A 56570-nucleotide genomic window follows, 5' to 3' on the forward strand; every position below is an offset into this window, starting at 1 on the left:
GCGCCGGACTACTACGAGGCGCACCGGGCCTCCACCGACCTCCGGTACAGCCACCGGGTGATCGTCTCGCCCGGCGTGCCGGTGATCCGGGGCGGGCGCGGCGACCTGCTGGCACGGCCGTACCCGGTCACCTTCCTGACCTCGCCCGCGCCCAACGCCGGTCAGCTGGAACGGCGTTCGGCCGGCACGGACGTCCGCGGCGTGCTCGCCGAGCGGGCCGTGCGGGTGCTCGCGGCGGCCGCCGAGCACGAGGTGCGCGCCCTGGTGCTCGGGGCCTGGGGCTGCGGGGTGTTCCGCAACGACCCGGCGCAGGTCGCCGAGGCCTTCGAGGGCGCGCTGGCCCGGTACGGGGCGGCCTTCGAGCGGGTGGTGTTCGCGGTCTGGGACCGCTCGCCGGTCTCGGCGAACCGGGCCGCCTTCGAGACCCGGTTCGGCGCGGCGCGCGGGGCCTGACGAGGCCTTCCCGGTTTGTGACGGGCTCTAACGGGTCCTGCGGTTGCGGGCGGACAGTGCCGTGGCGGCCGTGGAGGCCGCCGCGACCACGCCGGTGACGGCGAACACGGACGGCCAGGCGCCGATCCGCTTCGCCAGCGGGTGCGAGCCGCCGAAGGCCGCCACGTACAGACCGGTCAGCACCGCCGCGGTGGCCGTACCCGAACCGCGGCGCCACTGCGCGGCCGCCCCGGCGCCGGCCACCGCCAGCACCGCGCCGCCCAGCTCGCGCCGGCCGCTCCAGCGGGCGACGCCGTAGCCGCCGACCAGACCGCTCGCCGCGGTCAGCGCGGCGGGCGCGGCGGTCGCGAGCACGTTCGGGACCTTCGCCATCGTCGACTCCACTCCTCGGGGCTGTGTCGGTCGTCCGACCATAACCCGGCCCCTCCGGCGGCCCGCCGGGGGCTGCCCCGGCGGGACTCCGCCCTCTACCGGAAGGCCTCCGCGGCGGGCTTCCCCGGGACGGTCCTGGCCAGCCACCGCGCCGCCTCCGCCGGGTCGAGCACCCGCTCCAGCCGCAGGTCGCCCGGCACCTCCTGGATGAACCGCCCGGCCGACCAGCTGCGCTCGTACGGCAGCGGCTCCAGCACCAGGGTGCGCACCCCGTCCAGCACCGGGATGTCGCTCGGGGTGCCCTCGTTCCAGAGCCAGCCGCCGTCCGGGGCGACCAGGTTGAAGGCGCCGGACGCGATCAGCCGGCGGCCGTCCAGGAAGGCGGTACGGGCCAGCGCCACCACCTCCGGGTCCTGCCGGGCGCCGGGCAGGTGGCCGCCGCCGATCAGCACGTCGGCCAGCAGGGTGTGCAGCTGGAAGGTGTCGCTCAGGCCGCTCATCCGCAGCAGGTAGCCGGTGCCGGTGGGGCGGTCGAGCACCAGCAGCGGCTCCTCGTCCAGCATCAGCGCCAGGTGGGCGAGGCCCTTGAAGTCGTGCCGCTCGCCCTCGTACCGGGCGAACAGCTCCACGAGCACCTCGGTCACCCCGGCGGCACGGGCCTCGGCCCGGACCGGGGCGTGCGCGTACACCGCCCAGGCCGCCTGCTGCCACAGGTGCAGTGTCCACCAGCCGACCACGGCCAGGTGGGCGTTCCACTCGTCCAGCAGCGCCGGGTCGGCGATCCGCTCGTGCGCCTCGGCCGGGTCGTCCTGCTCCGGGTCCGGCAGCGGGCCGCCGCCGGTCTCGGCCCAGCGCCGGGCCAGCACCCGCGCCCCGCTCAGCGCCCCGCGCAGGCCGGCCAGCACCGGGCCGGCGCAGGCGACCGGATCGGCGCCGTGCTCCACGCAGGCGCCCACCACCATGGCCAGGTGGGAGCGGGGGAACGGCGGGGCGTCCGGCAGCAGCGCGGCCAGCCGGGGGCCGGCCGCCGCCCGCTCCTCCGGGGCGGCCGAGCCGAACAGCCCGCCGACCGGGCCGAGCGCGGGGCCGAAGCGCTCGTCGTCCCCGGCGGCGACCACCGCCTCCAGTTCGGCCACGGCTTCGAGGAGGGCGGGCTGCTGACGGTGCGACGGAGTCTGCTCGGTGGACATTCGCCGCAGCATAGGCGGCCCGGCCGGTCCGGTCGAAACGCCCCCGCGCCCCGGCCCGGTGACGGATACTCGCGCGGTGACCGCGTCCTCCGTTTCCTCCGGTGGCCCCGTTTCCTCCGGTGCTCCCGTCTCCCACGGTGTCCCCGTCGCCCACGGCGCTCCCGTCGCCCACGGCGCTCCCGTTCCCGCCGGTGCCCCCGGCCGCACCGGTCGCCCCGGCGCTCGCGTTCCAGCCGGTGCCCCCGGTAGCCCCGGGGCCGTCGAGGCCGCCGGGAGCGCCGAGCCGGCCCTGAAGGTGGCGCCGCTCGAACTCTTCCTCGACCTCGTCTTCGTCTTCGCCATCACCCAGCTCACCGGCAGCCTGGCCCACCACCTCACCCCCGGCGGATTCGCCCAGGTGCTGGTGATGCTGGCCCTGATCTGGTGGATGTACGACGCCTTCATCTGGCTCACCAACGCCATGCCGCCGCGCACCCACGGCCGGCGCGGCCTGCTGATGCTGGCGATGGGCGGCTTCCTGGTGATCTCGCTGTCCGTCCCGCACGCCTTCGAGGGCAGCGGCGCCGCCTTCGGCTGGGCGTACCTGGTGATCGTCGCCCTGCACACCGGGATGTTCGTCGCCGCCGGGGTCACACCCGCCGCGGTGCTGCGGATGGGCGCGAGCAACCTGGTCGTCGGCGCCCTGGTGGTGACCGGCGGCTACGTCGCCGGGAGCGCCCAACTCGGCTTCTGGATGACGGCGTTCGCGATGCAGTTCGTGACCCCGTGGGTGGCCGGACTGCCCGAGTTCCGGCTGCGCTCCGACCACTTCGTGGAGCGGCACGGGCTGATCGTCATCATCGCCTTCGGCGAGTCGGTGATCGCCATCGGCGTCGGCGCCGGGAGCGCCGAACCCGGGCCCGCGCTGCTCGCCGTCGCGCTGCTCAGCCTGAGCGTCTGCGTCGGGCTCTGGTGGGCGTACTTCGGCCACGACGACGACGCCCGCGCCGAACACCGGATGGCCGCGCTGCCCTCCGACCGGCGCAACCGGGCGGCCGTCTCCGTCTACTACCTCGGCCACCTCGGGCTGCTGCTCGGCGTGGTGCTGTTCGCCGCCGGGGTGAAGTCCGCGGTCGGCCACCCCGGCGCCGCGACCGGCCTGCCCCAGGCCGGGGCGCTGGCCGGCGGCACCACCCTCTACCTGCTGGTCAACACGGCCCTGCGCGGCTTCTTCGGCCTGCGCCCCAACCTGCCCCGGGTGCTCGGCGCCGTCCTGGTCGCGGGCACCGTGCCGCTGGGCACCCGGGTGTCGGCGCTGGTCCAGGTCGGCGTGGTGGCGGCGGTGCTGGCCGCGGTCTTCGGCTACGAGGCCTGTCGGTACCCGGTGGCAGACTTCGACCGTGACTGACTCCGCGATCACCGACGGCAGCTACCTCGTGCGCAACGTCGGCAACGGCCTGCTGCTGCGGGTCGCCGACGCCTCCCGGCGCAGCGGCGCCCGGATCGTCCTGGGCCCGGACGACGGCACCGACGCCCAGCTCTGGCGCCTCACCGCCGTCCACCCGGGCGGCGCGCTCTTCCACCTGGAGAACGCCGGCAGTGGCAAGCGCCTCGACGTCACCGGCGCCTCCCCCGACAACGGCGTCCCCATCCAGCAGTGGGGCGCCAACGCCTTCGGCGCCCAGGAGTGGCTGCTGGAGTCCCACGTGGACGCCCCGGGCACCTACACCGTCACCAGCTTCGTCAGCGGCAAGCCCCTGACGGCACCGGACGCCCCGGACGACGTCGTCCGCCAGTGGGAGGACGTCGACGCCCCCACCCAGTGGTGGCGCTTCGAGCGCCGCGCCTGACCGCCCGCGCCTGACCGCCCGCGTCAGGCCGAGAGGTTGGTGTGGACGGCGGCCAGTTCGGCGTCGGTGACGCCGTGGTGGCGCAGGTAGGCCGGGATGTCGGTGTGGTGGGTGCGGATCCAGGCCAGGGAGGAGGCGAGGAGTTCGGCGCCGACCGGGCGGGAGACGCGTTCGGTGCCGGTCTCGTCGATGTACGGGGTGGGGCCCTTGTCCAGGCCGAGGCCGATGTTGGAGAGCAGGAAGTCGGCGGTGATGTCGGCTTCGGAGGCGCCGAGCAGGGTCTGCAGGACGGCGACGGTCAGACCGGTGCGGTCCTTGCCGACGGCGCAGTGGACCAGGACGGCCGACGACTGCGGTTCGGCGAGGCGGCGCATGACGGCGGCCAGCGAGGGGCCGGCCGTCTCCGCCATGAAGGGGTAGAGGGAGGCCTGGTCCTCGGGCCAGGGCCGGTCGAGGTTGTCGCGGTCGGCGGGCAGGGTCGGCAGGTGGAGGGTCTCGTGGTCGAGACCGTGCCGCTGGTCGGGCCAGACCTCCAGCTCGAACGCGCTGCGCAGGTCGATCACCGTCCGCAGGCCGAGATCCTTGAGCCGTCGGGCGCCCTCCTCGGTGAGGGTGTGGAGGGACCCGGAGCGGTAGAGCACGCCCCGGCGGAGGGCGCCGATCCCGCCCGCGTCACGGAAGTTGCGCACACCGGGGATGTCGATGAAGGCGTCGGTCATGGCCCCACCGTACGGGCGGGGGCGGGCTCGGGGAAGGAAACCGGAGGGGGCCGTTCGGTGGCGGGGCGACGCTGTCCGAAACCGGCCCCCGAACCGGTGGGGATCAGCCCTCAGCGCCCGCCCGAGACCTCCAGGAACGCCCCCGTGGTGTACGAGGCGGCCGGGGAGAGCAGGAAGAGGATCGCCTCGGCGACCTCCTCCGGCTGCCCGCCGCGCCGCATCGGCAGGCCGGGGGCGACCCGGTCGACCCGCCCCGGCTCGCCGCCGAGCGCGTGGATGTCGGTGTGGATCAGCCCGGGCCGCACCGCGTTTACCCGGATCCCCTCGGCCGCGACCTCCAGGGCCAGGCCGCGGGTCATCGAGTCCACCGCGCCCTTGGCGGCCGCGTAGTCGACGTACTCGTTCGGCGAGCCGATCCGGGAGGCGGCCGACGAGACGTTGACGATGGCGCCGCCGCGGCCGCCGTGCCGGGTGGACATCCGGCGGACGGCCTGGGCCGCGCAGAGGAACGGGCCGGTGATGTTGGCGGCCCAGATCCGGGTCAGCCGGTCCTCGTCGATCTCCTCCAGCCGGCACTGCTTCTCCAGCGTGCCGGCGTTGTTCACCAGGCCGGTGAGCTGGCCGAGTTCGTCGTCCACGGTGGCGAACAGCCGCTCCACGTCGGCGGTCCGGCTGACGTCGGCGCGGACGGCCAGGGCGGTACCGCCCTCGGCCCGGATCGCGTCCACGACGGCCGCCGCCGAGGCCTCGTCCGTACGGTAGTTGACGCAGACCCGGTGGCCGCGGCGGGCGGCCAGCAGGGCGGTGGCGGCACCGATGCCGCGGCCGGCGCCGGTGACGATCAGGACCTCGTCGGTGGTGGTGGTCGACATGATCCGTACGCTACCCGGCGGTTCGGGCCGTCATGCCGGTCGGGCCGCTGTACGCCCGGCCCGCCCGTCAGGCCGCCGCGGCGGCCCGTAGTGCCGCGATCTTCGGTGCCCGGCTCCTCGGCGAGTCGAGGCTGAAACCGCGGGCGTCGCCCAGCTCCTCGCGGACGAACGCCTCGGTACGGGCCACCGCCTCCCGCAGGGCGTCGTCCGGCGGGACGAAGGGCAGCAGGACGATCTCGGCCCGCTCGGTGTCGTACTCCCAGAGCCCGACGATCCGGCCGCGGTCCAGCACCACGTGGGTCTGCGGGTCGGCCTCGGTGCCGAAGACGCGGCCGGCCCGGCCGGCGGGCAGCGGGCGGGCGGCGTCGGCCGGGTCGAGCAGCCGGGGCAGGTCGCGGTGCAGCAGGTGGATGCCGTCGATGCCGGCCAGCAGGGTGTAGTGCGGGGTGCCCGGCACCGTGAACTCGGCGAACTCCTCGGCGAGTTCGGGTGGCAGCAGGAGGTCGGAGTCGGGCGCGAGCGGGACCGCGCCCGCCTCGGCGACGGCCCGGCGGGCGGTGGCGGCGGTGAAGCCGGAGAACCAGCGGAAGTGCGTGAGGGTGGCCGGGCCGGCCCAGGAGAAGTAGCGGCGGGCGAGGTCGGCGGCGTCCCCGGCGACCGGCTGGTCCCAGCCGGTGTAGCCGTAACGCTGCTGGTCCAGGCGGCCGTTGACGGGCACCCGGCGGATCCGGCCGCGCGACTGCATCAGCCCGAGGGCGAGCGGCAGGGTGGTGGCGACGCCGCGCTTCCGGCCCGCCTCGCCGAGCGGGCGGACCGCGTCGCCGACCGACTCCCGGATCGTGGTCGGGTCCAGGGGTTCGCCCTCGGGCAGCACCCGTTCGATCGCCAGGCAGAGCTTCTCCACCTCGTCCCGGCCGACCCCCAGGTGCTTCTCCGCCGCCGCCAGTTCCCCCACCGGTGCGGCCGCGCCGGCCGCCAGACCGAGCGCGAAGTCGGCGGCCGGCAGCACGTACGTACAGCCCCGCGCGGCGGGCAGCTCGTGCACCTCCAGCCGGGCCACCGCCGCGTCCACCGCCGCCCGGCCGAGCCCGGCCCGGGCGAACAGGCCCAGGTACGGCGCCGCGCCGCCCACCGAGCGGGCCCAGCCGGTGGCGGCCAGCACCTCCGCGGCGGACGCGCCGGGGTGCGGACGGTCCAGCCACTGCCGGTGCGACCACCAGGCCCGCAGCTTCTCGACGCCGACGGCCGTTCCGGCCGTTCCGGTCGCGCCGGTTGTCCCGGTCGCCCCGGCTGCCCTGGTCGTTCCGGCCGCCCCGGCTGTCACCGCTTCCGCGTGGGGATCGCGCTCCATGGGGCCAGTATCGGCGGCCGGGCGGGCCGGGGACCGGAAATCGCTCGCCCGGCGCGGCCCGCTCCGGAGAGGATGCCGGTACCCGTTCGGCGGCCCGGCCGTATGTCCGTCCATCCGTACGTCCGTCCATCCGTACGTCCTCCGGCCGTACGTCCCCCGGGAGGAGACCGCCCGTGTCCGCCGCCCCGCCCGTGCCCGCCGCCCCGCCCGTGCCCGCCCCGCCCGGCGCCGCCCTGCCCGGCGCCGTCCCCGGTGCCGTCCTGCTCGCCGGCATCGTCGGCTCCACCGCCTACGGCTTCGCCCACGCCGGCTCCGACGTCGACCGGCTCGGCCTGTTCGCCACCCCCACCGAGGAGTTGCACGGTCTGCACCGCCCGGCCGAGTCGCACGTCAGCACCGATCCCGACCTCACCCTGCACGAGGCCGCCAAGTGGTGCCGGCTCGCCCTGGGCTGCAATCCGACCGCCTCCGAACTCGTCTGGCTGCCGGACGAGCTGTACGAGACCCGCACCCCGCTCGGCGAGGAACTGATCGGCATCCGCGCGGCCTTCCTCAGCGCACCGGCCGTGCGCAGGGCCTATCTCGGTTACGCCGACCAGCAGTTCCGCAAACTGCTGACCCGTGACACCACCGACCCGGCCACCCGCCGCCGGGCCGCCAAGCACGCCCGGCACCTGGTCCGGCTGGTCGAGCAGGCCGTCCGCCTGCACCGGACCGGCCGTAACCTGATCCGGCTGCCCGACCCCGAACGGATCCGCGACCTCGGCGAACGCATCGCCGACCGGCCGGCCGTCGCCGAATCCCTGCTCGCCGACGCCGCCGAGCGCCTGGACGGCCCCGGCGTCCTGCCCGCCGTCCCCGACCCGCGCCCCGTCGAGGACTGGCTCCGCCGGGTCCGCGCCGCCCACTACACCCCGCCTCAAGGAGCGCTCCACGCCACCGGCGCGCCCGCGCAATCCACTGGCGGAGCCCTGGGCCCCACCGGGTAGGATCGCGGTGGCTCTTCCCACCGGGTACCACCGGGACCGAGGGCCGCGGGGCACTAGCTCAATTGGCAGAGCTGCGGACTTTTAATCCGTAGGTTCAGGGTTCGAGCCCCTGGTGCCCCACCGCGACGAGGCCGGGTCAGCACATCGCTGACCCGGCCTCCGCCGTTCCCGGGCCGGGGTCGACCACGGGCCCGGACCGGCCTTCCGGCGCCCGGGATTGCGCATGCGTAGGCGGCGGGCGGGGGCGTGCGTAAACGGGGATTTCAGTATGTACCGGGTCTCGGCGGGCGTGGTCGAATGGCCGGGTAGTCGCTGGTGCCGGGGCGGGCGGCCGGCCCTGGGCGGGGTGCGGGAAATCCCCTCGCGAACGGGCCGGAATTACCTCTCCTGGGCAGACCGAGGAAAAAGAGGTAACCGTGGCCGAGCATTTCCTTTCCGCCTATCTCACGCCGCCGGGGCCGGGTGCGGTCTTCTCGGTGCGGCACGACCAGAATGTCGCGCTGTGGCGCCGGGACGGCGCGGACGTCGAACTGGTGCGGGTGTGGGAGCTGGAGCGGGTCAGCGGGCAGAAGCACCACTTCTGGCCGCTGTACACCGAGGGCCGGGCCGAGGCCTTCCTGTCGGCGCTGCTGGCCGAGGAGGGGCTGACCCTCGACGACGTGACGGCGACCTGGGGCACGCCGGGGCTGCCGAAGGCGCGGCCGGTGCCGAAGCCGGCCGGGTCGGAGGAGTTCCCGCTGCACAGCCTGGCGCACCTGTTCAGCGGTGTGCTGAGGGACGTCCCGCTGTTCCGGGACGGGCAGATCATCGGCATGGCGATCGACGCGCTGCCGGACTACGCGCAGGAGAGCCGCCCGAACACCTACTGGTACGCCGGCTGCGTGGTGAAGCAGGGGAAGATCACCTTCGAGCCGGTGGAGTCGCCCGGCCCGCTGTACACCGCCGCCGAGACGGTGTTCGGCCTGGAGCCCGGCTCGCTGATGGCGCTGGCCACGGCCTCCACGGCGGCGATCGAGTTCGACGCCGAGGCCGCGATCGCGGACGTCACCTTCTTCGGCGGCTCCGCGACCCAGCCCTGGAAGGCCGCGCACGACCTGGTCCGCGCGGTGGTGGCCGCCGCCGAGGAGCAGCTGGCCGACGTGGAGCTGGACGACTCGCTCAGCCGCGAGGACCACCTGCGCAGCGCGGTGATGAAGGTCGTCCAGCGCTGCTGCGAGGGCGTCGCGATCCGCAACGTGGAGCGGCTGCTGGAGGTCGGCGGCATCCGCGCCGAGGACACCCATCTGTCGACCAGCGGCGGGTACGCGCTCAACTGCCCGACCAACACACTGCTGATGGACCGGTTCGGCTTCAAGGGCCTGGTCACCCCGCCGTGCGCCAACGACTCCGGCCAGGGCATCGGCCTCGGCCTGCTCGGCCTGTACGGGGCCGGCGCGCTGGCGGAGTCCGGGCTGCGGATCCTCTCGCCGTACTACGGCCGGGACGTCATGGACGTCGAGGAGGCGCTGGCCGAGTTCGCGCCGTGGATCGCCTCGGTGACGGACTTCGAGGCCGAGCGGTTCGTCGCCGACGTCTCGGACGGCGTGATCGCCTGGGTGGACGGCCGGGCCGAGCTCGGTCCGCGCGCGCTGGGCCACCGCAGCCTGATCGGCGACCCGCGCTCGCAGAAGGTCAAGGACCTGCTGAACGAGTACAAGCGGCGCCAGTGGTGGCGCCCGGTCGCCCCGATGGTGATGGCCGAGCACACCGGCGAGTGGTTCGCCTCGGACCGCGAGTCGCCGTACATGCTGGAGGCGGTGCAGGTCCGCCCGGAGGTGCGGGACCTGGTGCCCGCGATCGTCCACCTGGACGGCTCGGCCCGGCACCAGACGGTCACCGCCGAGTCCAACCCGCGGCTGCACCGGGCGCTGGACGCGTTCCGGGCCGCGACCGGGGTGCCGATCCTCTGCAACACCTCGCTCAACGACAAGGCCGAGGCGGTCGTCGACCAGGCCGCGCAGGCGCTCAACTTCTGTGTCCGCAAGGGCGTTCCGGTGCTCTACCTGTGCGGGCGGCGGGTCGAGCTGCGGACCGCCCCGGTGCCGGCCGCGGACGCGCCGACCGAGCCGCGGCCGCGCGCGCTGGAGTACTTCGCCGGGCAGGAGGCGGACCGCGACGCGCTGTGGCAGGGCTGGCTGGACGCCGGGTACACCGTCGAGGGCATGTACCACCTGTCGCGCAGCCACCAGCTGCGCGCGGAGCAGGAGTTGTCCACGCCGGAGCGGGTCAACCTGCTGGCCGCGTACCGGGCGACGGTGGACCCGTCGTTCCGCGGGCTGGTCGACAACTTCCGCCGGACGCACGGGCCGGGCGGCTCCTTCGTCGACCCGTCCACGCTGACCGGGGCGTTCGGGGTGATCAACCCGCTGCGCAAGTCGCGCTGACGGCTGCCGCACGGGGCGGGGCTTGATCGGCTTGTACAGGGCCGGAACGGGTCGGGGGGTAAGGCTTTCGAAGCCTTACCCCCCGACCCGTTCCCGCTGCTAAGCCGCCGGGCGTCGCCACCACCGTCAGTAGCGCGGCTTCCGGGTCAGCGCCAGGCCGCCGAGCAGGAAGGCGACGCCGAGCACGCCGGCGACGACCGCGTCGGTGGTCTGGGCGGGCTTGTGGCTGGCGTCCATCACGGCGGTGATCAGACCGGCGACGGCGCTGATGTAGCAGAAGATGGTGATGAAGATCTTGACCTTGGGGTGCATGGCGGTTCCTTTCGGTGCTGCTCTGTCGGTTGGTGTGGTGGTCAGGCGTTTTCCTGCGGTCCGCGGCCCGCGGGTGCGGTCGCGGCGGCGGTGAGGCCGAGCAGCATCACCCAGGCGTCGGGGTCCGACCGGAAGCGGTTCCAGCGGTCGGCGGCGAGGGCGAGTTCGGCCAGGGAGAGGACGCCCCGGGCCACCAGCGGTTCCAGCCGCTGCGGGCCGAGCTGGGGGGCGAAGGCGTCGGTGGGGTGGTCGTCGTTGGTGGTCGCGAAGGGGCGCAGCGCGACCTGGTCGAAGCCGGCCGATCGCAGCAGCCGGGGCAGCCGTCGGCCGATCGACCGGTCGCCGCCGTCGGCGCGCTGGGCGGCGGCCATCTTGGCGTGCACGCCCGCGAGTTCGGGGTACGAGGGCTCGGCGGCGCCCCACAGCGCGGAGTCGACCTCGGTACAGGCGACCCGTCCGCCGGGTTTCAGCACCCGGCGGACCTCGGCGAGCACGGAGACCGGGTCGGGCACGTGCTGGAGGACGTAGCGGAGCAGGACGAAGTCCACGCTCGCGTCCGGCAGCGGCAGGTCGGCGCCGTCGGCGACGAGCAGGGTGACGCCGGGACCGGCCGCGTGGGCGAGCAGTTCGGCGTCGATGTCGGCGGCGATCAGGGTGGTGCCGGCGGGCAGCGCGGCGCGCAGCCGTCGGGTCACTGCGCCCGGCCCGGCGCCGAGTTCGAGCACGGTGGCGTCGGTGCCGTCCGAGCCGATGCCCAGTTCGCGCAGGATGCGCAGTTCCTCGGGGAAGGAGAGCGCGGCCTGCGCCTCCAGCCGGTCGAGTTCGGCGGCCAGACCGCCGCCGGTGGTGCGGGCCGGGTCGTACGAGCCGCCGACGGGACGGGCGGGGGCGTCGGTGGCGGTCGTGGTGTCGGTGGTGGTCATCGGGGCCTCGCGATCATCGTCATGCCGTGCTTGGGGCGGAGGGTGACCAGGGCCTCGGGCTCCACGGGGAAGCCCTCGACCAGTTCCAGCCGGACCGACTGCAGCAGGGTGGCGAGCACCAGGACCGCCTCCAGCATCGCGAAGTGCTGGCCGACGCAGATCCGGTCGCCGCCGCCGAACGGCAGGTAGAGGTGGCTGGGGAGGTCGGCGCCGTCGAAGCGGTCCGGGCGGTACGCGTCCGGTGCGTCCCAGTAGTCGGGGTGGCGGTGCAGCACCCACTGGCTGACGCACACCAGGGTGCCGGGCTCGACGTGGTACCCGCCGACGGTGTCCTCGGCCACCGCCCGGCGGGAGATCAGCCAGACCGGCGGGTAGAGCCGCATGGCCTCCTGGATCGCCCGGCGGCAGGCCGGCAGGTCCTGGAGGTCGGCGGCGGTCGGCGGGCGGCCGCCGAGGACCCGGTCGACCTCCTCGCGGACCTTGGCCAGCTCCTCGGGGTGGCGGTCGAGCAGGTAGAGCGTCCAGGTCAGCGACTTGGCGGTGGTCTCGTGGCCGGCCATCACGATGGTCAGCACCTGGTCGCGCAGGTCCTCGTCGGAGACCAGGTGGTCGGTGGACATCATGGTGTCCAGCAGGTTGCCGCCCTTCCCGGCACCGTCCCGCCCGCTGCCCCCGCCGCTGCCGCCACTGCCCCCGCTGCTGCCGCCGCTCAGACGGCGGGAGGCGATCAGGGTGCGGGTGACGGTGTTGAGGAAGACCCGGGCCCGGCCGAAGTCGGCGTACCGGCGGGCGGTGTCGGCCGGGTCGGGGTCGGGGCTCGGTACGTAGTGGCCGATGCAGCGGTTGACGGCGTCCACCGCGCGACTGAAGCCCTCGCCGATGCCGTCGATGTCGGCGCCGAGGATGGCGTGGGTGAGGATGCCCAGGGTGAGCGCGGTGAACTGCTCGTCCACCTCCACCGGGGCGCCGGACTCCAGGGACGGGCGCCAGCGCTCCAGCATGGCGGTGGTGGCGTCGGTGACGATCTCGTCGAAGGTGCGCACGGCGCTGGGGCGGAAGGCCGGGGCGGTCAGGTGCCGCTGGCGGGCCCAGTCGGCGCCGTTGCTGGTGAGCAGCCCGTTGCCGAGCAGCGGGCGCAGCATGGCGTCGTCCGGGGTGCCCTCCTTGGTGTAGTTGGCGCCGTTGTCCTTGAGCACGTGTTTGGCGTACTCCGGCCGGTTGAGCAGGTAGACGGTGTCGCCGGCCGCGCGGTGGCGGGTGACGTCGCCGTAGCGGCGGGCCAGGCCGGTGATGAAGTCGAGCGGCGACTCCCTCATCAGCGCCATGTCGACGTCGTCGGCAGGGCCTGGCGGGACGGTGTGCGTAGGCACGGTGCGGACCACCCCCGTTTTCCTCTCGATGCTTACCCGGGACTCCGGAATGCGTACTCGGCCCTGCAATGCGTACCCGGCAATTCCCGGTACGCATTCGAATGCGTATTGCGATGCGTATTCTGATACGTATTCATGGGCGCGTGACGGCTGAAATCTACCGCACCTGCCGCATGTGCTCAATACTTAGTCCGGGCACCGGAAATGAAGTCTTGGCGGCCGATTGCGGCCGTGTCATTCTTCATTTGTCAGCAGCGCCGGGAAGCACCGAGCACCAAGCTCCCGGCACCGCCGGCACCACCGGAAATCTGAGAAAAGGAAAAGTCACATGGCTTTGGACCAGAGGAAGCGGGCCGAGTTCGTCAACGGCTACACCCGTGCCCTGATCAGCGCCTGGTCGAGCGAGGAGTACGCGGCCCGCCTGCGTACCGACGCCCGCGCCGCCCTCGCCGAGGCCGGCCTGGAGTTCCCGGCCGACGCCGAGATCGTCATCGTCTCGACTGCCGCCGAGGGCGAGCAGGAGGGCAACCTCGAGGTGCAGGTCGAGCTCTTCGAGATCGGTCTCGCGACCGGTCGCTACGAGTTCCACATCCCGGAGACCCCGCAGATCGACACCGCCGAGCTCAGCGAGGGCGACCTGTCGGACATCGCGGCCGGCGGCAACTCCTGCTGCTGCCCGTGCTGCTGCTGCACCTGATCCACCCGGGAATCCCGCCCGCCGGGCAGAGTGCCCGGCCGGTCGACCTGAGGACCGGGTCGGCCTGAAAACCCCACAGAGGAGCGATCCACAGTGGCGACTGCCGTCGGGGAACACCCCGTCTCAGTCCGCGGCCTGCGCAAGAGTTACGGCGACTGGCACGCGGTCCAGGGTCTGGATCTGGACATCCACCAGGGTGAGGTCTTCGCCCTGCTCGGGCCGAACGGCGCGGGCAAGACGACGACCGTCGAAATCCTGGAGGGCGTCCGCCAGCGAACCGGCGGTGACGTGCGGGTCCTCGGCTGCGACCCAGCCGAGGACCGGCGCGAGTGGCGCGCCAGGATCGGGGTGGTCCCGCAGACCACCGGCGCCTACTCGGACCTGACCGTGCGCGAAGTGGTCGAGCACTTCGCCGCGTTCTACCCGAACCCGCTCCCGGTCGGCCAGGTCATCGACATGGTCGGACTGGGCAAGCACCAGAAGAAGCAGAGCGCGGACCTCTCCGGAGGCCAGGCCCGCCGGCTCGACGTCGCGGTGGGCATCGTCGGCGACCCGGACCTGATCTTCCTCGACGAACCCACCACCGGGTTGGACCCGGTGGCTCGCCGAGAGGCCTGGGACCTGGTCCGCTACTTCTCCGAGCGCGGTCGCACCACCGTGCTCACCACGCACTACCTGGACGAGGCCGAGGCGCTGGCCCAGCGCGCCGCGGTGATCGTCGCCGGCCGAGTGGTCCAGTGCGGACCGCTGGCCGAGTTCGGCGGCCGCTCACAGACTCCGACCACGGTCTCCTTCCGGATTCCGCCGGAGCTGGCCGGCCGTACGCTGCCGCCGCTGCCACCCGGGGCCGAACCGGCCCCGGTGGGCGTGGACGGCGTACTCCGGATCGCCACGCACGCCCCGACCGCGCTGCTCGCGGCGCTGGTCCCGTGGGCACATCGGGCGGGGGTCGGCGAACTGCCCGAACTGCGGGTGCACCGGCCCACGTTGGAGGACGTCTACCTGGACCTCATCCGGGAGAACGCCGACGGCACCGACCGCGGTGCCGACACCAGCCAGAGCATCACCCACGAGGCGGGCAAGCGATGACCCTCACCCAACCCACCGCGACCGCTCCGGCCCCGGCGGCCACCGCCGCGACGCCCCGGCGCGCCGGCCGGATGCCCGGCATCCTCCGGGCCGGCGCGGCCCGCTCCAAGGTCGAGCTGCGGGCGTTCTTCCGGAACAAGCAGTCGCTGGTCTTCACCCTGATGTTCCCGGTGATCCTGCTGATGGTCTTCGGCTCGATCTTCTCGGGCAAGGTGACCGGCACCGACACCGACGTCAAGCTGGTGTTCATGGCCGGCATCATCGCCGCCGGCGTGATGAGCACGGCCTTCTCCGGCCTGGCGATCAACATCGCGATCGAGCGCGACACCGGGACCGTCCGCCGTCTCGCGATGACCCCGATGCCCAAGTCCGCCTACTTCATCGGCAAGCTGGTCCGGGTCATCGTCACCACCGCGCTGGAGACCGTACTGCTGATCGGCATCGCGCTGGCCCTGTTCGGGCTGCCGCTGCCCAGCACCCCGGAGCGCTGGTTCACCCTCGGGTGGGACCTCGCCCTCGGCACCGTCGCCTGCGCGATGGCCGGCGCCGCGTACTCGGCGCTGATCCCCAACAGCCGGTCGGCCGCGGCGATCGTCACCCCGGTCTTCATGGTGCTGCAGTTCATCTCCGGCGTGTTCTTCCCCTTCGGCCAACTCCCCGCCTGGATGCAGACGGTGGCCGCGTTCTTCCCGGTCAAGTGGATGGCCCAGGGCTTCCGCTCGGTCTTCCTGCCGGACTCCTTCACCGTGGTGGAACCGGCCGGGAACTGGGAGCTGGGGCACATCGCGATGGTCCTCACGGCCTGGTCGCTGGCCGGCCTGCTGCTGACCGCCTTCTCCTTCCGCTGGCGCGGCCCCCGGGTCCGCTGAGACCTCCCCGGAGCTGGACATGACGACGGCAGACCTCACGACGGCGGACCTCGCGACGGCAGGCCCGACGGCGGCGGACCTGACGGCGGCGGATCCGACGCCGCCGCCGGTGCGCCTGCCCGGCCACCTGATCCACCCGTTCGCCCCCGCCGGGCGGGCGAACCCGCACCCGGCCTACCGGTGGCTCAGGGCGAACGACCCGGTCCACTACGACGCCGCGTCCCGGCTCTGGCTGATCACCTCGCACGCCGACTGCGCGACCGTCCTGCGCGACCCGCGCTTCTCGGCCGCCCAGGGCCAGCGCGAGCGCGCCCGCGACGACGCCCTGCCGCCGTCCATGCTCACCACCGACCCGCCGGACCACCACCGGCTCCGGGCCCCGGGGGCGCTGCTCCTGGGGCCGGCCGCCGTCCGCCCGCTCGCCGCCGGCCTCGCCGAGGACGTGGACGCGCTGCTCGACCGGCTGCCCCTCGACCGCCCGGTCGACGCCGTCGCCGAGATCGGACGACCGCTCGCCACCGCCGTCTACGCCCGGCTCTTCGGCCTGCCCGACGGCGAACTCCAGCGCTTCGAAGCGCTCGCCCGGGCCGCCTCGGTCAACCTCGACCCGATGGTGCCGCCCGCCCGGGCCGCCCTCGGCCGCAGCGCCGCCGGCGCGCTCACCCACTACCTCGACAAGCACGCCGCCACGGTCGAGGGCGCTGAGGTGCCGCTGGCCGCCCTGGCCGCCGACGACCGGCTCAGCCGCGCCGAGATGCTCGGCATCCTCAACCTGGCCGTCATCGGCGGCTGGCAGCCCCTCGCCGAGTCCATCGGCAACGCCCTGCACCTGCTGCTGCCCGACCGCGCCGCGGTCGCCCGGCTCGCCGGGGCCGACGAGGACCTCGCGCGCCTCGCGGTGGACGAATTGCTGCGACTGGAAGCGCCGATCCCGTTCACCGCCCGGGTCACCACCGACCGGGTCGAACTGAACGGCGGCGTCCTCCCGCCCGGCGCCCGGGTGCTCGCCGTGCTCACCGCCGCCAACCGCGACCCGGACGTCTTCGCCGACCCGGACGAACTCCGCCTGGACCGCAGCCCCAACCCCCACCTCGGCTTCGGCGGCGGCCCGCACTTCTGCCTCGCCGCCCCGCTGGTCCGGCAGACCTCCGCCCTGCTGCTGCCCCGCCTGCTGCGCCGCCACCCGGCCCTGCGCGGCCCGGCGGGCGCCCCGGACTGGGACCAGTGCCTGGTCCCGCGCCGGCTGCGGGCCCTTCCGATCGACCTCGGCGGTGAGCTGTGACCCCTGTGACCGCTGCGACCGCTGTGACCACGTACGACGCCATCGTGGTCGGCGCCGGCCCGTCCGGCCTGAACTGCGCCCGGCTGCTGCACCGGGAGGGCCTCGCCGTCCGGGTGTACGAGGCCCGGGAACGGCTCGGCGGCCGGATCCACACCTTCCACCCCGCCGACGGCGGCCCGCCGCTGGAACTCGGCGCCCAGGTCGTGCACGGGGAGCACAACCCGGTGCACGAGCTGGTCGGCCCCGGCCGCACCACCGCCGTACCGCGCCGGGTCACCGCCCGGATCGTCGAGGACGGCGCCAACCGCGAGATGGGCGCCCTGAGCTTCGGCCGGCGCGCGCCCTGGCAGCTGGAGGCCATGCTGCAGCGCGCCCCCGGCGTCACCGGCCTCTCCGTCGGCACCTGGCTGCGGGCGGTCGGCAGCACCGGCCCGGAGGCCGCCGCCGCCACCGAGTGGTTCCGGCAGAACTGGGCCGCCGACCCGGACGGGCTGAGCGCCGCCGGCGTCGCCTCCGCGCACCGCGGGGACGGCGTCGGCGAGGGCGAGTACGCCGTCGAGGGCGGCTTCGCCCGGCTGCCGGAGCGGCTGGCCGCCGGGCTGGACGTCCGGCTCGGCGAGCCCGTCCGGGAGGTGCGGTACGGGCCCGGGCGGGTCACCGTACGGACCGGTGCCGGGACAGCCGGGGGGACGGCCGGGGGGACGGCCGGGGGGACGGCCGCCGCCCGGGCGCTGGTGCTCACCGTCCCGCCGGCGGCCGTCGGCGGTGTCGCCGGGCTGCCCGCGCACAAGCTCGACGCCGCCGCCCGACTGCCCGCCGGCGACGGCTGCTGCGCCGTGGTGACGCTGGACCGGTCCGCCCCCGACACCATGATCGTCTTCGACGTCGACGGCCGCACCGGATTCGTCCGCTGCACCGCCGGCCGCCCCGAGGCCCTGGTCGTCGCCAAGGCCGGGGCCGCTTCCCGGCTGCGCGCGGCCCTCGGCGACCGTACGGCGCTGGCGGCGCTGCTGGCGGTGGCACTGCCCTGGACCTCGGACGCCGCCGTCCTCGACGTCACCGTCGCCGACTGGGGCCGGGACCCGTACGCCGCGGGCGCGTTCACCGCACCCCGGGCCGGCCTGGAGGACGCCGCCCGGCAGTGGGCGGAGCCGGTGGACGGCACGCTCTTCTTCGCCGGCGAGGCGACCGTGACGGGCGAACGGCTGCCCTGGGTGCAGGGCGCCCTGGCCAGCGGCGAGCGCGCCGCCGAACAAGTCCTCAAGGCACTTCGATGAACGTGAGTCCGATGACCGTGCACCACGGCTGGTACCTGCTGGCCTTCCGCTCCGAACTGCCCGACGAGATCACCCCGTTGGCCGTCGGACCGCACCGCCTGATCGCCGTCCGCGAGGGGGAGCGGATCCGCGTCCTGGACGCCACCTGCCCGCACCGCGGCGCCCACCTCGGGTACGGCGGCCGGCGCGAGGGCGACTGCCTGGTCTGCCCGTTCCACGGCAAGCGGATCGGCCTCGGCGACCCGTCCAAGCACTGGTCGGTCGCCGAGCACCGGGTGCTGGAGTGGGGCGACGCCCTCTTCGTCCGGCTCTCCGACGATCCCGACGGCGACCGCGGCTTCGAGCGGGCGCTGAAGGCCTGGGAGGCCGAGTACCCGCTGGTCGCGGCCGTCAGCCTGCCGGTCGCCGTGCCGTCCGAGTACGTGGTCGAGAACGCCTTCGACCCCGACCACTTCAAGGCCGTCCACGGCGTCCCCGGCACCCGCGGCATGACCGCGCGCGACGGCGAGAACGGCGAACTGGTCATCGAGGGCGAGTTCCTGATGCAGACCTCGCCCTGGCAGGACGCCCGCACCCTGGAGGGGATCCGCTGGGAGGCGGTCCGCACCGGCCGGGTCCGCTGGGACTTCAAACCGCGCTTCCACGCCCAGGCGTTCAGCCCGAACGTGGTCGTCACCGAGTTCGGCCCGGAGGCGGAACGCCAGGTCATCGTCACCGGCTCGGTGCCCACCGAGGACGGCGGCTGCACCGCCCGCGTCGCCATCGGCGTCCGCGAGAACCAGCGGGCCGCCCTGCCCGCCCTGCTCGGCGGCAGCGAGAAGGCGCTCGCCGAGGACAAGGTGGTCTGGGAGCACCTCGACCACACCATGACCCCGCGCTACGACGCCCGCGACGAGCCGGTCCTCGCCTTCCGGGCCTTCTGCGCCGACTTCACCGGAGGCACCGGTGCCTGAGGCCCCGCACCCGCACCTGCACCTGCGCCGTCAGGGCACCGGCCCGGCCGTGCTCTGGATCCACGGCTACACCATGGACTCCACCACCTGGCAACCGCTGTGGGACCGCCTCCCCGGCTGGACCCACATCGGCGTCGACCTGCCCGGCCACGGCGGCTCGGCCCCGCTCCCCCCGGGGCTGACGCTCACCGCTCTGGCCGGGCAGCTGGCCGGGGTCGCCGAGGAGACCGGCGCCCGGCGGCTGGTCGGGCTCTCCTTCGGCTCCCTGTCGGCGCTGCAACTCGCCATCCAGGAACCGTCGTTGCTCGACCGCCTGGTCCTCGCCGCCCCCACCCTCGCCGGCACCCCCAACGAGGACTCCGCGCGGGTCCGCTACCAGCAGCTGGCCATGCTCTACCGCATGACCGGCCCCGGCGAACCACTGGCCGACCTCTGGATGCAGTCCCCGCCCGACATCTTCACCGGCACCCGGCGCCACCCCGCCCTGCGCGCCGCCCTCAGGTCGGTCGTCGCCCGCCACAGCTGGGCCGAACTCGGCAACCGCGCCATGGACGCCCTCACCGCCCACCAGCACACCGCCGACGACCTGCGCCGCATCACCGCCCGCACCCTGGTCCTCCTCGGCGACGAGGACATGCCCGCCTTCGTGCGCAACGCCGAACTCCTGCACGCCACCGTCCCCGACTGCACGCTGGAGACTCTGACGGCCACCGGCCACCTCCCCCTCCTGGAACGCCCCGAGGAATGCGCCCCCCTCCTCGCTGCCCACCTGGCCTGACCGCCGTACGCCCAGCGGCCCGCTCCCCGAGGACAGGGAGCGGGCCGCTTCGGTTCCGAGCCGGTACGGCTACTGGTGCAGGTACGTGTCGGTGAAGCTGGTGCCGCCGGAGCCGAGACCGCTGGTGCGGGCCTCGTAGGTGCCGTTCGCGCTGGGGTCGAGCGCGACCGGGCCGTAGGAGCCGAGGGACTTGCCGTTGACGGTGGCCGAAGTGAAGCTCAGGGTGCCGAAGTTGGGGTACGAGCCGGTCGGCGACTCGATGATGACCTCGGCGCTGGTGCGCTGCGCGGAGAGGGTCTTGGTGGTGGTGTACGTCCAGCCCCGCGAGGAGTCGGTCAGCTTCAGGGTGTACCTGTTGCTCCCGGCGTAGGTCACCGAGGCGCTGATGGAGTCGCCGGCCGACACCGGGTACGAGCCGGTGCTCAGGTACACCGGGGCCGCCGGGTACATCTCGTACCAGGCCTGGTTCACCGGGCTGCCGCTGGAGCAGTCCGTCGCCACCCCGGTCTGCTCCACGCTGGACGAGCCGTACCCGTCGATGCCGACCCAGGGGGCGTAGAGGTCGTCGGTGGAGTTGCAGGTCACGTGCGGCTCGGTCCAGGTCGCCGACACCGAGGTGAAGCCGCTCCCGGTGGCGGCGTAACCGCCCCAGTTGTACCCGTTGGTGTTGAACTGCAAGGGGCGGAACGACACCCCCTGCGCCGCGGCCGCCGTGCTCGGCGCGGCGGGAACGGCGAGCGTGGTCGCGGCCGCCGCGAGGGTGGCGACACGTATCAGGAATCTGCGCATGCTGGCTCCTTCGTGGGGGACGAGCAGGAGGCTCACACGCCGACCCGGGCCGTGGGGGTGGCCGTGGCAGGGTGGCAGAAGCAGGATTGCCGACCTGTCATGAGCCGAGCAAGGGGAGCGGCACGAAGGTTGATGAAGGAATTGCCATGCCGAGTACAGCACTTGACGTTCCAACTGCCCGCTCGACCCCCACCCCCACCCCCACCCCCACCCCCACCCCCACCCCCACCCCCACCCCCACCCGCGGCACCCTCTACCACGACCCGCATTCGTACGGCCCGCTCCCTGCGCGCAGGGAGCGGGCCGTTCCGGTGCGTGGGTCAGCAGACCGCGCGCGTCATCTCCCGGGAAGCGAATGTCGGATCGACCGGCGGGTGGACATGACGTTGGCTAGCGCCTTCCTGTCCGTGATCCATTCAGTGCTGCCTGCGGAGACCGAGCACTGCACAGCATTGAGAGCGGTGTCGTCGGCCTCCGAAGGCTGGGACAGGTGCGCCCGCATGTAGTGCTTGAAGAGTGCCTGAAGCTGGTCCGGCCTAGTCGCGCCCTTGGTCCTGAGGGAGAAGAGCGGGAGAAACCACTCCTCGAAGCCGTCCTTTGTCGACCGGTTGGCTCGGTACGCCTCGTATAGCGGCTGGAGGCCTGCAGTGCGGTCGTACGGGAGGTGGCCGTGCAGCGCGTACTGGAGCCGAGTGCCGTTGTGCTCGCGGAAGTGCTGGCCGTGGGCGGCGATGTGGTTGGCGGCGTTCTCGGTGATGGTCATGACCGCCGTGTCCGCCTGGTGCCGTCGGGCTGCGGCGAGGGCGGTGGCGTGGATGCCGGCGCGCGGGTCGAGGACGAGGCCGTTGAGGCCGAGGGGTGAGAGGTCGATGCCGTGGTCGCGGGTTCGGGAGAGGATCAGGCGTTGGGCGACGTTGGCGGCGGTGTTCTGGAGGTGCTTGGGCTGCTGGCGGTGGCTGGCGTGGATGTCCGAGCGGTCGAGGACAGGGCGGTCCTTCGCGAGTTCGGCGACGAGGTGGAGGCCGGTGCGGTCTTCGGTGTCGGTGTTGCCGCAGGCGTTGCAGGGGTGGTTGCCGGTGCCGGTCATGTGTCCGCAGGCCCGGCAGGTGGGGACGGTCTCGCGGCTGATGGTGAGGGTGCCGGCGCGGAGGTTGTTCTCGATCATTTCCAGGGCGAGGTTGGCGACCTCGGTGTCGGTGTCGGTCATGATGCCGCCCAACGGGGACTGTCCGGGCGGGTACTTGTCGGCTATCAGGTCGGCCTCGAAGCGTTGGCGGGGGATCTTCGGGCCGTCGGCCTGGCGGTGGCGGAGGTCTCCGGCGAGGGTGACGGTGTTCCACAGGTGGGGCGCGGGCGGTAAGCCGAGGACGGCGTTGAGGGCGGCAGCGAGGCGGATGCCGACGGCCTTACCGGGGTGGGTTTCGAAGGTGAACGCCCCGTTCTGAACAGGCCCGTTGAGGAACAGGTGCCGCACGGGATCCTCCTACATCGGCGGGGTGGTGATTCCGGTCCGGGCGAACCGGCCGTCTCGAAGTTCGTAGCGGAGGATCGCGGCGTTGGGCATCTTGCCCTTCCGCTCCTCGGCGAGGATCTCGGGGAGGGTGCGGCCTTCTACCAGGGACCGGAGTGCCACGGCGGCGGTCTGGTGGGTGAAGGCGACGACGGTGTGGGATTCCTGGAGATCGGCCCGGGCGAGGGCGACGAACTCCGCGGCCCGGGCGAGGACGTCCTCGGCGAGCGACTCGCCTCCGCCCGGTGCGGTCCAGATGTGCTTGCGCAGGCGGCGGTCCTCGGCGAGTTCGGGGTAGCTCTCGTAGAGCTCGCGTTTGGTCATATAGGTGGCGTCGCCGTAATGCTGTTCGTCCAGGAGCGCGGTCTGCCGGGGCCATTCGTCGGGGAGGCCGGGCAGGGCGATCGTGGCGGTGTCGATCGCCCTGCGGTAGGTCGAGGTATAGACACGGGGCTCGGGGCCGGCGAGGTCCGGCAGGACACCGGCGAGCCATTGGGCCTGCCGGAAGCCGCGCGGGGTGAGGCCGACGACGGTGCGGGAGATGGCGTGAGCGGCGGGTCCGTTGTAGGGGCGGGGGTCCTGGTAGAAGCCGTTGTACTTGTCGGCGTTCTCGACGGACTCTGCGTGCCGGATGACGAGCAGGGGCATGGTGTGGCAGGTCCTATCCGGCGAGGTTGGCGACGTAGGAGCCGCCGACGGCCCAGGGGGTGAGTTCGATGCCGAAGCCGCTGTGGTCGCCGTCCTGGGTGTGGACGAGCTTGCCGGACAGGTGCACGGTGTCGCCGGATCGGAAGGCGCCGGTGTAGGCGCCGAGGTACGAGCGCATGTGGGTGATCCTGCGGGCGAAGGAGTCGGCCTCGTCGATGGTCGAGCTGAGGATGGTCTTGACCTTGATCCCGTAGACGGCCGGGGTGGTGAGGCCTTCGGCGTGGTCGGTGATCTCCGCGAGCAGGGAGATCTCGCCGATCTCCTTGGCGGAGATGCGGGCGAAGGTCTTGTCGCGGTCGGAGCGGATGGGTTCGCAGTTGATGTGTGCGCCGGCCCCCGCGGTGAGCCCCTGGAGCTTGCGACGTTCCTGCTTGATCAGGGTGTCGAAGGAGCTGCCCTCCATGTACTTGGCCCGGCGGATGTACAGCCGGGTGAGGGCGTCTCCTTCGTACGGCCGGATCAGGCCCGTCTGCTGGAAGAGCTCCTGGGCGGTCTTGTAGCCCTCGGGTCCGTAGCAGACGAGGTCGATGTCCGAGCGTTCGTTGAAGCAGCCGACGAGGAAGGAGCCGGTGACGCCGAGCAGGCCCTGGGTGCTGTTCGCGGTGATCCACTCGGTGATCGTCAGGAGGTCCTTGCCAGCCGGGTTGTCGGCCACCGCGCCGGGTTCCTCGTGGATGGCGGTGAGGGCGTGTCGGCAGGAGTAATGGACGGCGACATCCTCGCGCGGGATGCCGGTGATGACGCAGCCGAGGGTGTCGGAGTAGACGTAGCACTCCGGCCTGTCGGCCAGGATGCCGAAGGACTTCGACACGACGCTGTTCTGCCGGTAGGTCCGGCCGAACAGCCGCCGGTCGCCCTTCTCGTCGGGGTGGTACTTGACGTAGCCCAGGTAGTGGCTGCCGGGGTGGCTGTCTCCGATGACCTTGAAGACGACTCCGTGGTGGTCCATCAGGTAGTCGCGGTCGCGGATGGCGGGAACCGGCCTACCGGTGTTCAGCGGCGAACCGTTCCAGGGCGGGGAAGGTGCCGGTGTCGATCGAGCCGGTGGACTCATATTGATCAAGCCCCATCGTGAAGAGGGCGCGGCGGTACTGCCACTTGATGTGCTTGTCGTGGCGTGCGGGGCCGGTCGGCCGCATGAGGGCGAGGAAGAAGAAGCACTTGACGAGCAGGAAGTCGCCCAGGTGATCGCCGATCCGCTGCCCGATCAGGGATGCGGTGGTCTCGTCGAGTGCCGCGGTGTAGGCGGCGCGCTGTTCCGGGGCGATGGAGTAGCCCTTGCCGCCGCCTTTGAACGCCACGATGTCGAGCGCGGGGTAGACGTCGTAGCCGAGCGGGACCGGCCCGTGGTGCTGCCAGTCGATGACCCCTGCCTGGAGGACATTGGGCAGACCGTAGTCCAGGTGCCCGTGCACCATCGGAAGTCGAGCCAGACTGTCGAGCGCGTGCCTGACCGTCTTGTGGACCCGCGGAGTGTCGAAGTCCGGGTTCTCCTCGAAGACCTCGGCCGCGAACGCGGCCTTCTCGAACCAGGATGTCGAGGGCAGCGGGTGCCTCGCCTGCGCCTGAAGGAGCCTCGACGAGACGGCAGCCGCGATGCTGATCACGTGGTCGCCGACTCGCCCGGTTCGTCGAGCGTCGGCCAGCGCCTCCTCGTGCAACGATGCCGCGCCGATGGCCCGCTCGACAACGAAGTAGCTCCCGCCCTCGAGCCCGCTGTCGACGATCTCCGGGACGGGGTAGCCGAGGTCGGCGACCAGCTGCTGGAACTCGGTCTCCGCCCGCAGGTCCTCGCCACCGGTCCGCTTGTAGAGCAGGCCGTCGGCCGACCTCCACACCGCGCCCTGGGTGGCCGTTCTGTCCTTCACGAAGTTCCAGTCACTCATCCATCCATCCTCCGGTATCGCTGAGTTGGAAGCCGATGATGGCGTAGAGCGCGAGGACCGCGTCACCGCGTTGGCGGACGGCTCAGGGACGTCTTGGGACGCTCTCCAGCAGGGTGAGAAGACCGGCCGTGTCGGACAGGTCTGGCAGGACCGCCGGAGCGCCGGCGGCTTTCAGCTCCGCCTGGCTGTGGATGCCGGAAGCCACCGCGACGATTCCGGAGCCCGTGCTCAGGGCTGCCTCGACGTCCCGCAGCGTGTCGCCGATCAGCACGACCGGGGCACCACTCGGCAGCCGGCGGTACCGCTGGACACGCTGACGAGCGACCGCGACCAGATCGGGGTTCTGCTCCGCGTCAGCGTGAGCATCTTGTCGGTTCATCAGGTCCAGTAGGCGGCCCGGAACGTCCTTGCGCAGCGGACCCCGGACCGGCTTGTATGGCCTCCGTGAACGCGCGACTTCGCTCCGTACTCGCTCAGCGGAGCATTGAGCCCGAGGTGCTCGCCGAAGCCTGCGAAGTGGACCCGAAAACCGTCGGCCGCTGGCTCGGCGGGCGCGTACCCCACCAGAGGCACCGCGTCCGCGCCGCTCGGTTCCTGCGTGTCGAGGAGAGCTTCCTCTGGCCGGACCCTCAGCTGCGTACAGGCCGGCGGACCGGCGGGCCGGGCGCCGAGATCGTCGGCACCTATCAGAACAGAGCCAGCGTGCCCCGCGACACCTGGCTGGTCCTGCTCCGGGAGGCCCGGCAGCAGATCGACGTGCTCGTCTTCTCGGGGACGTTCTTCGCCCAGTCCAATCCGCACGTCGCCGAGATGCTCGCCGAGCGGGCAGACGGCGGCGTCCAGGTACGACTGTGCTTCGGCGACCCGAGCGGGCACGCGGCCGCAGTCAGGGGCCGCGAGGAAGGTATCGGCGACGCCCTCGCGGCCAAGATCCGGGCCTCCCTCACCTACTACCGCCCTCTGCTGCCGGAGGAGAACTGCGAGGTGAGGCTTCACGACACCACGCTGTACAACTCCCTCTTCCGCTACGACGACAACCTGCTGGTCAACCCGCACATCTTCGGCCGGCCGGCCAGTGCCAACCCCCTGTTCCACCTCAAGCGCGTGGACGCCACCGGTTGGTTCGACAACTACGCTCAAAGCTTCGAAGCAGTCTGGGCTCACGCGCGGCCCTGGACGCCCGACCGGGAGGGGACCGCCGCACATGGGCAGGACTGAGTACTACAACGATCCCAACGCCCCCAAGGCCAACACCCTCATCCCCGCCAGCAACCTGCTCGTCGTCGACGAGTTCGGCGCCATCCTTCTGCAGCGCCGCCGCGACACGGGCCAGTGGGCACTGCCTGGCGGAGCCCAGGACATCGGCGAGACCGCCGCCCAGTGCGCCGTACGCGAGTGCCTGGAGGAGACCGGCATCCGAGCCGAGATCACCGGCTTCCTCGGCATCTACACCAACCCGAACCACATCGTCGCCTACACCGACGGCGAGATCCGCCAGCAGTACGAGAACACCTACATCGGCCACCCCATCGGCGGCGAGCCCACGATCAACGACGAGGCCGACGGCGTCCGCTACGTTCAGCCCGCGGACCTCGACCTATACGACATCCACCCCAGCATGCGCCAACAGATCGGCGACTACCTCGCCGGCACCTACCCCCACCTCGGCTGACCGGCCAGCACCGCCTCCACCCGCGCCACGGCCGCGAATATCTCCGGCGACGCCCGACGGATGAACCGCCCCACCAGGCTTTCCACCCCGTAGCGGCCGAGAATCTCCGCCACACGCGCCTCGGTCGTGGTCGGGCTGCCGTCGGGTGTCGTCGTCATGTCGCACCACACCAGGGCGTCGACCAAGAACTGGTCTTCCAACAGGGGGAACTCGGCCTCCAGGACCTCCCGGAGACCGCGCTCATCGGCTTCGAGCAACGCGAACGAGTGGTTCGCCACCAACCTCGTGAGCTGGTCATCAGCCCCATGGACATCACGGAGGAACCGCGCGCCGTCAAGCGGATGGAACCCTGTCGCCGCCAGCGTCGGCGCGTAGCCGACATCGTGCAGCAGAGCGGCACAGGTGAGAAGCCCGGCTTGGCGGCCGAGAACGCCTTCGAGGCGGCTCGCTCGGTCTGCCACGCCTTGCGTGTGTGCCCAGCGGCGGGGCAGCGGCTCGGCCAGCTCGTTCCTGGCCACCGTCCTGGCCCAAGAGATCAGTTGTTCGCTCATGTGTCGATGGTTTCCGTGGGTGGCCAGACCTTTGTGGTGGCGGCGAAGTTCACGAATGCCTGCCGTGCGGCCGGGTTGACGGACAGTCGGGGGCCGTTCTTGTCCTTGGAGTCTGAAGCTGCTCTTGAACCATGCCAGCTCGGACATGCTCACCGCTCTCCCAGGATCTGCTCGATCAAGGCCAAGGACTCCCTCATGTTGAGTGCTTGCCCCTGGGGGTTCCTCCCTCACCACCAGTACGCGCCGGGGCACCACCCTTCGCATCGAGATCAGCGACCCCAGGGGCGACAGGCTCCCCGTCCTCCCCACCGTCCACCTGCCCAACGCGCAGTCCGGGCGGGGCCTCACCCTCATCGACGCCCTCTGCGACCGCTGGGGCACCATCCCCCGGCACCCCAACGCCAAGACCGTTTGGGCCGAGCTCGACCTCACCAGTGCGGCATAGCAGGAGGAGTGGGAAGTCGGCCGGGCCGACTCCCCACTCCTCCGTGGCCGACGTGCCGGCTCAGGTCGCCCGGACCGGGCGGACCTCGACGAGGTCGCCCGGGGCGGAGGGCAGGCGGCGGGCCCAGGTGACGGCCTCGGCCTCGTCGGCCACGTCGATGACCCAGATGCCGCCGAGGTGTTCGTGGCCGGAGCGGTACGGGCCGTCGGAGACCGGGGCTCCGGCGGCGCCGCCCGGCACCACCAGGCGGGCGGTGCAGCTGCGGTGCAGGCCGCCGCCGTAGCGGACGGTGACCCCGGCCTCGTACATCTCGCGGCCGAATCTCGCGTGCGCGGCGTCGAGGGCGGCCTCCTCCGCCTCGCTCAGCCCGTTCCAGACCCGCTCGTCGCCGTGAATGAGCAGGGTGTATTCCATCGCTATCGCTTCTCCGTTCCCACCGGCCGGTTGGTCCGCGGGGGCCCGTCGCAGCGACGGACCTCCACCCGGCCCGATTCGCTGAGCGGGAGTTTCGCCGCCCAGCCGAGCGCCTCCTGTTCGGAGGGCACGTCGATCACCCAGAGGCCGCCGACCTCCAGGACGCCGTCCGCGGCCCGGGCCTCGCCCTCGGCGGCGGCCGGCCGGGCCAGCCGCGCGCCGTAGGCGATGCGCACGCCGGCTTCGGCGAGTTCGCGGCCGAAGGCGCGGTTGGCGCTGAAGCGGGCCTCCCGCTCCTCGGACGTCATCCGGTCCCAGTCCGTCTCCTGGCCGTAGACCAGCAGGGCGTACTCCATGTCCCCTCCCCGGAGCCGAGAACTACATCTGGCGGCTGGCGAGGCGGGCGAACAGCCCGTCCCGGTCGGCCAGCAACTCTTCGTACCGGCCCTGTTGGACGACCCGGCCCTGGTCCATGACGATGATCCGGTCGGCCTCGGCGACGGTGGAGAGCCGGTGGGCGATGACGACCCGGGTGGCGTTGAGCCGGCGGGTGGATTCGGTGACCAGCCGCTGGGTCGGGTTGTCCAGGGCGCTCGTCGCCTCGTCGAAGAAGACGATGCGGGGCCGGGAGACGAGCGCGCGGGCGATCATCAGCCGTTGCCGCTGGCCGCCGCTGAGGGTGCTGGTGCCTTCGGAGAGCACGGTGTTCATGCCCATCGGCAGCGCGGCGATGTCCTTGTCGATGCCGGCCATCTCGGCGGCGGCCCAGGCGTCGTCGAGGGTGTGGTTGGTGGAGCCGACGATGTTGGCCTTGATGTCGCCGGCGAGCAGTGCGCCGTGCTGGAGGACCACCCCGCACTGGCGGCGGACGGCGGAGACCTCCAGCTCGCCGAGGTCCTGGCCGTCGTAGAGGACGGTGCCGGCCTCGGGCCGTTCGAAGCCGAGCAGCAGCCGCAGCACGGTGGACTTGCCGCTGCCGGAGGGGCCGACGACGGCGACGAACTCGCCGGGTTCGATGGTGAGGGTGACGTCCTGGAGGGCGGGCGGGCCGTCCTGGCCGTAGCGGAAGGTGACGTGGCTGAGGCCGAGGCGGCCGGAGAGGTCGCCGGGGTCGGCCTTGCTGTCGTCGACCTCGGGCTTCTCCTCCAGGATGGGCCGCAGCCGTTCCAGCATCGGGACGACGCCCATGGCGGTGACGGCGGCCGAGGTGAACTGGAGGCTGGAGGCGATCAGCAGGTTGAAGGCGGTGAAGAAGGAGAGGAAGACCGGGATCGGCACGCTGCCGTCGAGCGGGCCGGCGATCACGCCGAAGACGATCACCGAACAGACCAGCGGGAAGCCGGCGTTGAAGGTGGTGACGGCGTTCTGCACCCGGCGGGAGGAGGCGGCGAGGCCGCGGCCCTTGCCGAATTCGGCGGCCCAGACCCCGAACACCCGGTCCTCGGCCGCGGTCACCCGCAACTTGGGGATGGCGGTGAGCAGTTGGAAGACCCGGGCGGACATGGTCTGCTCGTGCGCGTACAGCCGGCGCTGCCAGCGGACCTCGAACCGGCCGGCGGCCAGCGCGAAGCCGCCGCCGATCAGGACGAGGGCGGTGGCGAGCGCGGCGAGCCGCAGGTCGTAGAAGAAGACCAGCACCAGGTTGGCCAGCCCGGTCAGCAGCCCGAGGGTCGCCGTGGTCATCATCCCGGAGAGGGTCTCCTGGGCGGCGCTGACGCCGAGCACGGTGGTGCCGAGTTCGCCGGTGGAGTAGTTGGCGAAGAACGGGGCGGGCAGGGAGAGCAGCCTGGTCCAGACGCCGACCTGCATGGCGGCGGTGGAGCGGCTCTCGATCCGCAGCACCGCGATGTTCTGGACGATGGAGAGCGCGGCGACCGCCATCGCGGAGCCGATCACCACCAGGGCGCCCTCGGTGATCAGGTTGCGCTGGGCGTGGGCGACGAAGGTGCCGAGGACCTCGCCGGTCATCACCGGGACGAGCAGGCCGATCAGGGCGACCAGCGCAGCCATGCCGGTGAACATCCACAGGTCGCGCCGGTTGTTGCGCAGGCCGAACCTCAGCAGCCCGGCGACGGACCGTACGGTCGCCGGGAGCGGCCGGTAGAGGACGGTGGCCTTGTTCTGGAGTTCGGCGGCGACCTTCGGGGTGAGCGGGGTGACCTTGCCGCCCTCGGCGAGGACGTAGCCGCCGCCGGAGCCGTCGCCGATGGGGAGCAGGGCGACCGGGGCGCCGGCCTTGCGGTAGCCGACCATGGCGCCGAGGTCGTGGTGCCACCACCGGCCGTCGAGGCGGACCGAGCGGGTGCGGACGCCGGAGGCCAGGGCGATGGCCTGGAGCCGGTCGAGCCGGCGGTCGTGCCCGTTGCCGGTGACCGGGGCGGTGACGGTGTAGCCCTCGTGGGCGGCGACCAGCCGGGCGGCGGCGAGGGTGGGTTCGTCGCCGGTGGCGTCGCTGATCCGCAGCCGGGAGGAGGTGTCGCGCAGGACGGTCTCGAAGCCGCGCGCGGAGTCGGCGAGGGTGCCGGCGTCGCGTTCCCGCCGGGTGGCGATCAGCTCGGTCTCGCCGTCGCGGCGGGTTTCGATCCGGCGGTCGACGGTGTCCAGCAGCCGCCCGCAGTGGGTGGCGAGGCGTTCCCAGAGGCCGCCCTCGTCGAGCAGTTCGCGCGGGGAGCGGGCCCGGACGGTGGCGGCGCCGGTGGCGACCAGCCAGTCCTTCTCGGTGAGGCAGATTTCGCTGCCTTCGGTGAGTTCGCCGGTGCCGCCGCCGGGCGTCTCGCCCTGTGCTCCGTCGGGCGCCTCGACGGTGCCTTCCTCGATCCGCACCCACTGGAGGCCGTCGACGGAGCGCAGGGCCTGGCCGCGTTTGAGGGCGGTCGGCCCGGCGGGGTCGAGCGGGGTGAACTCGCGCGGGGGCAGGGTGTCGCGCAGGGCGCCGGCCAGTGCGGTGAGGCCGCGGCCGAGGCCGGCCAGGAACTGGTCGGCGGCGAGCTGCTGTTCGCCTTCGGGCAGGGCCCGGACGGCGGCGCCGGCCGCGGTGCCGCAGTCCCGGCCGCGGGCGGAGAGGCCTTCGACCCAGGCGGTGGCGAGGAAGGAGAGTTCGGCGCCGAGCACCGGGCGGGCGACGATGCCGCGCCGTGGTCCGGCGGCCGCGCCGGGGACCAGGGTGCCCGCCTCGATGCGGCAGAGGAAGTGCCAACGGCCTTGCGGTGCACCGGAGTCGATGCTGACCGCGAACAGGTCGACGGCGCCCGAGCGGACCAGCAGCATCCGCCGGGGGTCGTCCAGGACGAGGTAGCGGTCGGCGAGCGGGTCGACCGGTTCGGCCGCGTCGGTGAAGAACGGTGAGAAGACTTCCATCGCGAGTGTCACAGTTCGTCCTCCTCCTCGCGGCGCGCGGACTCGATGAGCGCGGTGTAGTGCCCGCCCAGCGCCAACAGCTCGTCGTGGGTGCCCCGTTCGACGATCTCGCCCTGGCTCAGCACGATGATCTCGTCGGCGTCGCGGACGGTGGAGAGCCGGTGCGCGATGATCAGGCAGGCGCAGCCGCGGCGGCGCAGGTTGTCCATGATCACCCGCTCGGTCTCCGGGTCGAGCGCGCTGGTCGCCTCGTCCAGCACCAGCAGGGTCGGTTCGGTGGCCAACGCGCGGGCCAGCTCCAGGCGTTGGCGCTGTCCGCCGCTGAAGTTGCGCCCGCCCTCCAGGACGGCGCTGTGGATGCCGCCGGGCCTGGTCATCACGGTGTCGAAGACGGCGGCGTCGTGCAGGGCGGCGGTGACGGCCTCGTCGGGGACGTCGTCGTTCCACAGGGTGAGGTTGTCGCGGACGGTGCCCTCGAAGAGCGAGATGTCCTGGTCGACGTAGGCCAGTGAGGAGGCCAGGACGGTCCGGGAGAGCTCCTCGCGGGGCCGTCCGTCGAGCAGGATCCGGCCCGACCACGGGGTGTAGAGGCCGGTCAGCAGTCGGCCGAGGGTGGACTTGCCGCTGCCGGAGCCGCCGACCACGGCGATCCGGCGGCCGGGGACCACGGTCAGGCTGAGGTCCTTGATGATCGGCTCGGAGAGCGGGCTGTAGCCGAAGCGGACGTTCTCGAACTCCAGGTTGCCGTCCAGCTTGGGCCCGGCGGGCGGTTCGGGCTTGGCGAAGGCGGCGGCCACCGGGTAGCGCTCGACGTCGTACAGCCGCTTGATGTCGGCGGTGACGTCCTGGAGCCGGCCGCCCAGGTTGGTGAGCTGGGTGACGGGGCGGCTGAGCGCGGCGAGCAGGGTCTGGAAGGAGACCAGGATGCCGACGCTCATCGCGCCGTCGACCACCCGCTGTCCGCCGACCAGCAGGATCAGTCCGCTGTTGAGGGCGGCGAGCATCGGCGGCACCACGGTGAGCACGGCGCTGGGGATGCCCAGCTTCTGCTTGGCGGTGACGACCTTGGCGAGGAAGCCGGCCCAGCGGCTGAACGCGTCCGGCTCGGAGCCGGTGGCCTTGACCGTCTCGATCAGCGAGAGCGTGGTGAAGGTGGTGGCGGTCAGGTTGCCGCGGTCGGTGCGCAGCGCGGCGACGGCGTCGGTGCGGGAGCGGGCGACGGCCTGCAGCACCACGATGTTGAGCAGCGCCATGCCGAGGCCGACGACGCCGAGCAGGATGTCGTAGCGGATCAGTACGGCCGCGTAGAAGAGCACCAGGCCGAGGTTGATGACGGTGAGCGCGAGGTCGCGGGAGAGGATCTCGGCGACCACGTCGTTGCCGGACACCCGCTTGGCGACTTCGGCGGGGCGGCGTTGCAGGAAGAAGTCGACGGGCAGCCGCAGCAGGTGCCGGAAGAACCGGGCGGAGCTGACCAGCCCCATCCGGATCTCGATCCGCAGCAGGTAGTGCCGCTGGACGGAGGTCAGCACGAAGACGACCACGGCGGTGGCGGTCATGGCGGCCAGCAGCGGCAGCAGGTAGCCGCCGCCGCTGCCGGTGAGCACCCGGTCGATGAAGACCCGGGTGTACGCGGGGATCGCGATGCCGGGCAGCACCAGCAGCAGGCTGGCGAGCAGCACCAGCGGCATGGCCCGGCCGGTGGGCAGCCGGCGTTCGAGCAGGGCGCGGGTGACGCCGCCCTTGTCGCCGCCGGGTTCGAAGTCGGGGCCCTTCTCGAAGGAGAGCACGATCCCGGTGAAGCCGGAGTCGAACTCGTCCCACTCCATCAGGCGGGGGCCGCTGGCGGGGTCGTTGACCGCGACGACGGTGCGCCCGTACCGGGTGCGGATGCCCTCGACGACCATGAAGTGCTGGAAGGCCCAGAAGATGATCACCGGGCCGTCGAGGTCGCGGAGCTTCTCGGCCTCGGTCTGGTAGCCGCGGGCCTTGAGCCCGTACGTACGGGCGGCGTTGAGCAGGGTGGAGGCGCGGGCGCCGTCGCGGGAGACGCCGCAGACGCCGCGCAGGTCCTCCAGCGGCACCCAGCGCCCGTGGTAGGCGAGGATCATGGCGAGGCTGGCGGCGCCGCACTCGACCGATTCCATCTGCAGGACGGTCGGTACGGCGTGCCGCCAGCGCCGCGGCGCGGCCGCCCGGGTGGGGCGGCCGCGGCGGTTCTTCTTCTGTCCGGGTTCGGGCTCGGGCGCGGTGGCCCGGGTGGCCTCCGGGATCGTGGCTGTCATCGGAGCCCCCTCAGCGGCCGAGGATCAGGTTGAACGGGGTCTGCTTGCCCACGTTGATCGTCGCGGTGACGGCGACCTGGGTGCCGAGTGGGTTCGGCGGGCCGCTCTGCGAGGTCCAGGCGTAGCCGGTCGGGGTGTCCGGGTCGGGCGTCAGCTCGACCACGACCAGCCGCGGGGCGTCCTTGCCCAGGTAGCGCTGGGCGGCGAGGTCGCCGCCGACCAGGCCGGAGATCGCCTCCTTGGTGAGCGCGTACGGGCTGACCGAGCTGACCGTGCCGCGCAGCAGGCCGAAGGCGCCGGCCGGGCTGGTGGACACGTTGAGGTCGACCTGGTCGCCGGGCGTCAGTCCGACGGTGTGGGTCGCGGGTACGAAGACCATCGCGACCACGCCCTCCTGGGGGTCGTCGATCCGTTCGACCGAGACCACCGGGGAGCCGGGGGCGACGACCTGGCCGTCGGTGACCGACAGGCCGACCACCCGCCCGCCGAACGGGCTGGTGATCTCCCGGCTGTGGCCCTCGGAGTCCTCGACCCGGGCCACCGACTGGCCCTGCTTGACCTGGTCGGAGGGCTTGGCCAGGACGGTGCGGACCATCCCGCCGAACGGGCTCTGGATCATCGCGGTGCCGTGCGGGCGGGTCAGCAGGCCGGGGGCGTCCACGGTGATCGGGATGGTGCCGGCGAAGGTCCAGAGCAGCGCCGCCGCCATGGTGATCATGACGACGAACAGGGCGATCCAGCCCCGCGGCGCGGCGAGCAGCGTGGGCGAGTCCAGCTCGTCCGGCTCGCGCATCCGCTGCAGCGCCTTGAAACGGAACTTCATCTTCTGGCTTCTCTCCGTGGGACGCCGACGTCCTGGCGCAGCGTCGGGGGCCGGCTGCCGATCACGAGCTCACCGACGGTGCCCTCGGTGAAGTAGTCGATGCCGCTGGCCGCGGCGAAGTCGGCGGCGTCGCCGCCACCGAGGCCGCAGACCGCGAGGTCCATCGCGGTGCCGACCAGGTAGAGGGTCTGGTAGAGCGCGCCGACGTGCTTGAGGATCAGCGGGTAGGCGACCGTCTCGTACTTCCACATCACCCGGCCGAACCGCGCGGTGACCAGCAGCACCACCTGCGGGTCGGCCTTCATCAGGCTGGACTCGCGGGCACTGGCGACGAGTTGGGCGGTCGCCGGGGTGGGCTCGCTGACCAGCTCCAGCTCGTGCCGGTCGGTCGCGTAGTGCCACAGGCCGGGCTCGAGGCCGGCGCAGGAGGTGACCAGCGGGTACACCTCCAGCTCGTGCACCGCGCCGCCGCTCGGGTACGGCCGGTCGGCCAGCTCCTGGCCGTCGCCGCCGGTGAAGGTCTGCCGCCGGCGCACGGAGCGCCAGAGCAGTTCGCCGAGCCGCTCGACGGTGATCGGCGCCTGCTCGTCGTGGTCGCGCACCGAGCGGCGCTGTTCCAGCACCTCGGTGAACGGCCGGTCGGCGCGGACGAGTTCGTCCAGGTCCGGGACGGGCAGGGCGACCTTCTCGCCGGGGAACGGCGCCGGCGAGGCCGGCTCCGGGGCGAACCGGTCGCCGAACCGGTAGGTGCCGCCGTACCCGGCGACGGTGGTCGGCCGGCGGGTGCGGGAGTGGAACGCGAGGTCGGCCGCCTGCCACTGGGCGAAGCGCTGCTCCTCGGCCTCCGGCTCGGCGCCGGGGGAGCCGTACGCGAGCAGGCCGGCCGCGGCGAACAGCCGCAGGGTCTGCCGGACGGCGTCCAGCGGCAGGCCGCCGGGCAGCTGGGCGAGCGCGGCGGGGCTGGTCCAGCCCGCCAGCGCGGCGAGCAGTCCGGCCGCCCGGGCGGTCAGCCCGACGGCCAGCGGGCTGCCGGGGGCGCGGACCAGCAGGGCGCCGTCCTCGGCCGAGGCGGAGGCGAAGCGGGACAGCTTCACCCGCCCGGTCGGGTCCGGGGTGGGCCCCGGCTCGGCGGCGCCCCGGCCGACCGGCCGCAGCCGGGCCAGCGGCTCGTCCGCGGTGTCGGTCACCAGGTGGACGGAGTGTTCCAGCAGCCCGGCGGTGCCGAGCCGGCGGCGGGTGAGCTGCCAGCGCAGCAGTCCGGCGTCGCCGTCCCGGGCCGCGACCAGGGCGGCCAGCTCCTCCTCGGTGTGCTCGCCGGCGGCCAGCGCGGCCACGGCCTCCAGGGCGCCGGGGGCGAGGTCGTTCAGGTTCAGCGCGCCGACGGGCGCGGTCAGCCGGACGGCGCGCGGGCCGAGCGGCGCGAACGAGCCGTCGGGGCGCAGCCGCAGCCGGCGGACCGTACGGGCGGTCGCGGGCAGGTGGACGTCGTCCAGGGGGGTCGTCAGAGCGGTGGTCATGGTGTCAGCACCCGGCCGTTCCTAGAAGAAGACGTTCTTCGGGTTGAGCTGCTCCTCGGTGTGCGGAGCGGCGAGCCGGCCCTGGCGCACCGGGACGTCGTACAGCCGGCCGGGGGCGAGGCGGCGCCAGAAGTGGCGCATGCCGGGGGCGATCACCTTGACGACGCTGAGGTCGAGGTCGGGGCGGCTCTGGTCGAGCACGATCACCTCGACGCCGGCCTTGGCGGCGCGCTCGACGCAGTCCCGGACGTGGTCGGCCAGGTCGTCACCGACGAGCGGGGCGAAGTCGGCGAGGGTGCTGGCGGCGGTGTCGCGGTCGGGCAGCAGCCAGGGCTCGTTCGCGACGGTCGCGGTCCTGCACCACTCCAGGGTCTCCAGGTCGTCGGTGCGGTAGAGGGTGTTGCCCTCCTCGTCCCGGCGGTCGACGAACGGGAGGAACTGGTTGACCTCGGTGAGCGCGCGGATCGCGGCGATCCGCGGGTCCGGGTGGGCGCCGAAGCCGACCATGATGTCCTCGACCGCGTGCTTGCGCCGGGAGATCGCGGCGAACACCGGGACGCCGAGGTCGGAGGTGATGTCGAGGACCCACAGCTCGCGGTCGACCGAGGCGTAGAAGGCCCGCATGGTGTCGACGTACGGGTCGTTCAGCGAGTCGAGGTCGAACTCGGGCTGGGCGAGCCGGTTGTACCACCACAGGGCGACGGCGTCGCGCTCGACGACCTCGCAGAAGCCCTGCAGGATCGCCTCCTCCAGGGTGTTGCCGCTGGCGCAGCCGTTGGAGTCGCCGACGCAGTAGAAGTGCTGCTGCAGGTCGGGGTGGCCGTACCAGGCGTAGCCGGAGGGGACGAGGCGCTCGGCGTCGTGGGTGAGCGACCAGGCGCGGGTCCAGTCCAGTTCGACGTCGGTCGGGAACGGGTCGGGCACCAGGTGCAGCCGGTGGTTGGGGTCGGCGTTCCACGCGGCGCGGCCGGCGAACTGCTCGTCGGAGAACTGCAGCAGGGCGTCCATGTGGACGGCGGTGGCCGGGTCGAGGTCGCGGTAGGCGGCGCGCACCACCGGCTCCTCGCCGCGCCAGACCGCCGAGTAGCGCTCGATGGCCTCGCAGATCGCGCTGACCTTGGCCTGGATCTCGGAGCGGCCCTTGCCGCCGCTCTGGCCGCGCATGTTGCGGCGCAGCAGGTCCATGTTGTCGTTGACCATGGCGAAGTTGTGGCCGGCGGTGAAGCTGAAGGTGATGCCGTTGCCGGTGTCCTCGTGCGCGCCGAGGCGGGTGATCGCGCCCAGCTGCGGGCTGATGTGGTGCTTCAGCCGGTCGTAGGTGAACTGCGGGGCCTGTACCCGGTAGCCGCCGTCGGTGGTGTGCCGGGCGGGGCTGGGCCGCAGGACGACCTTGGGGCTGCGCTCGGTGAGCAGCGCCGGGTCGCCGCAGCTCGGGCACTGCGGCTGGCGGACCAGCGTGTGCTCGGTGGTCTGCAGGGTGTTGAGGTCGAGGCTGATCATCGTGCCGGCCAGCGCGGCGCAGCACTCGTCGGCGAGGGTGCGGGCGGTCTCGGCGGCCAGCAGCTGGGCGGCCATCGCCGGGCCGGCCGGGATCGCGGCGCGCAGCGGGTGCAGCGGCACGGTCTCGCCGCGCTTGCCGGCCAGGTAGCGCTCGACCTGGCGGTTGCCGCTGATCCGCTGCGCGAGGCAGGTCCAGCAGCCGGTGTCGCCGGGGCGCAGCAGCGGGCCGAGCCACGGGGCGGTGCCGGTGGGCTTGGCGAGCAGCCAGGGGCGGCCGTCGGCGAGGCGGGCGGTGTTGAGCCGCTCCAGCGCGCGGTCCAGGTAGTCGTCGGTCAGCGCGATCACCATGGCGGCGGGGCCGCCGGCGACGGCCTCGTCCTCGGTCACCGGGCGGGCCCGCAGGCCGGTCGCGGTCAGCGCGTCCACCAGGGGCGCGGCGTCGGCGGAGCCGAGGGCCAGCACCAGCAGCTCGGTGGCCTGCGCGGTCTCCAGCGCGACGGCCGGGTCGACGCCCTGGGCGTCCCAGTACGCGAGCACGTGGTCGGGCAGGTCGGGCCGGCCCTCGGCGAGGTGCCCGGCGGCCTCGTAGCGGCGCAGTGCGGTCAGCGCCTGGCCGAGGGGCACGGTGCCGCCCAGCTCCTGGAGGATCTCGGCGACGGTGCGCCGTCCGTCCAGGTAGGGCAGGAGGCGCACCGCGGCGGCCCCCGGGACGAGGTAGTCCTGCCCCTCTCCGAGCAGGAAGACCTTTTCGCCCACCGTCTCGGTGAGGAAATGGGCCTTGAGCCGCGGTCGCTCCATAATCATCCCCCTGTGTTCACAAGTTCGTCGTTGATATTGAACACTCCGTGAAAACCGCTGTACATACTGCATATTCGTCCGGGCGGCCGATATACGCATCGGCCGGAATTACGTATTCCGCCGGGCCGGTACGTAGCGCGGTACGTATTCGTCCGGCGCGTTGACAGCCGGGTGGGCGAGGCGATACTGGTGGGTCCGCGTGAGGTACCGACGGGGGGTTGCGTTGACTGGTGGAGTTTTGCTGCACCGTGAACAGGAGCTGGCCGAGTTGGCCCGGGCGGTGGCCGGCGCGGGTGCCGGACGACCGGCTGTGGTGCTGGTCAGAGGGGTGCGGGGGATCGGCAAGAGTGCGCTGCTGCGGGCCGCGCTGGCCCGGATGCCGGGCGAGGCGGTGGTGCTGCGGGCCCGATGTCACGACAACGAGCGGGACTTTCCGTACGGGGTGGTGCGCCAGCTCTTCGACCCCTTCATGCGCATGTCAAGCAATGTCGCGCAGGGCGCCGAATTCCCCGGCGGGGAATTTCTCGCGACCGCGCTCCCGGAAGGTCCGGAAAGTCCCGGGAACGGTCGGGAACGGGTCCTCAGCAACCTTTTCCAGGCCGCCCGCTCACTGACCTCCCGAACCCCCGTCGTGATGGCCGTGGACGACCTCCACCTGGCCGACGAGGAGTCCCGGCAGTGGTTCTCCTACCTCGCCCGCCGGCTCGACGGCCTGCCGGTCGCGCTGCTCGCCACCACCGCCGACGAGGCCGACGACCCGCTCGCCGCCGAACTCGGCGCACTCGGCCACGCCCGCACCGTCACCCCCGGACCGCTCTGCGACAGCTGCGTCGCCGAACGGGTCGCCGAGGAGTTCGACGCCCCGGTCGACCCCGAACTGGCCGCCGTCTGCCACAACCTCTCCCGCGGCAACCCGCTGGTGCTGGAGGAACTCACCGCCCGGCTCGTCGCCGCCCGGATCTCCCCCGGCTCGCCCGACCTCGACACCGTGCGCCGGATCGGCGCCGGCACCCTCGCCGACACCACGCTCAGCTGGCTGCGGCAGAGCCACCCCCGGGCCGCCGACCTGCTCACCGGCCTCGCCGTCCTCGGCGCCGACGCCGACCTCGCCACCGCCGCCCTGCTCGCCGGCCAGGGCGAACTGCTCGCCGACGAGGCCCGCGAGGCGCTGCGCCGCACCGACCTGATCGAACCCGGGCCGCCCGAGACCTTCCGGCACGAACTCGTCCGCACCGCCGTCCTGGCCCGCACCGACCCGCGGATCCTGGTCGCCCTGCACGAGCGGGCCGCCGCCCTGCTGGTCCGGCTCGGTGCCCCGGCCGGCCGTACCGCCGAACACCTGATGTCCTCCGGCACCACCGGCCTCGACTGGGCCGTCCCGGTGCTGCGCACCGCCGCCCGGGACGCCGCCGCCGACGGACACTGGGACGACGCCGCCCGCTACCTCCAGCGCGCGCTCGCCGACACCACCGACCCGGACACGGTCCGCTCGCTCACCGGTCAGCTCGGCGCCGTCGAACTCCACCGGGACGTCGCCGCCGCCGCCCGCTGCGCCGCCGGCCTGGCCACCGTCGCCGACCCGGTCGACCGGGCCCGGCTGCTGGCGCCCTTCACCGGCCCGGTCCTGGCGCTCAGCTCCTCCGGCGCGGCCACCGTCCCCTTCACCGAGGCCGCCCACGCCCTCGCCGCCACCGCCGGACCCCCCGCCGACCTGCTGCTGCCGCTCGCCGCCCAGGCCCTGCTGACCGGCCGGCGCACCGCCCTGCGGCAGGCCGTCGCCGCCCTGCGCGCCGACCCCGCCGCCGCCTCGGCCCCCGCCCTGCTGGGCGCCCTGGCCGCGACGGCCGCCGCCGGCGGCCAGCCCCGTACGGCGGTCCGGCTGGCGGCCCGCAGCGTGCGCGGGGTCTCGCCCGCCGAGGCCGGCGTCGAGGTGCTCGGCGCGGCGATGGCCTACGCCTGGACCGGACGGCTGGACGAGGCGGCCGCCTGGGCCGGCCGGGCGGTCCGCTCCGCCCAGCGCTGGAACCACCGCGGCGAACTCGCCCTCGCGCTGCTCGCCCGCTCCGACATCGCCCACCGCCAGGGCCGGCTGGACGCCGCCCTGGCCGACGCCGAACACGCCGCGGAGCTGGCCTGCCGGGTCCGCGCCGAGGAACTCGCGGGCGCCGCTCGGGCCCTGGTCGTCCGGACCCGGCTGCGCCGCGGCCTGCCGGTGGACGGCACGGACCTCGCCGCGGTCGACCTGCCGGCCGAGGCCCACCCGCTGCTGCGCGCCGCGGTGCTGGAGGCCCGCGGCCTGCTCGCCGCCCACCGCGGCGACCACCAGCAGGCGCTGCGGCTCTTCCTGGAGTGCGGACACCAGCTGGCCGCCCGCGGCATCGCCAACCCGGCCTGCGTGCCGTGGCGTTCGCACGCCGCCCAGGCGTACCAGGCGCTCGGCGAACCCGCCGCGGCCCGGACCATCGCCGCCGAGCCGCTGCCCGGCGGCGACGCCCGCCCCCGCCCCGCCGAGGACCGCGGGCCGGCCATCGGCACCCGCGACGCCGGCCCGGTCCGGCTCACCCCGAGCGAACGCCGGGTCACCGAACTGGTCCTGCAGGGGCTGAGCAACCTGGAGGTCGCCGAGCGCCTCTGCCTCAGCAAGCGCACCGTCGACACCCACCTGGGCCGGATCTACCGCAAGCTGGCGATCAAGGGCAGGCCCGAACTGGCCTCGGCGGTCAAGGCGTTGTGACGTCCGGCGCCGGGGCGGCCCGGTGCACTGACGGTCCGGTGCCGTCCTGCCGTGACGCCGTGACTTCGTGACGCCGTGACAGCAGGACGGCAGGACCCGATCCCCCCGGTCGGGCCCTGCCGTCAGTCCCGGTCGCCGTCGGCCGGCGCCGAGACGACGCCGAACTCGGCGCCCCACGGGTCGCGCAGCACCGGCGGCTCCTCGCGGCCCGGGCGGATCAGCCGCGCGCCGAGCTCCACCGCCCGGCGCACGGTGTCCGCCGGGTCGAGGGCGCCGACGTGGGGCAGCCACTGCGGGCGGCCCTGGTCGCTCTCGACCACCCGGGCCCGTCCGTCCCCGTCGAGCTCGAACTCCCCGTCGGCGGTGAGCCGGTAGCCGAAGAGCGCGCCGTAGAAGGCCTCGGCCCGGGCGGCGAGCGGCACCCGCAGCTCGTGGCCGCTGATCGCGCCGGGTTCGTCGGCGAGCACCACGCCCTCGGCGCGGCTGCCCTCCCAGAAGCCGACCGCGGCGCCGGAGGGGTCGACGGCGAGGAAGAGCCGGCCGTTCGTCCCGACCGGCACCGGCGGCATCACCACCCGGCCGCCGTGGCGCCCGACCTGCGTGCAGGTGCGGGTGGCGTCCTTGGTCGCCAGGTAGATGTTCCACACCGCGCCCGGCGGCATCCCGGCCGGCGCGGCGCCGAAGCCGCCGATGATCTCCCCGCCGAGCATCGCGAGCTGGTAGTCGGGCGACTCGGCGACGAACTCCCAGCCGAACAGCGCCGAGTAGAAGTCCCGGCTCCCGTTCAGATCGGGAGTGATGCAGTCAGCCCAGCACGGAGCGCCGATGGCATAGCGGGTACGTCGAGGCACGACTCGTCCTTCTCCTTGGTCATTGCGTGATCGATCAGGCCCGCCGCCTCCTCCGCCCCGCCCACACCGGGCAGGTGCAGGCAGTGGGTCGGCGCCCCGGCGAGCAGGCCGGCCGATCCGGCCGGCCAGGTCTGGGTCGTGAACTCCCATGGTGCCAGCCGGACTTCCTCGTCGACGCCGCGACACAGCCGGACCAGCGCGGGCGGTGCCAGCCGGGCCCGTACCGGGACGACCGGGCCGAGGCACTCGGGGCGGACCAGCAGCACCTCGCCGCCGATCGGCGAGGCGACCGTGCGCCACATCCCCTCCGGCAGTCCGGCGCCGCGCAGCCAGGCCGCGGCGGGGCCGCGCGCCTCCAGCGGGGTGAGGTAGGGCAGCACGTGGCCGCTGCGGCGGTCCAGCACCAGCAGCCGTCCGGACACGAACTCCCAGGAGCGCTGGGCCAGCGCGGCGCCGACGTTCGCCTGTTCCGAGTACGGCCCGCCGAGCAGTGCGACGGTGGCGCCGCCCTTGGCCAGCACCACGGCCGGGAGCAGGCAGAACCGGTCCTGCAGCGCGGCGAACGGCGGCACGGCGGGCGGCACGTTGCCCCAGCCCCGGAAGGGCCGCCGCAGCAGCGGCGTGCCGTCGCTGCGGCGGACCAGGAAATCGCCCGGGGAGCCATTTCCGGCGGCGCCGGAGAATTCCACCCGCAGCTGGTCCGGATCCTGGGAAATCCCTGTGAGGTGAGGACCGAAATGGAACGAGATCTCATCGCGGTCGGCCCGGACGAGGCCGACCTCGATGCCGAAGAAGTTCAGCACAATCGGCTCGATAACCGGCACTGTCGCTCCTGACGGGTTTGTTGCACATTCAATTTCTTGCGGCGCCCGGAGTTCGGTCCCGGCCGGGTCGGCCCGGGTGGGGCGCGCGGGGGCAGGCGGCACCCTTCGGCGCGGTCGGCGCGGTCGGCGCGGTCGGCGCGGTCGGCGCGGCCGGCGCGGCGGGCCGACGGATGCGGCCGGCCGGTGCGGCCGGAAGGGGCCGGCGCGGGGACCGGGCCCGTCGGCCGGCCCGGTGGGCGGGTGCGTCCACCTGGGGCCTCGTCACCGCCCGACGGACGGTGTGCGATGAGGGGACGTCATGTGCGCGGTGTGTCGGCGGCTTTGCCGCTCACTCCCAGCGCCAGTCGCCCGGCGCGTTGATGCCGGGCAGCTTGGCCAGCCGGGACGTGCTGATCTCGTCGGCGAGGTGGCCCAGCGCGGTGGACACCGAGGCGACGGCGGTCGGGCCGGCGGTCGGCGCGTGGCTGGTCGCGGCCTGCGCCGACCCGGCCAGGACGCCGCAGGCCAGGGCGATCGCGGCGGCGGTGGTACAGGCGAACCTACGGCAGGAAAGCATGGAGTCCCCCAGGACGAACAGTGTTTCGGAAGCGGCGCCGGGCATTTCCCGCGACCGCTGCGGTCGACCGCCGGTGAGAGCGGTCCGCGGTCATTGGCGGGCCCGGCCGGGGAGCTCGCCGCTCCCCGACAACCGAAAGTCTGCTGCACGCCGAGGGGCACCGGAAGGTGTTCGGGACGGCAGGAAGAACGGCGTGGCACGATGGTGCCATTACCATTCCATTACCTTTCCCGGGCGGGCCGATCGACGGACCGGAACAGGAGGCTCCGGGCGGTTGTCCCGGTCCGCTCGCCCTGGCATGATCAGGCGGCAACTCGTCCGGTCGAAATTGCCGGTCGGGGCGACGGACTACGGGGGTGGTGCGCCGATGACGGACGGGATCGACGACGCCGCACAGGCGGTCTACCGGTTGATGCTGACTGATCATCATCTGGATGCCAAGGGGATCGCCGACGAGCTCGGCCTGCCCGAGGGACGCATCCGTGCCGCGCTCGACCAGCTCGCCGACCTCCGACTGCTCCGGCCGTCCGAGGAACTCCCGGGTGAGCTCCCGGGCGGCCTGCGGCCGGTCGACCCCAGGGTCGGGCTGCCGGCCCTGCTGCGCCACTACGAGTCCGTCCAGCAGCGCACCCAGCAGGAGTTCGAACGGCGCCAGAACGCGATCACCAGCCTGCTCGCCGAGTACCGGGACGAGACCGCCCGGGAGGACAGCCAGCTGGAGCGGCTGATCGGGCTCGCCACCGTGCAGGCCCGGCTGGACGAGCTGGTCCGCTCGGTCACCGGGGAACTGCTCACCTTCAACCCCGGCGGCGCCCAGTCCGCCGCCTCGCTCCAGGCCAGCCGCCCCGGCAACGAGGAACTGCTCGCCCGCGGCGTGGCGATGCGGACGGTCTACCTGGACAGCGTCCGCAAGGACCGGGCCACCGTCCAGCACGCCGAGTGGCTGACCGGCCTGGGCTGCGAGGTCCGGACGGTGCCCGCGCTCCCGCTGCGGATGATGGTCATCGACCGCCGGGTGGCCCTGGTGCCGATAGACCCGGCCAACACCCGCAAGGGCGCGGTGCAGATCTCCTCGCCCGGCGTGATCACCGCCCTCCTCTCCCTGTTCGAGCAGACCTGGTCCGACGCCACCCCCTTCGGCGCCCCGCGCGAGCGCGACGAGCAGGGCCTGACCCGCCAGGAGCACGAACTGCTCCGCCTGCTCGGCCAGGGCTACACCGACGAGGCGGCCGGCAAGCACCTCGGGCTCTCCCTGCGCACCGTGCGCCGGATGATGGCCGACCTGATGGACCGCCTCAGCGCCCGCAGCCGCTTCGAGGCCGGCCTCCTGGCCGGCCGCCGCGGCTGGCTCTGAGCCCGCCACCCTCCCCCGGGCAGTGGCATGAGTCACGTCGGAATCGGTCGGTTTCAGGTGTTCTGCCTGGTGATCGCCCTGCCGTCGCCGCGGTAGCCGGGTGACCGGAGGTCGGTGATCGCGTCGCGCCTAAATATGATCGGAAGCAACGATTGTCGGTTGGTGCCGATGGTCGTACGTGCAACCTGGGAAACGGTTGGGGCCGTCTCTCTGTGTGCGGTGCGCCAGATCGTCCGGGGCGTCGCTTCCGTCGGTGAAAGGTACGCGCATGTCAGGTCAGTGGGGCGAGGGCCCGGCTCGGGGCGAGGACGCACCCGGCGCGCTCACGACCGAGGGCACCGAGAGCGGCGGCGCCGTGCCGTCCCCCCGTTCCGGCGGCCGGGCCGAGGCCCGCCGTGCGGCCTCCCAGGGCAAGGGCGGCCGCGGCGGCAAGGCGACGGGCCCGGACACCGGCGGCCGGGCGGCCGCGCGCAAGAACGCCAAGCCGAAGAAGAACGTCAAGAAGATCGTCGCCTGGTCGGCGGCCGGCGTCCTGGTCCTGATCGCCGGCGCGGGCGGCGCGATCTACTTCAAGCTGAACGCCAACATCAAGTCCTTCGACGGCGACGCGATATCCCACGACCGCCCGCCCGAGGCGAAGGCCGACGCGGACGGCAACAAGCCGGTGAACATCCTGCTGATCGGCTCGGACAGCCGCGGCAAGAACAACGCCGACCTCGGCGGCGGCGAGGACGGCGGCGCCCGCTCGGACACCACGATCCTGCTGCACGTCTACGCCGACCACAAGCACGCCGTGGGCATCTCGATCCCGCGCAACACGATGGTCCAGCTGCCGTCCTGCAAGCTTCCCAACGGCAAGTGGACCAAGGGCGGCAACACCGACCTGTTCAACGCGGCCTTCTCGACCGGCGGCAGCGACGACGGGAACCCGGCCTGCACCCAGAACACCGTGGAGAAGCTGACCGGCATCCGGGTCGACCACACCATGGTGGTCGACTTCAACGGCTTCGCCGCGATGACCAAGGCCGTCAACGGCGTGGACATCTGCCTGCCGAAGGCGATCTACGAGGGCGACATCAACCCCAACCTGCACAAGAAGGGCGACCTCGTCCTCCCGGCGGGCAAGCAGACCGTGGACGGCCAGAAGGCGCTCGACTACGTACGGCTGCGGCACGGCATCGGCGACGGCTCCGACATCGGCCGGATGAAGCGCCAGCAGGCCTTCATGAGCTCCCTCATCAGCAAGATCAAGAAGGACGGGCTGAGCCCCACCAACCTGCTGCCGCTGGCCGACGCCGCCACCAAGTCGCTGACCGTCGACCCGGGCCTGAACTCGGCGGACAAGCTGCTCTCCTTCGGGCTGTCGATGAAGAACATCGACATGCACGACCTCAAGTTCGTGACGGCGCCCTGGCGTTACCGCACCCAGGACTCCAACATCGACCTCATCCAGTCGGACGCCAACAAGCTCTGGGAGACCCTCAAGGCCGACCAGACCATCGACGGCCAGAACGCCACCGGCCAGCAGCCCGACGCTCCCGGCAGCGGCACCAGCCCGGCCGCGCAGCCGCCCGCGCCCACCACCCCGGCCGCCCCCGCCGCGGACGCCTCCAACGCCGCGATCAAGGTGTCGGTCTACAACGGGACCGTCGTCAACGGCCTGGCCGGCAAGGGCACCGAACTGCTGAAGACCGCCAAGTTCGGCGCCACCACCGCGGGCCAGGCGGCGAGCACCAAGTACAAGACCACCACGATCGAGTACGGCTCCGGGCAGAAGGCCAACGCCGAGAAGATCGCCGCGCTGTTCCCGGGGGCCGAGCTGTCCTCCGGCAGCTCCAAGGGCATCTCGGTGATCGTCGGCCAGGACTTCGCGGCGACCACCGGCGGCGGCACCGGCTCGCCCAGCGGGACGGCCGGCGCCACCCCCGGCGTCCCGTCCCCGCCGCAGCCGCTGCCCACCACCGTCACCAACGACGCCCGCTCGGCGGACGACGACATCTGCGCCAACACCACGTACGGCAGCGGCGGCTGATCGCACCGCCCGCCCCGGGACCGACCCCCGACCGGCGTCCCAGGGCGCGCGGGCCCGGGGGTCGTGCCATCGTGGCCACAGGAGGAGGGGACGGGCACCGAAAGGCGGACCCCATGCCCGAGATCGCCCTGCAGTTCGACATCGCCGCGCCCCGGGCCGTCGTCCTCACCGCGCTCACCACGCACGACGGGCTGACCTCCTGGTGGACCACCGCGGTGGACCGGGAGGACGACGTCCTGCTGTTCGACTTCCCCGAGGTCCCCGAGCCCTTCCGGCTCCGGGTGGAGCGGGCCGACCAGGACCGGGTGGTGTGGACCAACGCCGGGGCCTTCCCGCCGCACTGGGCGGGCACCTGGATCAGCTGGGAGCTGGCCGAACAGCCCGGAGCGCCCGAACGCACCCGGCTGCTGTTCCGGCACGGCGGCTGGCAGCCGGGCAGCGAGGAGGGTGTCCCGGCGGTGGCCGGCACCTGGGCCGAGCTGCTGGTCCGGCTCAAGGACCACGCGCAGAGCGGCAAGGTCCAGCCGTACTTCGTCACCGCCCGGCGCCACGACGCTCCGTGACCGCGCCGTGACCGCCGTGCCCGCCAGCACCGGCCCGTACCGGTCCGCGACGACCGGAACCGGCCCTTCCCGCGACGCGCCGCCGGGAAATCGGCGGCTTCCCCCCGTTCCCGGGTAAGACTGCACCCATGCTGGGGCTACCGGACGACATCCGTGCTTTCCTCTTCGACCTCGACGGGGTGCTCACCCAGACCGCGAAGGTGCACGCCGCGGCCTGGAAGGACACCTTCGACGCCTTCCTGCGCGCCGAAGCCGCCCGCACCGGCGGGCCGTTCGTCCCCTTCGACGCCGTCGCCGAGTACGACGCCTACGTGGACGGCCGTCCGCGACTCGACGGCACCCGGACGTTCCTGCGCAGCCGGGGCATCGACCTGCCCGAGGGCGCCCCGGACGATCCGCCCAACTCCCGTACCGTGCAGGGGATCAGCCGGGCCAAGAACGACACCGTGCTGCGGATGATCCGGGAGCAGGGCGTCCAGCCGTACGAGGGCTCCGTCGCCTACGTGCACCGGATGCGCGCGGCCGGGCTGCCGGGCGCGGTGGTCTCCTCCAGCGCCAACTGCCGTGACGTGCTGCGGGCGGCGGGCATCGAGGACCTGTTCGAGGTGATCGTGGACGGCCAGGTCGCCAAGGCCGAGGGCCTGCCCGGCAAGCCCGCCCCGGACACCTACCTGTACGCCGCCCGCGCACTCGGTGTCGAGCCCGCGCACGCCGCCGTCTTCGAGGACGCGCTCGCCGGGGTGGCCTCCGGCCGGGCGGGCGGCTTCGGCGCGGTCGTCGGGGTGAACCGCACCGGTCAGGCCGCCGAGCTGCGCCGCGACGGCGCCACCGTGGTCGTCGAGGACCTCTCCGAGCTCCTGGGAGAGGGAGAGGGAGAGAAGGCATGAGCGAGCGCAGCGGGCTCATCATCGAGAGGTGCGTCTGGGCGAATGCCCCTGCCGAGCGCAGCGAGGTGGGCGCATGAGCCCCTCGGACAACTTCGCGATCGACCCCTGGCAGGTCACCGAGCAGGGCCTGGACCTGGGCGGGCTGGCCCGCGCCGAGTCGGTCTTCGCCCTCTCCAACGGGCACATCGGCCTGCGCGCCAACCTGGACGAGGGCGAGCCGCACGGCCTGCCCGGCACCTACCTCAACGGGGTCTTCGAGCTGCGCCCGCTGCCGTACGGCGAGGGCGGTTACGGCTATCCGGAGTCCAGTCAGAGCGTCATCAACGTGACCAACGGCAAGATCATCCGGCTGCTGGTGGACGATGAGCCCTTCGATCTGCGCTACGGCGAACTCATCAGCCACAAGCGCTGGTTGGACTTCCGTGAGGGGCTGCTGCACCGCGAGGCCGAGTGGACCTCCCCGGCCGGCCGGACCATCCGGGTGCGCTCCTCCCGGCTGGTCTCGCTCACCCAGCGCGCGGTCGCCGCCGTCGAGTACAGCGTCGAGGCGGTGGACGGCCCGGTGCGGATCGTGCTGCAGTCCGAGCTGGTCGCCAACGAGCAGCTGCCCGGCGGCCCCGAGGGCGACCCGCGCGCCGCCGCCGTCCTGGAGGCGCCGCTGCAGCCCGAGGTGCACCACGCCGGCGGCACCAAGGCCGTCCTGGTGCACCGCACCCGCTACAGCGGCATCCGGGTCGCGGCCGGCATGGACCACGTCATCGCGGGCCCGGAGAGGTCCGACACCGTCGCCGAGGCCGAGGCCGACCACTGCCGGATCAGTGTCACCACCGTCCTGGAGCCCGGCGCCAGGCTGCGGCTGACCAAGTTCATCGCCTACGGCTGGTCCGGCACCCGCTCGCTGCCCGCCGTCCGGGACCAGGTGGAGGCCGCGCTGACCGCCGCCCGGTACACCGGCTGGGACGGCCTGGTCGCCGAACAGGCGGAGTTCCTGCGGGAGTTCTGGGAGAACAGCGACATCGAGATCGAGGGCGACGTCGAACTCCAGCAGGCCGTCCGGTTCGCGATCTTCCACGTGCTGCAGGCCGGCGCCCGCAGCGAGGAACGGGCCATCCCCGCCAAGGGGCTGACCGGGCCCGGCTACGACGGGCACAGCTTCTGGGACACCGAGACCTTCGTCCTGCCGGTGCTCACCTACTGCCTGCCCGCGGCCGTCAACCAGGCCCTGCGCTGGCGGCACACCACCCTCCCGCTGGCCCGTGAGCGCGCCGCCCAGCTCGGCCTGGCCGGCGCGGTGTTCCCCTGGCGGACGATCCACGGCGAGGAGTGCTCCGGGTACTGGCCGGCCGGCACCGCGGCCTTCCACATCGGTGCCGACATCGCCGCCGCCGTCGCCCGCTACGTCCGGGCCACCGGGGACGAGGAGTTCGAGCGGGTGTACGGGCTCGAACTCCTCGTGGAGACCGCCCGGATGTGGCGCTCGCTCGGCCACCACGACGTCGCCGGGAAGTTCCGCATCGAGGGCGTCACCGGCCCCGACGAGTACAGCGCCATCGCCGACAACAACGTCTTCACCAACCTGATGGCCCAGTCCAACCTGCGCGCCGCCGCCGAGGCCGCCGTCCGTCACCCGCACGAGGCCGCCGAACTCGGCGTGGACACCGAGGAGACCGCCGCCTGGCGGGACGCGGCCGCCGCGATGTTCATCCCCTACGACGAGGACCTCGGCGTCCACCCGCAGGCCGACGGCTTCACCGACCACCAGGTCTGGGACTTCGAGAACACCCCGCCCGAGAAGTACCCGCTGCTGCTGCACTTCCCGTACTTCGACCTCTACCGCAAGCAGGTGGTCAAGCAGGCCGACCTGGTGCTCGCCATGCAGGTTCGCGGCGACGCCTTCACCGACGAGCAGAAGGCCCGCAACTTCGCCTACTACGAGCGCCTCACCGTCCGCGACTCCTCCCTCTCCGCCTGCACCCAGGCGGTCATCGCCGCCGAGGTCGGCCAGCTCGACCTCGCGTACGACTACACCGCCGAAGCGGCCCTGATGGACCTCCACGACCTCGGCGGCAACACCCGCGACGGCCTGCACATGGCCTCCCTCGCGGGGGCCTGCATCGCCCTGGTGGCCGGCTTCGGCGGGCTGCGCGACCACGGCGAGACGCTCGACTTCCGGCCCCGGCTGCCGTCCGGACTGATGCGGCTCAGCTTCTCGCTGCTGGTGCGCGGACGGCTGCTCGGCGTCCGGATCGGCCACGACGGGACGACGTACACGCTGCGCCGCGGCGAGGTCCTCCACCTGCGCCACGACGGGGAGGAGGTGGAGGTCAAGGCCGGCGCCCCGGTCACCCTGCCGACCGCCGCCCCGCCCGCCCAGGAGCGGTTCGCCCAGCCCCCCGGCCGGGAGCCCGCCCGCCGCCAGCCCCAGGCGGGCCTGGCCGCCGGCAAGCTCGGCCAGCAGGACCACCTGGCCGCCGAGTAGCCGTCCCGGGGCTCCGCCACCGCGGCCGTTCCGGACCCTCACCCGTTCGGCCCACTCCGGGTGCCCCGGGGCCCCGCCCGTCGGAGGGTGCAGGTGTCCTGCGCCGCCGCAGGTGTCCTGCGGCGGGGCGGCGGTGAGTGACGACGATGGGAGCACACCCGTGGCGAGCGTGGCCGAACAGATGGTGGAGGTGCTCCGGCAGGCCGGGGTGGAGCGGGTCTACGGCGTCGTCGGCGACAGCCTCAACCCCGTCGTGGACGCGATCCGCCGGGCCGAGGGCATCGCCTGGGTGCACGTGCGCAACGAGGAGGCCGGCGCGTTCGCGGCCGCCGCCGAGGCCGAACTCACCGGCCGGATCGCGGTCTGCGCCGGCTCCTGCGGCCCCGGCAACACCCACCTCATCCAGGGCCTCTACGACGCCCAGCGCAGCGGCCTGCCCGTCCTCGCGCTGGCCTCGCACATCCCCTCCGCCCAGATCGGCACCGGCTTCTTCCAGGAGACCCACCCCGAGCGGGTCTTCACCGACTGCAGCAACTGGTGCGAGATGCTCTCGGCCCCCGCCCAGCTGCCCCGGCTGCTGCGGATCGCCGTCCAGCACGCGCTCGGCTCGCACGGCGTCTCGGTGCTCTCCTTCCCCGGGGACGTCGCCGCGCTGCCCGCCGCCGGCCCCACCGGCACCAGCCACTTCCTCACCGAGCAGGCCGTCGCCGCGCCGCCGTGGTCCCAGGTCCAGGAGCTGGCCCGGCTGCTCAACGCCGCCCGCAAGGTCGTGCTGTTCTGCGGCGCCGGGGTGCGCGGCGCGCACGCCGAGGTGATGGCGGCCGCGCAGGCCCTGAACGCGCCGATCGGGCACTCGCTGCGCGGCAAGGAGTGGATCCAGTACGACAACCCGTACGACGTCGGGATGAGCGGTCTGCTCGGCTACGGCGCCTGCCACGAGGCGCTGCACTCCGCCGACCTGGTGCTGCTGCTCGGCACCGACTTCCCGTACGACTCCTTCCTGCCGCAGGCGCACACCGTCCAGGTCGACCACGACGCGACCCGGCTCGGCCGCCGCACCGCCCTCGACCTGGCCGTCCACGGCGACGTCGCCGCCACCCTGCGGGCCGTGCTGCCGCTGCTGGACGCCAAGCGGGACCGGGCCTTCCTGGACGGCATGCTGCGCAAGCACTGCCGCGCCCTGGAGGACGTGGTCGGCGCCTACACCCGCGACATCGAGAAGCACCTGCCGATCCACCCGGAGTACGTGGCCTCGGTCCTCGACGAGGTCGCCGCCGAGGACGCCGTGTTCACCGTCGACACCGGGATGAACAACGTCTGGGCCGCCCGCTACCTGCAGCCCAACGGCCGCCGCCGGGTGATCGGCTCCTTCCTGCACGGTTCGATGGCCAACGCCCTCCCGCACGCCGTCGGCGCCCAGCTCGCCCACCCCGGGCGCCAGGTGGTCGCGATGGCCGGCGACGGCGGCATCGGCATGCTCCTCGGCGAGCTGCTCACGGTGGCGAAGCACCGGCTGCCGGTGAAGACGGTGGTGTTCAACAACGGCGCGCTCGGCATGATCAAACTGGAGATGCTGGTCTCCGGCTACCCGGAGTGGGAGATCGACAACGGCGACGTGGACTACGCGGGCATCGCCCGGGCGATGGGCATCCCGGCCAAGCGGGTCACCGAGCCGGCCCGGGTGCGGGAGGTACTGGCCGAGGCGCTGGAACGGCCGGGGCCCGCGCTGGTGGACGTGGTCACCGACCCCAACGCGCTGTCCATCCCGCCGCACATCACCGCCGCCCAGCTGAAGGGCTTCGCGCTGGCGGCCGGGCGGACGGTGCTCTCCGGCGGCGTCGGCCGGATGGTCGACCTGGCCCGGAGCAACCTGCGGAACATCCCCCGGCCCTGAGCCGGCAGGGGCCCGCCGAACGGGCCTGCCGAAGGGGCCCGCCGAACGGGGCCGCCGAAGGGGCCTGCCAAGGGCGCGCGGACGTGGTTTGCCCCAGAGGCAAAATTCTTGCCCGTGCGGCACGTCGGGTGTCCACTGGGCACATGACCACCAGCTCCACCGGCACCCCCGCCACCGGCGACCAGCTCGACGACCAGGAGGTCGTCGGCCTCGCCGCCCGCCTCCGCGAGCACCGGCTCAGCAGCCGCCTCACCCTGGAGGTGGCCGCCGCGCGGGTCGGGCTCTCCCCAGCCTATCTGTCCCGGCTGGAGACCGGCCGGCGGCAGCCCTCGCTGCCCGTCCTGCTCGGCCTCGCCCGCGCCTACGGCACCTCGGTGTCCGGCCTCCTCGGCGAGACCGCCGCCGAACCCGACCCGGTGGTCCGCGGCGGCGCCATCGAACCCGGCCGGGCCGGCGGCTGGGGCTACCGCCGGGCCGGCGCCCCCGGCCGCGCCATGCAGGCCCTGCGGGTGCACGTCCCGCCGGGCGTGCAGGACGCGGTGGTCCGGGTCCACCCGGGCGAGGAGTGGCTGTACATCCTGCGCGGCGAGCTCCGGCTCACCCTCGGCGACCGCGTCCACCACCTCGGCGTGGGCGACTCCGCCCACTACGACTCGCTCACCCCGCACTGCATCGCCGCCGAATCCGACAGCGGCGTCGAACTGCTCTTCGTCCACACCCTGCTGCAGAGCCCCGGCGGCGAACTCTGCCTCGGCGGCGGCCCCGCCACCGTTCACTGACCAGCCGTCAGAACACCCCGGAGGAGATCACCATGGCCGATCCCACCACCACCGTCACCCCCGTCGCCGCCGTCACCCCGGCAGCGGCCGTCACCCCGGCCGCCGCCGGCGACACCGCCGCCGGCCCGAAGACCATGGACGCCGGCAAGTGGGCCAACAAGCGGGTCTACCTCCGCCTGGTGATCTACACCGCCGGCATCCACGCCTTCGCCGGCTTCATCATGCTCCTGTTCGAACTCGGCAGCCGCAACAAGTAGCCCCGCCCCCGATCGCCACCCCTCAGGCCCCGCGCAGCAGTTCGCAGAGGGCCCGGACCGCCGCCGGGAAGGCATGGTCCGGCGGGGTGGCGTAGCCGATCACGAGGGACGGCGGGGGCGGGGTGTCGGCGGCCCCGGTCGGGACGGCGCGGTGCGAGACGAGGCCGCTGAGGGAGATGCCGGCGGCCTGGGCCCGGGCCAGGAGTTCGGGTTCGGGGGTGGCGTCGGGCGGCAGCTGGACGACGGCGTGGAGGCCGGCCGCGATGCCGGTGACCCGGACGTGCGGGGCGTGTTCGGCGAGGGCCGCGACCAGCTGGTCGCGGCGGCGGCGGTAGTGCAGCCGGCAGCGCCGGACGTGGCGGTCGTACGTGCCGGAGGTGATCAGTTCCGCCAGGGTCAGCTGGTCGAGCACCGGGGACATCGTGTCGGCCAGCACCTTGAGCCGGGCGACCGGTTCGACCAGGGCGTCGGGCAGGGCGAGCCAGGCCAGCCGCAGTCCGGGGGCGAGGCTCTTGGCGGCCGTACCGGCGTACACCACCCGCTGCGGGTCGAGGGCCTGCATCGCGCCGAGCGGCTGCCGGTCGTAGCGGAACTCGCCGTCGTAGTCGTCCTCGATGACGTACCGGTCCTGCTCGCGCGCCCACCGCACGGCCTCCGCCCGGCGTTCGGCGGACAGCGGGGCGCCGGTGGGGTACTGGTGGGCCGGGGTGAGCAGGACGGCGCCGGGGCGGGCGTCCAGCCGGTCGACCAGGGCGCCCTCCTCGTCCAGCGGCAGCGGGACGGTGGTGAGTCCGGCGGCGCGGACGACGGCGTGCTGCGGCGGCAGCCCGTACTCCTCGACGGCGAGCGTCCGGGTGCCGCGTTCCCGCAGGGCGGTGCAGAGCAGGCCGAGGCCCTGGGTGACGCCGCTGCAGACGAGCAGGTGGTCGGGGTCGGTGCGCACGCCGCGGACCCGGGCGAGGTAGTGGGTGAGGGCCTCCCGCAGTTCGATCCGGCCGAGCGGGCTGCCGTAGTCGAGGGCTTCGTGCGGCGCGACGGCGAGGGCGCGGCGGGCGGCGGCGAGCCAGGCGGTGCGGGGGAAGAGCGAGAGGTCGGGCCGGCCGGACGTCAGGTCGTGCCGGGCGGTCCGCCGCGGTGCCGTCCGGGCGTCGGTGCGCCGGCCGGGGGCGGGGTTCTCCGGTACGGCGCGGCGGGCGACGGTGGTGCCGGAGCCCTGCCGGGAGTCCAGCCAGCCCTCCGCGGTGAGCTGGCCGTACGCCTCGACGACGGTGTTGCGGGCGATCCCGAGGTCCTCGCCGAGGGCCCGGGAGGAGGGCAGCCGGGTGCCGGGCGCCAGCCGCCCGTCCTGGACGGCTTCGCGCAGGGCGTCCTCCAGGGCGGCCCGCAGGCCGGTGCCGGCGGCGCGCCGTTCGGTGAGGTCCAGGTGGAGGTCGCCGCCGAAGGAGGTCCAGGAGCTGGTCACGGGCCCATTCTCGCCCGGGACCGGGGGTCCCGGGGTTCACCAGGTGGTGCCGGCGGGCTCCTCGATGGTGGCGTTGATGCGGTTGAAGAGGTTGGTGAGCGCGATCATCAGGATGATCGCGGAGAGCTGCGCCTCGTCGAAGTGGTCGGCGGCGGCGTCCCAGACGTCGTCGGGGACGGCCTTGCCGGTGCGGTCGGCTATCCGGGTGGCGGCTTCGGTGAGTTCGAGCGCGGCGCGCTCCTCGTCGGTGAAGAACGGGGCCTCGCGCCAGGCGGCGACGGCGTGCAGCCGCTCGTCGGTCTCGCCGTGCTGCTTCGCGCCCTGGACGCCGGAGAACACGCAGGCGCTGCAGCCGTTGATCTGGCTGGCGCGCAGGTGGACCAGTTCCAGGATGCGCGGGGCGACGCCGCCCTGGTACGCGGCCTTGTAGATGTTCTGGATGCCCTTGGTCGCGTCCGGCAGGACCAGCGCGGGGTTCTTCATCCGGGCGGTGCGGGCGGTGCGGCCAGCCGGAGCGGCGGGGGTGGTGGGGGCGGTGGTGCGGTCGGTGGTCACGGTGGTCTCCTCGTCGGTTAGCGTCCGTCACTGGACCGACGGATCCCGACGCGAGGATGTGACAGGGTGAGCGAGGAAGTTTCTTCGGCCGAACTGACCGGACTGGCAGGGCGGTTCGAGGCCGAGCGGCCGCAACTGCGGTCGGTGGCCTACCGTATGCTGGGGTCGATCGCGGAGGCCGAGGACGCCGTCCAGGAGGCCTGGCTGAAGCTGAGTCGCAGCGACGTGAGCGAGGTGCGCAACCTCGGGGCGTGGCTCACGACGGTGGTCGGCCGGATCTGCCTGGACCAGCTGCGTTCCCGCGCCTCCCGGCGGGAGGACCCGCTGCCCGAGCAGGACGGACAGGTACGGCTGCCGGACCCGGTGGTGAGCGGGCTGGCGGCGTTGGACCCGGTGCACGAGATCCTGGTCGCCGACTCGGTGGGGATCGCGCTGATGGTGGTCCTGGAGACGCTGTCGCCGGCCGAGCGGGTGGCGTTCGTGCTGCACGACATGTTCGAGGTGCCCTTCGACGGGATCGCCGAGGTGCTCGGCCGCACCTCGGCCTCGACCCGGCAGCTGGCCAGCCGTGCCCGCCGCCGGGTGCAGGGCGCGACCCCGGCCGGGGACGCGGACGACGCCCGCAAGCGCGAGGTGGTGGAGGCGTTCCTGACGGCCTCCCGGGCGGGTGACTTCGACGCCCTGCTGACGGTGCTGGACCCGGACGTGGTGGCGCGTTCCGACGGCGGCACGCTGGTGCCGAGCGTGCTGCGCCGGGGCGCGGGCGACGTCGCCTCGCAGGCGATCGTCTTCGCCCGGTTCGCCAAGGAGGGCCGGACGGTCCTGGTCAACGGCTCGCCCGGGGTGGTGTCGTTCGCCGACGGCCGTCCGCTGTCGGTCATGTCGTTCACCATCCACGAGGGCCGGATCACCGAGATGAACATCCTCACCGACCCGACCCGGCTGGCCGCGCTGGGCCTCACGGCCTGAGCGGCCCCGCCCGTCCAGGCCCCGCCCGTCCAGGCCCCGCCCGTCCCGGGTCCGTCCGGCAGCCTGCCGGACGGACCCGGACGGACCCGGACGGACCCGGGCGGGTCCTCAGGCCAGGCCGCCGGTGGCGCGGAGGTTCTGGCCGGTGATCCAGCGGCCGTCCGGGCCGGCCAGGAAGGCGATGACGTCGGCGATGTCCTCGGGCCGGCCGAGGCGGCGCAGCGGGGTGAGGCCGGCGACGCGGGTGAGGGCCTCGGGCGGGTTGGTGCCGCGCAGCAGGTCGGTGTCGGTGGCGCCGGGGGAGACGGTGTTGACGGTGATCCCGCGCGGGCCGAGCTCGACGGCGGCGACGGCGGTGAGCTGTTCGACGG

General features: G+C 73.3%; 53 protein-coding genes and 1 tRNA gene (2 of these 54 running past the window's edge). 26 read left to right on the forward strand and 28 right to left on the reverse strand.

The window, feature by feature from the left end; genetic code table 11:
- On the forward strand, positions 1–453 hold the 3' portion of the coding sequence (locus IE332_RS02950; RefSeq protein WP_189913430.1) for a TIGR02452 family protein. 381 nt of this gene lie to the left of the window's left edge; 453 of the gene's 834 nt are visible here — the last part of the coding sequence; its start codon lies beyond the left edge, outside the window; the stop codon is at positions 451–453.
- Between the two features lie 27 nt (positions 454–480).
- Here IE332_RS02950 and IE332_RS02955 read toward each other — a convergent pair whose 3' ends face one another.
- Together IE332_RS02955 and IE332_RS02960 are read right to left on the reverse strand one after the other, a co-directional pair.
- Positions 481–825, reverse strand: a complete 345-nt coding sequence (locus IE332_RS02955; RefSeq protein WP_189913431.1) for a hypothetical protein — start codon at positions 823–825, stop codon at positions 481–483.
- A gap of 95 nt (positions 826–920) precedes the next feature.
- Entirely contained in the window at positions 921–2015 is a 1095-nt protein-coding gene (locus tag IE332_RS02960) for a hypothetical protein (protein WP_189913432.1), read from the reverse strand.
- 295 nt (positions 2016–2310) lie between these two features.
- Here IE332_RS02960 and IE332_RS02965 point away from each other — a divergent pair, with 295 nt between their 5' ends.
- A complete protein-coding gene (locus IE332_RS02965) occupies positions 2311–3402 on the forward strand; it encodes a low temperature requirement protein A (RefSeq protein ID WP_189913433.1) in 1092 nt (363 codons plus the stop codon).
- A complete protein-coding gene (locus tag IE332_RS02970; RefSeq protein WP_189913434.1) occupies positions 3395–3844 on the forward strand; it encodes an RICIN domain-containing protein in 450 nt (149 codons plus the stop codon). The genes IE332_RS02965 and IE332_RS02970 overlap by 8 nt, the downstream gene beginning before the upstream one ends.
- Before the next feature lie 23 nt (positions 3845–3867).
- Here IE332_RS02970 and IE332_RS02975 read toward each other — a convergent pair whose 3' ends face one another.
- From IE332_RS02975 to IE332_RS02985, 3 genes are all read right to left on the reverse strand, one after another.
- Positions 3868–4563 carry a tyrosine-protein phosphatase gene (locus IE332_RS02975; RefSeq protein ID WP_189913435.1) on the reverse strand — a complete coding sequence of 232 codons (696 nt, stop codon included), beginning with the start codon at positions 4561–4563 and terminating at the stop codon, positions 3868–3870.
- Between the two features lie 110 nt (positions 4564–4673).
- Complete coding sequence (locus IE332_RS02980; protein WP_189913436.1) at positions 4674–5435, reverse strand: SDR family oxidoreductase; 762 nt, start codon at positions 5433–5435, stop codon at positions 4674–4676.
- Positions 5436–5502: 67 nt separating this feature from the next.
- Complete coding sequence (locus IE332_RS02985; RefSeq protein WP_189913437.1) at positions 5503–6786, reverse strand: DNA glycosylase AlkZ-like family protein; 1284 nt, start codon at positions 6784–6786, stop codon at positions 5503–5505.
- A gap of 233 nt (positions 6787–7019) precedes the next feature.
- On the opposite strand from IE332_RS02985, the gene IE332_RS02990 reads away from it, so the two are divergent.
- The 3 genes from IE332_RS02990 (at position 7020) to IE332_RS03000 (ending at position 10198) form a co-directional block, all read left to right on the forward strand.
- Positions 7020–7775: a nucleotidyltransferase domain-containing protein gene (locus IE332_RS02990; RefSeq protein ID WP_189913568.1), complete on the forward strand. Its 756-nt coding sequence runs from the start codon at positions 7020–7022 to the stop codon at positions 7773–7775.
- Between the two features lie 47 nt (positions 7776–7822).
- Positions 7823–7895 (forward strand) — tRNA-Lys (locus tag IE332_RS02995).
- A gap of 296 nt (positions 7896–8191) precedes the next feature.
- Complete coding sequence (locus IE332_RS03000; RefSeq protein ID WP_189913438.1) at positions 8192–10198, forward strand: carbamoyltransferase C-terminal domain-containing protein; 2007 nt, start codon at positions 8192–8194, stop codon at positions 10196–10198.
- A gap of 126 nt (positions 10199–10324) precedes the next feature.
- Here IE332_RS03000 and IE332_RS03005 read toward each other — a convergent pair whose 3' ends face one another.
- From IE332_RS03005 to IE332_RS03015, 3 genes are read right to left on the reverse strand one after another with little or no spacing between them, the layout of a single operon-like run.
- Positions 10325–10510, reverse strand: a complete 186-nt coding sequence (locus tag IE332_RS03005; protein ID WP_030245889.1) for a hypothetical protein — start codon at positions 10508–10510, stop codon at positions 10325–10327.
- Between the two features lie 41 nt (positions 10511–10551).
- A complete protein-coding gene (locus IE332_RS03010; protein ID WP_189913439.1) occupies positions 10552–11433 on the reverse strand; it encodes a class I SAM-dependent methyltransferase in 882 nt (293 codons plus the stop codon).
- The gene (locus IE332_RS03015) at positions 11430–12803 is read right to left on the reverse strand and encodes a cytochrome P450 (protein ID WP_189913440.1); all 1374 of its coding nucleotides are present in this window, start codon (positions 12801–12803) and stop codon (positions 11430–11432) included. The genes IE332_RS03010 and IE332_RS03015 overlap by 4 nt, the downstream gene beginning before the upstream one ends.
- A gap of 328 nt (positions 12804–13131) precedes the next feature.
- Here IE332_RS03015 and IE332_RS03020 point away from each other — a divergent pair, with 328 nt between their 5' ends.
- From IE332_RS03020 to IE332_RS03050, 7 genes are all read left to right on the forward strand, one after another.
- Positions 13132–13500, forward strand: coding sequence for a hypothetical protein (locus IE332_RS03020; RefSeq protein WP_229928241.1), 369 nt, complete (start codon positions 13132–13134; stop codon positions 13498–13500).
- A gap of 93 nt (positions 13501–13593) precedes the next feature.
- Complete coding sequence (locus tag IE332_RS03025) at positions 13594–14589, forward strand: ABC transporter ATP-binding protein (RefSeq protein WP_189913441.1); 996 nt, start codon at positions 13594–13596, stop codon at positions 14587–14589.
- The gene (locus tag IE332_RS03030; RefSeq protein ID WP_189913442.1) at positions 14586–15458 is read left to right on the forward strand and encodes an ABC transporter permease; all 873 of its coding nucleotides are present in this window, start codon (positions 14586–14588) and stop codon (positions 15456–15458) included. The genes IE332_RS03025 and IE332_RS03030 overlap by 4 nt, the downstream gene beginning before the upstream one ends.
- 19 nt (positions 15459–15477) lie before the next feature.
- Positions 15478–16740, forward strand: a complete 1263-nt coding sequence (locus IE332_RS03035) for a cytochrome P450 (RefSeq protein WP_189913443.1) — start codon at positions 15478–15480, stop codon at positions 16738–16740.
- A gap of 5 nt (positions 16741–16745) precedes the next feature.
- Positions 16746–18017, forward strand: a complete 1272-nt coding sequence (locus IE332_RS03040) for a flavin monoamine oxidase family protein (protein ID WP_189913444.1) — start codon at positions 16746–16748, stop codon at positions 18015–18017.
- Between the two features lie 11 nt (positions 18018–18028).
- Positions 18029–18970, forward strand: coding sequence for a Rieske 2Fe-2S domain-containing protein (locus tag IE332_RS03045; protein WP_189913445.1), 942 nt, complete (start codon positions 18029–18031; stop codon positions 18968–18970).
- Positions 18963–19748 carry an alpha/beta fold hydrolase gene (locus IE332_RS03050; RefSeq protein WP_189913446.1) on the forward strand — a complete coding sequence of 262 codons (786 nt, stop codon included), beginning with the start codon at positions 18963–18965 and terminating at the stop codon, positions 19746–19748. Before IE332_RS03045 ends, IE332_RS03050 begins: the two co-directional genes overlap by 8 nt.
- 69 nt (positions 19749–19817) lie before the next feature.
- Here IE332_RS03050 and IE332_RS03055 read toward each other — a convergent pair whose 3' ends face one another.
- The 6 genes from IE332_RS03055 to IE332_RS03080 form a co-directional block, all read right to left on the reverse strand.
- On the reverse strand, positions 19818–20537 hold the full coding sequence (locus IE332_RS03055) for a G1 family glutamic endopeptidase (RefSeq protein ID WP_189913447.1): 720 nt from the start codon (positions 20535–20537) through the stop codon (positions 19818–19820).
- Between the two features lie 337 nt (positions 20538–20874).
- Positions 20875–22011 (reverse strand): hypothetical protein, encoded by a 1137-nt coding sequence (locus IE332_RS03060; protein ID WP_189913448.1) that lies wholly within the window; start codon positions 22009–22011, stop codon positions 20875–20877.
- 9 nt (positions 22012–22020) lie between these two features.
- The gene (locus IE332_RS03065) at positions 22021–22695 is read right to left on the reverse strand and encodes a histidine phosphatase family protein (protein WP_189913449.1); all 675 of its coding nucleotides are present in this window, start codon (positions 22693–22695) and stop codon (positions 22021–22023) included.
- A gap of 13 nt (positions 22696–22708) precedes the next feature.
- On the reverse strand, positions 22709–23704 hold the full coding sequence (locus tag IE332_RS03070) for a nucleotidyltransferase domain-containing protein (RefSeq protein ID WP_189913450.1): 996 nt from the start codon (positions 23702–23704) through the stop codon (positions 22709–22711).
- A gap of 34 nt (positions 23705–23738) precedes the next feature.
- The gene (locus IE332_RS03075; protein ID WP_189913451.1) at positions 23739–24641 is read right to left on the reverse strand and encodes a phosphotransferase; all 903 of its coding nucleotides are present in this window, start codon (positions 24639–24641) and stop codon (positions 23739–23741) included.
- Between the two features lie 82 nt (positions 24642–24723).
- A complete protein-coding gene (locus IE332_RS03080; protein ID WP_189913452.1) occupies positions 24724–25020 on the reverse strand; it encodes an HAD family hydrolase in 297 nt (98 codons plus the stop codon).
- Between the two features lie 65 nt (positions 25021–25085).
- Here IE332_RS03080 and IE332_RS03085 point away from each other — a divergent pair, with 65 nt between their 5' ends.
- The gene (locus IE332_RS03085) at positions 25086–25859 is read left to right on the forward strand and encodes a DUF5919 domain-containing protein (protein ID WP_189913453.1); all 774 of its coding nucleotides are present in this window, start codon (positions 25086–25088) and stop codon (positions 25857–25859) included.
- Entirely contained in the window at positions 25846–26313 is a 468-nt protein-coding gene (locus IE332_RS03090; RefSeq protein WP_189913454.1) for an NUDIX hydrolase, read from the forward strand. The genes IE332_RS03085 and IE332_RS03090 overlap by 14 nt, the downstream gene beginning before the upstream one ends.
- Here the strand turns inward: IE332_RS03090 and IE332_RS03095 are convergent.
- On the reverse strand, positions 26295–26864 hold the full coding sequence (locus tag IE332_RS03095; protein WP_189913455.1) for an HD domain-containing protein: 570 nt from the start codon (positions 26862–26864) through the stop codon (positions 26295–26297). The genes IE332_RS03090 and IE332_RS03095 overlap by 19 nt on opposite strands.
- A 202-nt stretch (positions 26865–27066) precedes the next feature.
- Between IE332_RS03095 and IE332_RS03100 the strand changes: the two genes are divergently transcribed.
- On the forward strand, positions 27067–27309 hold the full coding sequence (locus IE332_RS03100; protein ID WP_189913456.1) for an ATP-binding protein: 243 nt from the start codon (positions 27067–27069) through the stop codon (positions 27307–27309).
- Positions 27310–27369: 60 nt separating this feature from the next.
- Here the strand turns inward: IE332_RS03100 and IE332_RS03105 are convergent, their stop codons facing one another.
- From IE332_RS03105 to IE332_RS03135, 7 genes are read right to left on the reverse strand one after another with little or no spacing between them, the layout of a single operon-like run.
- Positions 27370–27723 carry a YciI family protein gene (locus IE332_RS03105; RefSeq protein WP_189913457.1) on the reverse strand — a complete coding sequence of 118 codons (354 nt, stop codon included), beginning with the start codon at positions 27721–27723 and terminating at the stop codon, positions 27370–27372.
- A 2-nt stretch (positions 27724–27725) separates the two neighbouring features.
- Positions 27726–28079: a YciI family protein gene (locus IE332_RS03110; protein ID WP_189913458.1), complete on the reverse strand. Its 354-nt coding sequence runs from the start codon at positions 28077–28079 to the stop codon at positions 27726–27728.
- 22 nt (positions 28080–28101) lie between these two features.
- Positions 28102–31092 (reverse strand): NHLP bacteriocin export ABC transporter permease/ATPase subunit, encoded by a 2991-nt coding sequence (locus IE332_RS03115; RefSeq protein ID WP_189913459.1) that lies wholly within the window; start codon positions 31090–31092, stop codon positions 28102–28104.
- Positions 31089–33365 (reverse strand): NHLP family bacteriocin export ABC transporter peptidase/permease/ATPase subunit, encoded by a 2277-nt coding sequence (locus IE332_RS03120; protein WP_189913460.1) that lies wholly within the window; start codon positions 33363–33365, stop codon positions 31089–31091. The genes IE332_RS03115 and IE332_RS03120 overlap by 4 nt, the downstream gene beginning before the upstream one ends.
- Before the next feature lie 10 nt (positions 33366–33375).
- Positions 33376–34188, reverse strand: a complete 813-nt coding sequence (locus tag IE332_RS03125; protein ID WP_189913461.1) for a biotin/lipoyl-containing protein — start codon at positions 34186–34188, stop codon at positions 33376–33378.
- Complete coding sequence (locus tag IE332_RS03130; protein WP_189913462.1) at positions 34185–35705, reverse strand: SagB family peptide dehydrogenase; 1521 nt, start codon at positions 35703–35705, stop codon at positions 34185–34187. The genes IE332_RS03125 and IE332_RS03130 overlap by 4 nt, the downstream gene beginning before the upstream one ends.
- A 21-nt stretch (positions 35706–35726) precedes the next feature.
- Complete coding sequence (locus tag IE332_RS03135) at positions 35727–38003, reverse strand: TOMM precursor leader peptide-binding protein (RefSeq protein WP_189913463.1); 2277 nt, start codon at positions 38001–38003, stop codon at positions 35727–35729.
- Positions 38004–38241: 238 nt separating this feature from the next.
- Here IE332_RS03135 and IE332_RS03140 point away from each other — a divergent pair, with 238 nt between their 5' ends.
- Positions 38242–40737 (forward strand): AAA family ATPase, encoded by a 2496-nt coding sequence (locus tag IE332_RS03140; RefSeq protein WP_189913464.1) that lies wholly within the window; start codon positions 38242–38244, stop codon positions 40735–40737.
- 122 nt (positions 40738–40859) lie between these two features.
- Here the strand turns inward: IE332_RS03140 and IE332_RS03145 are convergent, their stop codons facing one another.
- From IE332_RS03145 to IE332_RS03155, 3 genes are all read right to left on the reverse strand, one after another.
- On the reverse strand, positions 40860–41588 hold the full coding sequence (locus IE332_RS03145) for a VOC family protein (RefSeq protein WP_189913465.1): 729 nt from the start codon (positions 41586–41588) through the stop codon (positions 40860–40862).
- On the reverse strand, positions 41522–42391 hold the full coding sequence (locus IE332_RS03150; RefSeq protein ID WP_189913466.1) for a hypothetical protein: 870 nt from the start codon (positions 42389–42391) through the stop codon (positions 41522–41524). Before IE332_RS03150 ends, IE332_RS03145 begins: the two co-directional genes overlap by 67 nt.
- Positions 42392–42740: 349 nt before the next feature.
- Positions 42741–42968: a hypothetical protein gene (locus IE332_RS03155; protein ID WP_189913467.1), complete on the reverse strand. Its 228-nt coding sequence runs from the start codon at positions 42966–42968 to the stop codon at positions 42741–42743.
- A 367-nt stretch (positions 42969–43335) separates the two neighbouring features.
- Between IE332_RS03155 and IE332_RS03160 the strand changes: the two genes are divergently transcribed.
- The 8 genes from IE332_RS03160 to IE332_RS03195 all read left to right on the forward strand — a co-directional run bounded on the left by IE332_RS03160 (position 43336) and on the right by IE332_RS03195 (position 53213).
- The gene (locus IE332_RS03160; RefSeq protein ID WP_189913468.1) at positions 43336–44322 is read left to right on the forward strand and encodes a helix-turn-helix domain-containing protein; all 987 of its coding nucleotides are present in this window, start codon (positions 43336–43338) and stop codon (positions 44320–44322) included.
- Between the two features lie 268 nt (positions 44323–44590).
- A complete protein-coding gene (locus IE332_RS03165) occupies positions 44591–46354 on the forward strand; it encodes an LCP family protein (protein ID WP_189913469.1) in 1764 nt (587 codons plus the stop codon).
- A 113-nt stretch (positions 46355–46467) separates the two neighbouring features.
- On the forward strand, positions 46468–46917 hold the full coding sequence (locus IE332_RS03170; RefSeq protein WP_189913470.1) for an SRPBCC family protein: 450 nt from the start codon (positions 46468–46470) through the stop codon (positions 46915–46917).
- A gap of 128 nt (positions 46918–47045) precedes the next feature.
- The gene (locus IE332_RS03175; RefSeq protein WP_189913471.1) at positions 47046–47804 is read left to right on the forward strand and encodes an HAD family hydrolase; all 759 of its coding nucleotides are present in this window, start codon (positions 47046–47048) and stop codon (positions 47802–47804) included.
- Between the two features lie 73 nt (positions 47805–47877).
- Positions 47878–50283 carry a glycoside hydrolase family 65 protein gene (locus IE332_RS03180; RefSeq protein WP_189913472.1) on the forward strand — a complete coding sequence of 802 codons (2406 nt, stop codon included), beginning with the start codon at positions 47878–47880 and terminating at the stop codon, positions 50281–50283.
- Between the two features lie 160 nt (positions 50284–50443).
- Complete coding sequence (locus IE332_RS03185; protein ID WP_268256517.1) at positions 50444–52177, forward strand: pyruvate dehydrogenase; 1734 nt, start codon at positions 50444–50446, stop codon at positions 52175–52177.
- 143 nt (positions 52178–52320) lie between these two features.
- On the forward strand, positions 52321–52956 hold the full coding sequence (locus IE332_RS03190; protein WP_189913473.1) for a helix-turn-helix domain-containing protein: 636 nt from the start codon (positions 52321–52323) through the stop codon (positions 52954–52956).
- A gap of 32 nt (positions 52957–52988) precedes the next feature.
- Positions 52989–53213, forward strand: a complete 225-nt coding sequence (locus IE332_RS03195) for a DUF6126 family protein (RefSeq protein ID WP_189913474.1) — start codon at positions 52989–52991, stop codon at positions 53211–53213.
- Positions 53214–53235: 22 nt separating this feature from the next.
- On the opposite strand, the gene pdxR is transcribed toward IE332_RS03195, so the two are convergent.
- On the reverse strand, positions 53236–54675 hold the full coding sequence (gene pdxR, locus IE332_RS03200) for a MocR-like pyridoxine biosynthesis transcription factor PdxR (RefSeq protein ID WP_189913475.1): 1440 nt from the start codon (positions 54673–54675) through the stop codon (positions 53236–53238).
- A 36-nt stretch (positions 54676–54711) separates the two neighbouring features.
- Positions 54712–55158, reverse strand: coding sequence for a carboxymuconolactone decarboxylase family protein (locus IE332_RS03205; RefSeq protein WP_189913571.1), 447 nt, complete (start codon positions 55156–55158; stop codon positions 54712–54714).
- Positions 55159–55296: 138 nt separating this feature from the next.
- On the opposite strand from IE332_RS03205, the gene sigJ reads away from it, so the two are divergent.
- Complete coding sequence (gene sigJ, locus IE332_RS03210) at positions 55297–56199, forward strand: RNA polymerase sigma factor SigJ (protein ID WP_189913476.1); 903 nt, start codon at positions 55297–55299, stop codon at positions 56197–56199.
- A gap of 108 nt (positions 56200–56307) precedes the next feature.
- On the opposite strand, the gene IE332_RS03215 is transcribed toward sigJ, so the two are convergent.
- Positions 56308–56570, reverse strand: partial view of a glucose 1-dehydrogenase gene (locus IE332_RS03215; RefSeq protein ID WP_373313670.1) — the 3' portion only. The gene runs 535 nt beyond the window's last position; the window shows 263 of its 798 coding nt (coding positions 536–798); the start codon falls outside the window, past its right edge — the gene reads right to left on this strand; the stop codon is at positions 56308–56310.

This window comes from Kitasatospora xanthocidica, assembly GCF_014656195.1.
Lineage (GTDB): Bacteria > Actinomycetota > Actinomycetes > Streptomycetales > Streptomycetaceae > Kitasatospora > Kitasatospora xanthocidica.

Coding starts and splice junctions, on each gene's coding strand:
- IE332_RS02955 (WP_189913431.1), bottom strand. CDS start 825: ATGGCGAAGGTCCCGAACGTGCTCGCGACCGCCGCGCCCGCCGCGCTG.
- IE332_RS02960 (WP_189913432.1), bottom strand. CDS start 2,015: ATGTCCACCGAGCAGACTCCGTCGCACCGTCAGCAGCCCGCCCTCCTC.
- IE332_RS02975 (WP_189913435.1), bottom strand. CDS start 4,563: ATGACCGACGCCTTCATCGACATCCCCGGTGTGCGCAACTTCCGTGAC.
- IE332_RS02980 (WP_189913436.1), bottom strand. CDS start 5,435: ATGTCGACCACCACCACCGACGAGGTCCTGATCGTCACCGGCGCCGGC.
- IE332_RS02985 (WP_189913437.1), bottom strand. CDS start 6,786: ATGGAGCGCGATCCCCACGCGGAAGCGGTGACAGCCGGGGCGGCCGGA.
- IE332_RS03005 (WP_030245889.1), bottom strand. CDS start 10,510: ATGCACCCCAAGGTCAAGATCTTCATCACCATCTTCTGCTACATCAGC.
- IE332_RS03010 (WP_189913439.1), bottom strand. CDS start 11,433: ATGACCACCACCGACACCACGACCGCCACCGACGCCCCCGCCCGTCCC.
- IE332_RS03020 (WP_229928241.1), top strand. CDS start 13,132: ATGGCTTTGGACCAGAGGAAGCGGGCCGAGTTCGTCAACGGCTACACC.
- IE332_RS03030 (WP_189913442.1), top strand. CDS start 14,586: ATGACCCTCACCCAACCCACCGCGACCGCTCCGGCCCCGGCGGCCACC.
- IE332_RS03035 (WP_189913443.1), top strand. CDS start 15,478: ATGACGACGGCAGACCTCACGACGGCGGACCTCGCGACGGCAGGCCCG.
- IE332_RS03045 (WP_189913445.1), top strand. CDS start 18,029: ATGACCGTGCACCACGGCTGGTACCTGCTGGCCTTCCGCTCCGAACTG.
- IE332_RS03055 (WP_189913447.1), bottom strand. CDS start 20,537: ATGCGCAGATTCCTGATACGTGTCGCCACCCTCGCGGCGGCCGCGACC.
- IE332_RS03065 (WP_189913449.1), bottom strand. CDS start 22,695: ATGCCCCTGCTCGTCATCCGGCACGCAGAGTCCGTCGAGAACGCCGAC.
- IE332_RS03070 (WP_189913450.1), bottom strand. CDS start 23,704: ATGGACCACCACGGAGTCGTCTTCAAGGTCATCGGAGACAGCCACCCC.
- IE332_RS03075 (WP_189913451.1), bottom strand. CDS start 24,641: ATGAGTGACTGGAACTTCGTGAAGGACAGAACGGCCACCCAGGGCGCG.
- IE332_RS03080 (WP_189913452.1), bottom strand. CDS start 25,020: ATGAACCGACAAGATGCTCACGCTGACGCGGAGCAGAACCCCGATCTG.
- IE332_RS03090 (WP_189913454.1), top strand. CDS start 25,846: ATGGGCAGGACTGAGTACTACAACGATCCCAACGCCCCCAAGGCCAAC.
- IE332_RS03095 (WP_189913455.1), bottom strand. CDS start 26,864: ATGAGCGAACAACTGATCTCTTGGGCCAGGACGGTGGCCAGGAACGAG.
- IE332_RS03105 (WP_189913457.1), bottom strand. CDS start 27,723: ATGGAATACACCCTGCTCATTCACGGCGACGAGCGGGTCTGGAACGGG.
- IE332_RS03110 (WP_189913458.1), bottom strand. CDS start 28,079: ATGGAGTACGCCCTGCTGGTCTACGGCCAGGAGACGGACTGGGACCGG.
- IE332_RS03120 (WP_189913460.1), bottom strand. CDS start 33,365: ATGACAGCCACGATCCCGGAGGCCACCCGGGCCACCGCGCCCGAGCCC.
- IE332_RS03125 (WP_189913461.1), bottom strand. CDS start 34,188: ATGAAGTTCCGTTTCAAGGCGCTGCAGCGGATGCGCGAGCCGGACGAG.
- IE332_RS03130 (WP_189913462.1), bottom strand. CDS start 35,705: ATGACCACCGCTCTGACGACCCCCCTGGACGACGTCCACCTGCCCGCG.
- IE332_RS03135 (WP_189913463.1), bottom strand. CDS start 38,003: ATGGAGCGACCGCGGCTCAAGGCCCATTTCCTCACCGAGACGGTGGGC.
- IE332_RS03155 (WP_189913467.1), bottom strand. CDS start 42,968: ATGCTTTCCTGCCGTAGGTTCGCCTGTACCACCGCCGCCGCGATCGCC.
- IE332_RS03160 (WP_189913468.1), top strand. CDS start 43,336: ATGACGGACGGGATCGACGACGCCGCACAGGCGGTCTACCGGTTGATG.
- IE332_RS03165 (WP_189913469.1), top strand. CDS start 44,591: ATGTCAGGTCAGTGGGGCGAGGGCCCGGCTCGGGGCGAGGACGCACCC.
- IE332_RS03170 (WP_189913470.1), top strand. CDS start 46,468: ATGCCCGAGATCGCCCTGCAGTTCGACATCGCCGCGCCCCGGGCCGTC.
- IE332_RS03175 (WP_189913471.1), top strand. CDS start 47,046: ATGCTGGGGCTACCGGACGACATCCGTGCTTTCCTCTTCGACCTCGAC.
- IE332_RS03180 (WP_189913472.1), top strand. CDS start 47,878: ATGAGCCCCTCGGACAACTTCGCGATCGACCCCTGGCAGGTCACCGAG.
- IE332_RS03190 (WP_189913473.1), top strand. CDS start 52,321: ATGACCACCAGCTCCACCGGCACCCCCGCCACCGGCGACCAGCTCGAC.
- IE332_RS03195 (WP_189913474.1), top strand. CDS start 52,989: ATGGCCGATCCCACCACCACCGTCACCCCCGTCGCCGCCGTCACCCCG.
- IE332_RS03205 (WP_189913571.1), bottom strand. CDS start 55,158: ATGAAGAACCCCGCGCTGGTCCTGCCGGACGCGACCAAGGGCATCCAG.